The 56,878-nt window shown below is 58.1% G+C and carries 62 protein-coding genes (2 of these 62 running past the window's edge); 16 read left to right on the forward strand and 46 right to left on the reverse strand.

From position 1 onward, the window contains the following. The 4 genes in view from H0I86_RS28175 to H0I86_RS28190 are tightly spaced (each overlapping or abutting the next) and all read left to right on the forward strand, a layout consistent with a single transcriptional unit that may run on beyond the window. A protein-coding gene (locus H0I86_RS28175) for a DUF72 domain-containing protein (protein WP_180922973.1) crosses the window boundary here: on the forward strand, positions 1-433 show its final stretch. Its footprint begins 494 nt before the window's first position; 433 of the gene's 927 nt are visible here — the last part of the coding sequence; its start codon lies beyond the left edge, outside the window; its stop codon occupies positions 431-433. After that, entirely contained in the window at positions 430-1,227 is a 798-nt protein-coding gene (locus tag H0I86_RS28180; protein WP_180922974.1) for an endonuclease/exonuclease/phosphatase family protein, read from the forward strand. Before H0I86_RS28175 ends, H0I86_RS28180 begins: the two co-directional genes overlap by 4 nt. Then, on the forward strand, positions 1,224-2,525 hold the full coding sequence (gene clsB / locus H0I86_RS28185) for a cardiolipin synthase ClsB (RefSeq protein WP_180922975.1): 1,302 nt from the start codon (positions 1,224-1,226) through the stop codon (positions 2,523-2,525). Before H0I86_RS28180 ends, clsB begins: the two co-directional genes overlap by 4 nt. Continuing rightward, on the forward strand, positions 2,512-3,507 hold the full coding sequence (locus H0I86_RS28190) for a lysylphosphatidylglycerol synthase domain-containing protein (RefSeq protein ID WP_180922976.1): 996 nt from the start codon (positions 2,512-2,514) through the stop codon (positions 3,505-3,507). Before clsB ends, H0I86_RS28190 begins: the two co-directional genes overlap by 14 nt. Positions 3,508-3,579: 72 nt before the next feature. On the opposite strand, the gene H0I86_RS28195 is transcribed toward H0I86_RS28190, so the two are convergent. From H0I86_RS28195 to H0I86_RS28205, 3 genes are all read right to left on the reverse strand, one after another. After that, complete coding sequence (locus H0I86_RS28195) at positions 3,580-4,335, reverse strand: alpha/beta hydrolase family protein (protein ID WP_180922977.1); 756 nt, start codon at positions 4,333-4,335, stop codon at positions 3,580-3,582. Next, positions 4,325-5,434, reverse strand: a complete 1,110-nt coding sequence (locus tag H0I86_RS28200; protein ID WP_180922978.1) for a DUF3182 family protein — start codon at positions 5,432-5,434, stop codon at positions 4,325-4,327. Before H0I86_RS28200 ends, H0I86_RS28195 begins: the two co-directional genes overlap by 11 nt. Before the next feature lie 181 nt (positions 5,435-5,615). Then, positions 5,616-6,623, reverse strand: coding sequence for a GlxA family transcriptional regulator (locus H0I86_RS28205; protein WP_180922979.1), 1,008 nt, complete (start codon positions 6,621-6,623; stop codon positions 5,616-5,618). A gap of 103 nt (positions 6,624-6,726) precedes the next feature. On the opposite strand from H0I86_RS28205, the gene H0I86_RS28210 reads away from it, so the two are divergent. The 11 genes from H0I86_RS28210 (at position 6,727) to H0I86_RS28260 (ending at position 20,043) form a co-directional block, all read left to right on the forward strand. Continuing rightward, positions 6,727-7,281 carry a cysteine hydrolase family protein gene (locus H0I86_RS28210; protein ID WP_180922980.1) on the forward strand — a complete coding sequence of 185 codons (555 nt, stop codon included), beginning with the start codon at positions 6,727-6,729 and terminating at the stop codon, positions 7,279-7,281. 736 nt (positions 7,282-8,017) lie between these two features. Next, complete coding sequence (locus tag H0I86_RS28215; RefSeq protein ID WP_180922981.1) at positions 8,018-9,211, forward strand: iron-containing redox enzyme family protein; 1,194 nt, start codon at positions 8,018-8,020, stop codon at positions 9,209-9,211. 88 nt (positions 9,212-9,299) lie between these two features. Further along, positions 9,300-10,598, forward strand: a complete 1,299-nt coding sequence (gene ectB, locus H0I86_RS28220; RefSeq protein ID WP_180922982.1) for a diaminobutyrate--2-oxoglutarate transaminase — start codon at positions 9,300-9,302, stop codon at positions 10,596-10,598. Positions 10,599-10,622: 24 nt separating this feature from the next. Continuing rightward, complete coding sequence (locus H0I86_RS28225) at positions 10,623-12,035, forward strand: glutathionylspermidine synthase family protein (protein ID WP_180922983.1); 1,413 nt, start codon at positions 10,623-10,625, stop codon at positions 12,033-12,035. Beyond that, a complete protein-coding gene (locus H0I86_RS28230) occupies positions 12,032-13,132 on the forward strand; it encodes a ThiF family adenylyltransferase (RefSeq protein WP_180922984.1) in 1,101 nt (366 codons plus the stop codon). The genes H0I86_RS28225 and H0I86_RS28230 overlap by 4 nt, the downstream gene beginning before the upstream one ends. Before the next feature lie 10 nt (positions 13,133-13,142). Then, complete coding sequence (locus H0I86_RS28235; RefSeq protein WP_180922985.1) at positions 13,143-14,198, forward strand: TauD/TfdA family dioxygenase; 1,056 nt, start codon at positions 13,143-13,145, stop codon at positions 14,196-14,198. 40 nt (positions 14,199-14,238) lie between these two features. Continuing rightward, positions 14,239-14,703 (forward strand): GNAT family N-acetyltransferase, encoded by a 465-nt coding sequence (locus tag H0I86_RS28240; RefSeq protein ID WP_180922986.1) that lies wholly within the window; start codon positions 14,239-14,241, stop codon positions 14,701-14,703. A gap of 27 nt (positions 14,704-14,730) precedes the next feature. After that, positions 14,731-15,930, forward strand: coding sequence for an ATP-grasp domain-containing protein (locus H0I86_RS28245; protein WP_180922987.1), 1,200 nt, complete (start codon positions 14,731-14,733; stop codon positions 15,928-15,930). 30 nt (positions 15,931-15,960) lie between these two features. Then, positions 15,961-17,211, forward strand: coding sequence for a phosphoribosylamine--glycine ligase (gene purD / locus H0I86_RS28250; protein WP_180922988.1), 1,251 nt, complete (start codon positions 15,961-15,963; stop codon positions 17,209-17,211). Between the two features lie 49 nt (positions 17,212-17,260). Beyond that, entirely contained in the window at positions 17,261-18,655 is a 1,395-nt protein-coding gene (locus H0I86_RS28255; RefSeq protein ID WP_180922989.1) for an MFS transporter, read from the forward strand. Then, a complete protein-coding gene (locus H0I86_RS28260) occupies positions 18,652-20,043 on the forward strand; it encodes an amidase (protein ID WP_180922990.1) in 1,392 nt (463 codons plus the stop codon). The genes H0I86_RS28255 and H0I86_RS28260 overlap by 4 nt, the downstream gene beginning before the upstream one ends. A 71-nt stretch (positions 20,044-20,114) precedes the next feature. On the opposite strand, the gene H0I86_RS28265 is transcribed toward H0I86_RS28260, so the two are convergent. After that, positions 20,115-20,627 carry a single-stranded DNA-binding protein gene (locus tag H0I86_RS28265; RefSeq protein WP_009045846.1) on the reverse strand — a complete coding sequence of 171 codons (513 nt, stop codon included), beginning with the start codon at positions 20,625-20,627 and terminating at the stop codon, positions 20,115-20,117. Between the two features lie 9 nt (positions 20,628-20,636). Beyond that, on the reverse strand, positions 20,637-22,031 hold the full coding sequence (locus tag H0I86_RS28270) for an MFS transporter (protein ID WP_124322534.1): 1,395 nt from the start codon (positions 22,029-22,031) through the stop codon (positions 20,637-20,639). 180 nt (positions 22,032-22,211) lie between these two features. Here H0I86_RS28270 and uvrA point away from each other — a divergent pair, with 180 nt between their 5' ends. Beyond that, a complete protein-coding gene (uvrA, locus tag H0I86_RS28275; protein WP_180922991.1) occupies positions 22,212-25,046 on the forward strand; it encodes an excinuclease ABC subunit UvrA in 2,835 nt (944 codons plus the stop codon). 90 nt (positions 25,047-25,136) lie between these two features. Here uvrA and bfr read toward each other — a convergent pair whose 3' ends face one another. From bfr to nusG, 41 genes are all read right to left on the reverse strand, one after another. Continuing rightward, positions 25,137-25,601, reverse strand: coding sequence for a bacterioferritin (gene bfr, locus H0I86_RS28280; protein ID WP_007924173.1), 465 nt, complete (start codon positions 25,599-25,601; stop codon positions 25,137-25,139). 155 nt (positions 25,602-25,756) lie between these two features. After that, positions 25,757-27,205, reverse strand: coding sequence for a catalase (locus H0I86_RS28285; RefSeq protein ID WP_180922992.1), 1,449 nt, complete (start codon positions 27,203-27,205; stop codon positions 25,757-25,759). Between the two features lie 171 nt (positions 27,206-27,376). After that, entirely contained in the window at positions 27,377-27,763 is a 387-nt protein-coding gene (gene rplQ / locus H0I86_RS28290) for a 50S ribosomal protein L17 (protein WP_007924175.1), read from the reverse strand. Between the two features lie 42 nt (positions 27,764-27,805). Beyond that, on the reverse strand, positions 27,806-28,807 hold the full coding sequence (locus tag H0I86_RS28295) for a DNA-directed RNA polymerase subunit alpha (RefSeq protein ID WP_007924176.1): 1,002 nt from the start codon (positions 28,805-28,807) through the stop codon (positions 27,806-27,808). 22 nt (positions 28,808-28,829) lie between these two features. Continuing rightward, positions 28,830-29,450: a 30S ribosomal protein S4 gene (rpsD, locus tag H0I86_RS28300; protein ID WP_003176404.1), complete on the reverse strand. Its 621-nt coding sequence runs from the start codon at positions 29,448-29,450 to the stop codon at positions 28,830-28,832. Positions 29,451-29,468: 18 nt separating this feature from the next. Then, positions 29,469-29,858, reverse strand: a complete 390-nt coding sequence (gene rpsK, locus H0I86_RS28305) for a 30S ribosomal protein S11 (protein WP_007924177.1) — start codon at positions 29,856-29,858, stop codon at positions 29,469-29,471. A 30-nt stretch (positions 29,859-29,888) separates the two neighbouring features. Further along, the gene (gene rpsM, locus H0I86_RS28310; protein ID WP_009045849.1) at positions 29,889-30,245 is read right to left on the reverse strand and encodes a 30S ribosomal protein S13; all 357 of its coding nucleotides are present in this window, start codon (positions 30,243-30,245) and stop codon (positions 29,889-29,891) included. Between the two features lie 130 nt (positions 30,246-30,375). Next, entirely contained in the window at positions 30,376-30,492 is a 117-nt protein-coding gene (gene rpmJ, locus H0I86_RS28315; protein WP_002555468.1) for a 50S ribosomal protein L36, read from the reverse strand. A 24-nt stretch (positions 30,493-30,516) separates the two neighbouring features. Continuing rightward, positions 30,517-31,845 carry a preprotein translocase subunit SecY gene (secY, locus tag H0I86_RS28320; protein WP_007924182.1) on the reverse strand — a complete coding sequence of 443 codons (1,329 nt, stop codon included), beginning with the start codon at positions 31,843-31,845 and terminating at the stop codon, positions 30,517-30,519. Continuing rightward, the gene (rplO, locus tag H0I86_RS28325; protein ID WP_007924183.1) at positions 31,846-32,280 is read right to left on the reverse strand and encodes a 50S ribosomal protein L15; all 435 of its coding nucleotides are present in this window, start codon (positions 32,278-32,280) and stop codon (positions 31,846-31,848) included. Positions 32,281-32,283: 3 nt separating this feature from the next. Beyond that, positions 32,284-32,460 (reverse strand): 50S ribosomal protein L30, encoded by a 177-nt coding sequence (gene rpmD, locus H0I86_RS28330; RefSeq protein ID WP_003176408.1) that lies wholly within the window; start codon positions 32,458-32,460, stop codon positions 32,284-32,286. Positions 32,461-32,462: 2 nt separating this feature from the next. Continuing rightward, positions 32,463-32,963 (reverse strand): 30S ribosomal protein S5, encoded by a 501-nt coding sequence (rpsE, locus tag H0I86_RS28335; RefSeq protein ID WP_007924184.1) that lies wholly within the window; start codon positions 32,961-32,963, stop codon positions 32,463-32,465. Between the two features lie 3 nt (positions 32,964-32,966). After that, positions 32,967-33,317: a 50S ribosomal protein L18 gene (gene rplR, locus H0I86_RS28340; protein WP_003186037.1), complete on the reverse strand. Its 351-nt coding sequence runs from the start codon at positions 33,315-33,317 to the stop codon at positions 32,967-32,969. Between the two features lie 10 nt (positions 33,318-33,327). Continuing rightward, complete coding sequence (gene rplF, locus H0I86_RS28345; protein WP_007924185.1) at positions 33,328-33,861, reverse strand: 50S ribosomal protein L6; 534 nt, start codon at positions 33,859-33,861, stop codon at positions 33,328-33,330. A gap of 12 nt (positions 33,862-33,873) precedes the next feature. Further along, complete coding sequence (gene rpsH, locus H0I86_RS28350; RefSeq protein ID WP_003228724.1) at positions 33,874-34,266, reverse strand: 30S ribosomal protein S8; 393 nt, start codon at positions 34,264-34,266, stop codon at positions 33,874-33,876. Between the two features lie 208 nt (positions 34,267-34,474). Beyond that, the gene (gene rpsN, locus H0I86_RS28355; protein WP_003228726.1) at positions 34,475-34,780 is read right to left on the reverse strand and encodes a 30S ribosomal protein S14; all 306 of its coding nucleotides are present in this window, start codon (positions 34,778-34,780) and stop codon (positions 34,475-34,477) included. Between the two features lie 13 nt (positions 34,781-34,793). Then, entirely contained in the window at positions 34,794-35,333 is a 540-nt protein-coding gene (gene rplE, locus H0I86_RS28360) for a 50S ribosomal protein L5 (protein ID WP_007924186.1), read from the reverse strand. A gap of 20 nt (positions 35,334-35,353) precedes the next feature. Further along, positions 35,354-35,668: a 50S ribosomal protein L24 gene (gene rplX / locus H0I86_RS28365; RefSeq protein WP_003186046.1), complete on the reverse strand. Its 315-nt coding sequence runs from the start codon at positions 35,666-35,668 to the stop codon at positions 35,354-35,356. Between the two features lie 11 nt (positions 35,669-35,679). Further along, positions 35,680-36,048, reverse strand: a complete 369-nt coding sequence (gene rplN / locus H0I86_RS28370; protein ID WP_002555479.1) for a 50S ribosomal protein L14 — start codon at positions 36,046-36,048, stop codon at positions 35,680-35,682. A gap of 23 nt (positions 36,049-36,071) precedes the next feature. Then, positions 36,072-36,338 carry a 30S ribosomal protein S17 gene (rpsQ, locus tag H0I86_RS28375; RefSeq protein ID WP_003194644.1) on the reverse strand — a complete coding sequence of 89 codons (267 nt, stop codon included), beginning with the start codon at positions 36,336-36,338 and terminating at the stop codon, positions 36,072-36,074. A 2-nt stretch (positions 36,339-36,340) separates the two neighbouring features. After that, the gene (gene rpmC / locus H0I86_RS28380) at positions 36,341-36,532 is read right to left on the reverse strand and encodes a 50S ribosomal protein L29 (RefSeq protein ID WP_180922993.1); all 192 of its coding nucleotides are present in this window, start codon (positions 36,530-36,532) and stop codon (positions 36,341-36,343) included. Continuing rightward, positions 36,532-36,945 (reverse strand): 50S ribosomal protein L16, encoded by a 414-nt coding sequence (gene rplP, locus H0I86_RS28385; RefSeq protein ID WP_003228729.1) that lies wholly within the window; start codon positions 36,943-36,945, stop codon positions 36,532-36,534. Before rplP ends, rpmC begins: the two co-directional genes overlap by 1 nt. Positions 36,946-36,957: 12 nt before the next feature. Continuing rightward, positions 36,958-37,644 (reverse strand): 30S ribosomal protein S3, encoded by a 687-nt coding sequence (gene rpsC, locus H0I86_RS28390; RefSeq protein ID WP_007924192.1) that lies wholly within the window; start codon positions 37,642-37,644, stop codon positions 36,958-36,960. Between the two features lie 13 nt (positions 37,645-37,657). Then, complete coding sequence (gene rplV / locus H0I86_RS28395) at positions 37,658-37,990, reverse strand: 50S ribosomal protein L22 (RefSeq protein WP_003103908.1); 333 nt, start codon at positions 37,988-37,990, stop codon at positions 37,658-37,660. A gap of 13 nt (positions 37,991-38,003) precedes the next feature. After that, positions 38,004-38,279 (reverse strand): 30S ribosomal protein S19, encoded by a 276-nt coding sequence (gene rpsS, locus H0I86_RS28400; protein ID WP_002555486.1) that lies wholly within the window; start codon positions 38,277-38,279, stop codon positions 38,004-38,006. 16 nt (positions 38,280-38,295) lie between these two features. Continuing rightward, complete coding sequence (rplB, locus tag H0I86_RS28405) at positions 38,296-39,120, reverse strand: 50S ribosomal protein L2 (RefSeq protein ID WP_007924198.1); 825 nt, start codon at positions 39,118-39,120, stop codon at positions 38,296-38,298. Positions 39,121-39,134: 14 nt separating this feature from the next. After that, positions 39,135-39,434, reverse strand: a complete 300-nt coding sequence (rplW, locus tag H0I86_RS28410; protein WP_002555488.1) for a 50S ribosomal protein L23 — start codon at positions 39,432-39,434, stop codon at positions 39,135-39,137. Then, positions 39,431-40,033 carry a 50S ribosomal protein L4 gene (gene rplD, locus H0I86_RS28415; RefSeq protein WP_007924200.1) on the reverse strand — a complete coding sequence of 201 codons (603 nt, stop codon included), beginning with the start codon at positions 40,031-40,033 and terminating at the stop codon, positions 39,431-39,433. Before rplD ends, rplW begins: the two co-directional genes overlap by 4 nt. Before the next feature lie 12 nt (positions 40,034-40,045). Next, the gene (gene rplC, locus H0I86_RS28420; protein WP_180922994.1) at positions 40,046-40,681 is read right to left on the reverse strand and encodes a 50S ribosomal protein L3; all 636 of its coding nucleotides are present in this window, start codon (positions 40,679-40,681) and stop codon (positions 40,046-40,048) included. Positions 40,682-40,761: 80 nt separating this feature from the next. Next, positions 40,762-41,073 (reverse strand): 30S ribosomal protein S10, encoded by a 312-nt coding sequence (gene rpsJ / locus H0I86_RS28425; RefSeq protein ID WP_003186070.1) that lies wholly within the window; start codon positions 41,071-41,073, stop codon positions 40,762-40,764. Between the two features lie 140 nt (positions 41,074-41,213). Continuing rightward, positions 41,214-42,407, reverse strand: a complete 1,194-nt coding sequence (gene tuf / locus H0I86_RS28430) for an elongation factor Tu (protein WP_016702644.1) — start codon at positions 42,405-42,407, stop codon at positions 41,214-41,216. A gap of 30 nt (positions 42,408-42,437) precedes the next feature. After that, complete coding sequence (gene fusA, locus H0I86_RS28435; RefSeq protein WP_180922995.1) at positions 42,438-44,564, reverse strand: elongation factor G; 2,127 nt, start codon at positions 44,562-44,564, stop codon at positions 42,438-42,440. Between the two features lie 30 nt (positions 44,565-44,594). Further along, on the reverse strand, positions 44,595-45,065 hold the full coding sequence (gene rpsG / locus H0I86_RS28440) for a 30S ribosomal protein S7 (protein WP_007925959.1): 471 nt from the start codon (positions 45,063-45,065) through the stop codon (positions 44,595-44,597). A gap of 110 nt (positions 45,066-45,175) precedes the next feature. Next, positions 45,176-45,547, reverse strand: a complete 372-nt coding sequence (rpsL, locus tag H0I86_RS28445; protein WP_003186084.1) for a 30S ribosomal protein S12 — start codon at positions 45,545-45,547, stop codon at positions 45,176-45,178. 200 nt (positions 45,548-45,747) lie between these two features. Next, entirely contained in the window at positions 45,748-49,947 is a 4,200-nt protein-coding gene (gene rpoC, locus H0I86_RS28450; RefSeq protein WP_009051120.1) for a DNA-directed RNA polymerase subunit beta', read from the reverse strand. 64 nt (positions 49,948-50,011) lie between these two features. Beyond that, positions 50,012-54,085, reverse strand: a complete 4,074-nt coding sequence (rpoB, locus tag H0I86_RS28455; protein WP_007925957.1) for a DNA-directed RNA polymerase subunit beta — start codon at positions 54,083-54,085, stop codon at positions 50,012-50,014. Positions 54,086-54,304: 219 nt separating this feature from the next. Further along, a complete protein-coding gene (rplL, locus tag H0I86_RS28460; RefSeq protein WP_007925956.1) occupies positions 54,305-54,670 on the reverse strand; it encodes a 50S ribosomal protein L7/L12 in 366 nt (121 codons plus the stop codon). An 80-nt stretch (positions 54,671-54,750) separates the two neighbouring features. Further along, entirely contained in the window at positions 54,751-55,251 is a 501-nt protein-coding gene (gene rplJ, locus H0I86_RS28465) for a 50S ribosomal protein L10 (RefSeq protein ID WP_007925954.1), read from the reverse strand. A 198-nt stretch (positions 55,252-55,449) separates the two neighbouring features. Continuing rightward, positions 55,450-56,145, reverse strand: a complete 696-nt coding sequence (gene rplA, locus H0I86_RS28470; protein WP_009051121.1) for a 50S ribosomal protein L1 — start codon at positions 56,143-56,145, stop codon at positions 55,450-55,452. Then, positions 56,145-56,576, reverse strand: coding sequence for a 50S ribosomal protein L11 (rplK, locus tag H0I86_RS28475; protein WP_003176435.1), 432 nt, complete (start codon positions 56,574-56,576; stop codon positions 56,145-56,147). The genes rplA and rplK overlap by 1 nt, the downstream gene beginning before the upstream one ends. 118 nt (positions 56,577-56,694) lie before the next feature. Continuing rightward, positions 56,695-56,878: the 3' end of a transcription termination/antitermination protein NusG gene (nusG, locus tag H0I86_RS28480; protein WP_002555501.1), read on the reverse strand. The gene runs 350 nt beyond the window's last position; 184 of the gene's 534 nt are visible here — the last part of the coding sequence; its start codon lies beyond the right edge, outside the window; it ends in the stop codon at positions 56,695-56,697.

Here is a 56,878-nt window from a genome sequence, read left to right on the forward strand (position 1 = left end):
CGTGGAAATCCGCCATGCAAGCTTTGCCGTGCCCGAATTCACCCACCTGCTGCGCCAGCACGGTGTGGCGCTGGTGGTGGCCGACACCGCCGGCAAGTGGCCCTATTGCGAGGACCTGACCGGCGATTTCGTCTACCTGCGGCTGCATGGCGACAAGGAACTGTATGCCAGCGGCTATACGCCCCAGGCCCTGAAGCGCTGGGGCGACCGGATCGAGGCCTGGCACAACGGCAAACAACCCGCCGATGCCCGGCTGATCGACGCCCGGCACCCCCCCAGGGCGCGCAAGAGCCGGGAGGTGTTTTGTTATTTCGACAATGACCTTAAGGTCCGCGCGCCCTTCGATGCCCGTCGGCTGCTGCAGCGCTTCGGGCTCGACAAGGCGCTGGCGACGGCGCCCGGCGAGCCCGCCCCGCCGGGGGTGCTGCCATGAGCCATGACGAGTCGGCCAACAGCCCGATACAACCCGCGATCGGGCTTGCCGCCGCGCGCCGCTTCACGGTGCTGACGGTGAACACCCACAAGGGCTTCACCGCCCTGAACCGGCGCTTCATCCTGCCCGAGCTGCGCGAGGCGGTGCGCAGCGTGGCCGCCGATGTGGTGTTCCTGCAAGAGGTGCACGGCGCCCACGACCAGCATCCGCAGCGCTACAACAACTGGCCGAGCATGCCGCAATACGAGTTCCTCGCCGACAGCATCTGGCCGCAGTTCGCCTATGGGCGCAATGCGGTGTACCCGGCAGGCGACCACGGCAATGCGCTGCTGTCGAAGTTCCAGATCATTCGCTACGACAACCTCGACATCTCCCTGTCCGGACACGAGAGCCGCGGCCTGCTGCATTGCGTGCTGCGCCTGCCCGGCGACGCCCTGGAAGTGCATGCCATCTGCGTGCACCTGGGATTGCGCGAAAGCCACCGCCAGCAACAGCTGGACCTGCTGCTGCAACTGATCGCCGAGCTGCCCGTCGATGCGCCCTTGATCGTCGCCGGCGACTTCAACGACTGGCGGCTGCGCGCCGACGCGCAGCTCGCTCCCAGTGGCTTGCAGGAGGCCTTTGTCAGCCTGCACGGCAAGCCGGCGCGCAGCTTCCCCGCGCGCCTGCCGCTGCTGCGGCTGGACCGGATCTACGTGCGTCACCTGAAGGTCCACCGGCCCCAGGTACTGGACACCCATCCCTGGTCCCATCTCTCCGATCACGCGCCGCTGTCGGTCGAGGTCGAACTATGAACGACATGCCTCTGGAAAAAACCACGGTGGACCGCCTGCCCGACGCCGGGCTGGCCCACGAGCCGCCACGGATGGACCTCGAATATGGCTGGCACAGCAACAACCGGGTGGTGCTGCTGGAAAATGGCGAAGCCTATTTCCCCCGAGTGTTCGAAGTGCTGCGCCAGGCGCAGCACGAGATCCTGCTGGAGACCTTCATCCTTTTCGAGGACAAGGTCGGCCAGGAGCTGCACGGTATCCTGATCGAGGCCGCACAGCGTGGTGTACGGGTCACCGTCAGCCTGGACGGCTTCGGTTGCGGCGAATTGAGCTCCGAATTCCTTGCCGCCATGAGCAACGCCGGGGTGCGCTTGCAGATATTCGACCCGGCGCAGCCGATTCTCGGGGTACGCACCAACTGGTTCCGCCGCCTGCATCGCAAGATAGTGGTGGTCGACGGCAGCATCGCCTTTGTCGGCGGGATCAACTTCTCCGCCGATCACCTGGCCGATTTCGGTCCCCAGGCCAAGCAGGACTACTCGGTAGAGATCCAGGGGCCGGCGGTGGTGGATATCCATCATTTCGCCCTGAGCCAGGGCGACGGCCCGGCCCGCGCCCGCTACTGGTGGCAACGCCGCCGGCAGCGCCGCGCGCAGCTGGCCCTGACCGACCATGACGGCCAGGTGCGCCTGGTCTATCGCGACAACCGCCTGCACCGCAGCGATATCGAAGAGGTCTACCGCCAGGTGCTGCGTGGAGCCCGGCAACGGGTGGTGATCGCCAATGCCTATTTCTTCCCCGGCTATCGGCTGCTGCGCGAGATCCGCAACGCCGCGCGCCGTGGCGTCGAGGTGCGGCTGATCCTGCAGGGCGAGCCGGACATGCTGGTGGCCAGGCTGGCGGCACGCACGCTCTATGACTACCTGCTCAAGGATGGCGTGACCATCTACGAATATTGCGAACGGCCGCTGCACGGCAAGGTGGCGCTGGTGGACGACGACTGGAGCACCGTGGGCTCGAGCAATCTCGACCCGCTGAGCCTGTCGCTGAACCTGGAAGCCAATGTGCTGATCCGCGACCGGGCCTTCAATCACGACCTGTTCGAGCGCCTCGACCGGCTCAGCCGCGACCACTGCCAGGCCATGCCGGCCAAGGGTTCCGGTCGCGGCCGCCTGTGGCGACTGACCGTGGGCTTCCTGGTGTTTCACATCCTGCGTCACTTTCCGGCCTGGGCCGGCTGGCTGCCCGCCCACAAGCCGCAGTTGAAGCCCTTCGGCCAGGCCGCCACCCAGCGGGAGTCGCCCCATGAGCCGCACTGATGCCCATGGCTCGACACCCGCCGCGTCGCATGCCCGGTCGCGCTGGCAACGCCTGAAGAAACCGCTGACCATCGCCTTCTTCCTGCTGTTGATCGTGCTGTTCACCCTGCTGGCCCGGCGCATCGACTGGGGCGAGGTGCTTGGCACCCTGGCCGACTTCAAGGTGCGCACCCTGGTCATCGCCGCGAGCCTGACCCTGGCCAGCTTCCTGGTCTATGCCTGCTTCGACCTGATCGGGCGCACCTACATCCGGCAGAACCTCGGCTGGCGGCAGATCCTGCCGGTGGGGTTCATCAGCTATGCCTTCAACCTCAACCTCAGCGCCTGGGTCGGCGGGATCGCCATGCGCTACCGACTGTACTCCAGGCTCGGGGTGAGCACCGGCAACATCGCCAAGATCCTCGGCCTGAGCCTGGCCACCAACTGGTTCGGCTACATGGCCGTGGCCGGCACGGTGTTCGCCAGTGGCCTGATGAAGCTGCCGCCCGGCTGGCAGCTCAGCAACGGCGCGTTGCAGGGGGTGGGCGTCCTGCTGCTGGTGCTGGGCGTGGGTTACCTGGCGGCCTGTCGATTTTCCCGACGGCGCGAGTGGTCGATACGCGGGGTCGAGATCAACCTGCCCTCGTTGCACATGGCCCTGCTGCAACTGGCCCTGGGCGCGCTCAACTGGTCGCTGATGGCAGCGGTGATCTTTACCCTGCTGCCCAGCAAGCTCGATTACCCGGTGGTGCTCGGAGTGCTGCTAATCAGCAGCATCGCCGGGGTCATCACCCATATCCCGGCGGGGCTCGGGGTGTTGGAGGCGGTGTTCATCGCCCTGCTGCAACATGAGGTGTCCCGCGGCAGCCTGCTGGCCGGGTTGATCGCCTACCGGGCGATCTACTTCATCCTGCCGCTGCTGATCGCGCTGCTGATGTACCTGGCGCTGGAAGCCAAAGCCAAGGCGTTGCGCGTGGAGAAAAAGCCGCGCAAAGGCAACTGACGCTGTCGCGACAACCACGCGCGTTCCTCTCCGGGGAGCGAGCTTGCGCTCCCATTCAACCAGCGCTTTCGACTATCGCGACTGAATGATGCTCAACCGTTCTCCCACCACCATTTCCGTGATCCAGTCCACCAGGATCGAGGTGTAGGCCTGCTGCGACACGGGATCGCTCAGGGCATGGTCGGCGCCGTCGATGATCCGGTGGGTCATGGAATGGGTCTGCTGGCAGGCCGCGCGGTAACTCATGATGGTGGCGTGCGGCACATGCTCGTCAGTCTCCGACTCCACCAGCAGCACATCCCCGGTGAACGCCGCGCAGGCATGCAGCGCCCGGTTGCTGTCCATGCGCACCAGGCTGCTGCGGTAATCCAGCAGGTCGGCCTTGTCCAGGTCGCGCTTGGGGCTGTTCCAGGCTTCGTCGCGGTACAGCGCCGGTACCCGCAGCGCCAGCCAGCGCACCGGCCGCAGAGAGGTCAGGATGCTTGCCAGGTAGCCACCGTAACTGGTGCCCACCACGGCGATTGCCGAGGTGTCGAGGGCCGGGTGGGCCAGCAGGCGGTCATAGGCCGCCAACAGGTCGCGCAGGTTGTCTTCGCGGGTCACGCGGTTCAGCGGGATACCGCTACCGGCGTGGCCCCGCAGGTCGAAGGTCAGGCACACGCAACCCAGCCCGGCGATGCCCCGGGCGCGCTCCAGGTCGCGTTCCTGGCTCCCACCCCAACCGTGGACAAACAGTACGCCGGGGACTTTCGACCTGGGACTGAGGAAGGTCCCGCTCATCTGCTCGTCATCGATGTCGATTTGAATGCTTTCGCTTCTAGCCGTCATAGGATTTGACCGTTACATATTTGAGAAGAAAGTCACTGTGCTCCGCGGGCCCGCGATAGACCTCGATGGCATCGACCGGCAAGGGCCGGTCGACATAGGTTTCCACCGCGGACACACGAATCGCGCGCATGCCCGGATGGTTGATAAAGGCCTGCAAAGCCGCCACTTCGGCGCTGCTGGCACCGCCCATGCGCCACGATTGCTCGAGTACGCCGCTGCGTTGCCGGCCCTCGGCGTCCAGGCCCTGGGCGATATCGTAATTGCGCCGGGAGGCGAAAAAGCGCGGATAGGCCTCATCGGCGGCGGCGTCGAAAACCTGGGCCTGCTGCACCGCCTGGCGCACGTCCGGCGGCAGTTGCAGCGCCAGCAACTCAGGGTAGCCCCCCTGCACCACCAACAGCTCGGAGCCACCGTAGACCTGCTCGCCGTCGGCGTCCTCGGTCAGGTACTGCTGGCCGCAGTAGCTGAGGACATGGCCGGCGATAAAGGACTGGCCGGCGCTGTAGGTGACCACCTGTTGCAGATCCTGCTCCAGGACCACGCCTTCATTGAACTGCCGGGCGACGTCCGGTTGCGTCAGCAGCTCGTCGAAGTGCTCCAGGCTCTCGATCACCTGCTGGCCACGACCGGCGCAGGCATGGATCGGCTTCATGCGGATCGGCCCGCTGTAAAGCAAATGGCTGGCCGCTGGCCGGGCGTCGTTCAGGGTGAACACGCTCAGGCCGTCCAGCACCACATTGCGCACCCGCAGGGAGAACAGCGGCGCCCAGCCCGGCGGGGCCACGGCGTTCTTGTTCAACAAACCATGGGTGATGGCCTTGGTGCAGATAAAGTCATGCTCGACATACCCGCCCCACAGGTCGCCCGGCCCCTTGACCCGCAATTGCCGGGCCGCGGCAGGGCCGACGATGGTCTGCGTCGGCAGCAGGTACAGCTCGCCCTGGCCATGCACGAACGGGTCGTAGTCACCGGCGAACTCCAGCCCGAGTATCTGCGCCAGCCATCGGGCCAGCGCGCGATTGGTCTCCACTACATGCTGAGAGGCCCCCGGATGGACCGAGTGGGCGACCACTCGTTTCTTGCGTTGCGTCGGGGTCATGCGTCCCCCTTTGTCATCGGCGTGATGAATGTACAAGGAAGGGTGCAGGGATCACGCCAAGGCCCGGGGGGAGTCGAATCCCCCCTGGATAAGCGCTCTACGCCATCGTTGCTGGCATTGGGCCTGTCTTATTTTGCACGATCGACCGGCGCCGCCCGGTATTTTGCACGACTCGCGAAGGTCAGCCCTGCCCGGCCCGCGCCAGCGGTGTCGGCGGTGTCACGCCGAAACGCGCGCGATATTCGCTGGGCGCCAGCCCGGTGATCTTCTTGAAGGTGGCGCGGAACGCCCCCGGGTCCTGGTAACCGACCGTCCAGGCGATATGGTCGATGGTGCCGTTGGTGAACTCGAGCATTTCCCGGGCCTTGCCCACCCGCAAGTGCTGGCAATATTCGGTGGGCTTGAGCCCGGTGGCGGCCCGAAAGCGCCGCAGGAAGGTGCACTCCTCCAGCCCGGCCTGCTGCGCCATGATGGCGAGGGAAACGTCCACCGCGCCATTGGCCTGCAGCCAGTGCTGCACCTTGAGGATCGCCGCGTCGCCGTGGCCGAGGATCGGCGCAAAGTTACTGCCGCACTGGCTGGCACTGTCGCTGTGCTCGATCACCAGAAAACGCGCGGTGCCACTGGCAATGCTCGGGCCCAGCAGGCGATCGACCATGCGCAGCCCGAGCTCGGACCAGGCCATCAGGCCGGCAGTGGTGATCAGGTCGCCATCGTCGACGATCGGCTTGTCGGCGTTCAGGCGGATGTTCGGGTAGCGCTCGGCGAACTGCTTCGCCGAAGTCCAGTGAGTGGTGGCACTGCGACCGTCGAGCAGGCCACTTTCGGCCAGCAGGATCGACCCGACACAGACCCCGCCCAGGGTCGCACCATTGGCATGCTGCTGGCGTAGCCATTGGGTCAGCGCCTGCGGTGCCTGTGCCTGGGAGAAACCGGCCACCGAGGGTGGGATCAGCACCGCCAGCAATGGACCGTCGACATCAGGGTGACTGTCGTATACCCGTATAGGCGCCTGCTCGGCCTGCGCCTGCCAGTGGCTGATGCGCAACAGCGGCAACTGCGTACTGCGTTGTTCGGCGGCGATACGGTTGGCGACCCCGAACAGGTCGGTCAAGCCATGCACCGCGGCCATCTGTGCCCCGGGATAGATCAGCACGCCCAGCTCGGCGACTGCGCTTTCCATACCCATTGTCAGTTTTCCCCCTTCTATTGTCGGTGCAGCCAATCCTCGACCGGCCCGCCGGAGCCAATACTGGACTCCACAGCCAGCCACCACTCCAGAGGACACACCCATGGCCGAGCAAGCACTCATCGTAGTCGATATCCAGAACGACTACTTCCCCGACGGCAAGTGGCCCCTGGTGGGCGTCGAAGCCGCCGCCGACAACGCCGCGCGGCTGATCCAGGCCTTCCGTGACAGAGGCCAGCAGGTGGTGCACATCCGCCACGAATTCACTTCCGACAGCGCGCCGTTCTTCACCCCCGGCTCCAGCGGAGCACAACTGCACCCCAAGGTCACCAACCGCGCCGACGAACCGGTGGTGCTCAAGCACTTCGTCAATTCGTTCCGCGAAACCGAGCTCGAAGCCATCCTCGACCAGCACGACATTGAGCAACTGGTGGTGGTCGGCAGCATGAGCCACATGTGCATCGACGGCGTCACCCGCGCTGCCGCCGACCTGGGCTATGGCGTCACAGTGATCCATGACGCCTGCGCCACCCGCGACCTCGAATTCAATGGTGTGGTGGTGCCGGCGGCCCAGGTGCATGCCGCCTTCATGTCGTCCCTGGGGTTCGCCTACGCCAGTGTGGTGTCCACCGATGAGTTTCTGGCGGGCAGCCGGTGATTCTGTCGCTCCGTCCGCGCCAGAGGTGGCAACGTCAGGCTTAACGACCTGCCCCCCCCCCCCCCCCAAAAAAAAAAAGCCGCGCAGCGTTCAATCGCTGCGCGGCCTTTTTGGGTTGTCTTCCAGCAAGCTCGTTCTCTGGCGATTATCACCGTTGACGTAACAATCCCCCGGGACTGGATTGCCTTTCACCTCAGGCACGGAAAATGCCTGCCAACATGCAATAAAAAAAGACGGCAAAAACACCCCTCGGCACAGGTGATCCGACGAAATACCTGTGGCTGGTGACACGCGAAAAAAAGTGCCTCATGTGTCGCCAAGTTAATGATTACAGTCATCAAATTTGCCTACCGTCGAAACGGTGGAATCATCTTAATATCAATTCAGATCATTCCTACCCGACCTATGGATCCAATTCTTCTTGACACCCTAAATAGTCGAAGCTATTCATAATCCCTACATCATGGAAATGATAGATAACTATTCTTTACACTAATAAGAAAGGATTCACCGATGAGCGTTAACCCCTGAACTGCCTTATCTACTTTCGCTGCCCCTGAGAGGATTATTTATTCATTAAATAATCCCGCCATGGTCATGACGCGATTCTTTGGCAATATATCCAACAGCGATAAACAGCACGACTCATGCCCTTCTGAAATCGGCATATAGTGTTTTATCCGGTGTGGTGGGTTTACTCATCCCTGAAACTATTACTTCTACAAGGAGTTCGATAGTGAAATTGGAAAGTGCCGTACCCCGTGAACTCACAACCGATATTATTGAGGACCTTACTGGCGGATCCATATGGGATACATGGCTGGATAGCGACTCGCTGAATCAGTTGGTCAACCATCCGCTGCTCTTGGCCATGCAAGAGGGGAGTATCTCTTTAAAAGGCATGCGCTTTTTCTTGGTACAACATCATCACTACTCTCGCAACTTCACCCGTTTTCTCTGCGCCATAATCAACCGGCTCGAGAGCCTGGATGACATCAAGCACCTGATGAAAAACATGCAGGAGGAAATGGGAATCGACGACGTAGGCAAGGTGACTCATGCCGAGCTGTTCCAAAGAACCCTGCGCGCCACCGGAACCCATGCCATGGCCGAAAAGGCCTTGCCGCAGACCCTCGACTTCACTCAGGCCGTCATGGAGTTCTGTCGCCGCGAAAACGCCATCGAGGGCCTCGCGGCCCTGTGCATGGGAGCCGAGGCGATCGTGCCGCTGATCTATAGGCCCGTCCTGCAGGCCCTGGAGCGCCTGAATGTCAGCGAAGAAGGCCTGGAGTTCTTCCGTGTGCACATCGAAGAGGATGAGGACCACGCGATCACGATGCTGGGCATCCTCGAACAGCTAGCCCAGTGCTCACCTGGAGCAAGACTCCTGGCCAAGGACGTCGGACGTCGGATCATTCTCAAGCGCTGCGCAATGTTCGATGCCATCTGGCAGAAGGTCGGCCAGGAGCCCGCGCAAGCTCATGATGAGCAGCGCGCGCAGCCGGACAAGCTCACCTGGTTGAATGCCGTGACCACTGTTCCTATCCAGCTGCCGCGCCGCTTGTTGCATGTCGCCGTCGAGGGCGAGCGTGGTGCGCCACGGACCACGCCAACATCGAGCCAGAAAAGCAGTGTCGTGGATTTACCGGTGCAAACAATGCGCGTGAGCCTGGAACAACTCGCTCCCAACACACAAACCCGCCTGCACAGACATAACTACGAAACCGTCATTTATGTTCTAAGCGGAAGTGGCGCAACTTACATTGAAGAGAAAGTTCTTCACTGGGAAGCCGGCGACGCTATCTATGTTCCCGCCTGGGCCGGGCACTACCATGTCAGCGACCACCAGCAAACAGTCTCATATATTGCCTGCGAGAACTCTCCGCTATTGGCCAGCCAGGGGAAGATTGTCATTCGCGAAGAACTCTGAAACCGGCATCTGTATGCCGTAGCTCATCCCCTATTCAGTCTCACCATCTGGATTTAATTGCAATTAATTCCATTGGAAGGATATTGACATGAATAACTTTATTACTGAAGCGGTATCACTGATCAGTGAAGACCCTGCCGATACATTTTTCAATCACGAATCCGCGGTCAGAAGTTACTGTCGAAAGTTTCCCGCCATTTTCGCCATCGCGCGCAATTCGATATTGACCGATATCAATGGCACCTCATACATCGACTTTCTGTCCGGGGCGGGCTCATTGAACTATGGACATAACAACCCAATGATCAAGGAGGCATTACTGGAGTACTTGCGAAGCGACGGTATTACCCATTCCCTGGACTTGCACACCAGCGCCAAGAAGACCTTCATCGAGGAATTCAACCGGATCATCCTAGGCCCCAGAGCACTGAACTACCGCCTGCAGTTCACCGGCCCGACCGGCACCAATGCTGTCGAAGCAGCGATGAAACTCGCCCGTAAAGTCACCGGCAGAACCAACATAGTCGCCTTCAGCAATGCATTTCACGGCATGTCCCTGGGAGCCCTCGCTGCGTCGGCCCGAAGCGCCAAGCGTGCCGCGGCCGGTGTTTCGTTGCCGGACATCACACGGATGCCCTACGAAGGATTTCTCGGCCAGCAGGTGGACACCCTGAGCGTGCTGGAACACATGTTGACCATGCCCGGATCGGGGATCGACCTGCCGGCCGCGTTCATCGTCGAACCGGTGCAAGCCGAAGGAGGCGTAAACGTTGCCAGCCCCCAATGGCTGCGAGGTCTCGCCCAACTGGCCAGCCGCCACGGCATTCTGCTGATCGTCGATGACATTCAGGCCGGATGCGGAAGAACCGGGACTTTCTTTAGCTTCGAGAGGGCGGGTATCCAGCCCGACCTCGTCTGCCTGGCCAAGTCCATTTCCGGCTATGGCTTGCCCATGTCCCTGGTATTGATCAAGCCCGAGCTGGACCTTTGGCAGCCTGGAGAACACAACGGTACCTTCCGCGGCAACAACCTGGCGTTCATCGCCGCCGCCCAGGCCCTGCGCTACTGGCAGGACTGCGACTTCATGGACGCCCTGAGCCAGCGTTCGAAACGGATCGCCGACACCATTGCACACTGGCAAGAGAGCTGGCCCCAACTGATCAAAGCCGTCCGCGGACTGGGAATGATCTGGGGAATCGAGCTGCCCGATGCGCTCACCACCCAGCAGGTCAGTGCCCAGGCCTATGCCGGCGGCCTGATCGTCGAAACCTGCGGCGCGCAGGACAACATCATCAAACTGCTCCCTCCGCTCACCATCGACCCACAGTCCCTCGACAAAGGGCTCGCCCAGCTGGGCCGCGCCCTGAGTAGCGCTGCAAAAAAATGACCGTCCAAGCCCGAGGAAATCGATATGAACAATAACGCCTTAGCCTGCACGCCCAACACCAGTCTTTTCGAGGCGGATGATCGCCTCATCGAGCAATTCCTTGCCCACCTGACACCGGATGCGCATAAACGACTGATCGCGGCGCAAAAACGTTTTTGCGATTCGCTGTCCAGCGAAGGGCTGAATTTTGAAGGTAAAAGCTACCCCGTCTCCATCCGTCCCCTGATCCTGTCGAACGAGACGGTCGCGCAATTGCAGACCCTCGGCGAGGGCTTCGCCCGGGTGTTCGATCACGCCGCGAGAATCTACGTCGAGAACGAACAAGTACGCACGCTGTTTCCTGCCTACAAGAACAGCGAACACCTGACCTTCAACCTGCCGGGGCATTCACCGCTGGTACGTATTTTCAGACTCGACGGGCTATTCGACAGCGAGGGCGTCTATCGGATTCTGGAGACCAATACCGACTGCCCCGGCGGTGTGATCCAGAACGGACTGGCCGGCCGCCTCTGGGCCGAGATCGACAACCCCCTGCTGACGGGCATCGACCACAGCGTCGATTTCCAACCGTTCGTGAGCGATCCGGATCTGTTCCTCAAGGAGCTCCTGAGCGCCCACTTTCAGCGCACGGGACAACCGGCCCGGCGAGCCGCCATCGTGACGTTCAAAGGGCGCTTCAAAAACGAAGTGGCCCAGATGGTTGCCGGGTTGAACCGCCTCGGCGTGCCCACCGAGGAAATCGATGCGGCCGACCTCAAGCGGCGCGACGGTCACCTCGTCGACCCCCAAGGCCGCGTCATCGACATGGCCTACAACAAACTCGACCTGCGCGATCTTATCGACGAACCACTGGTCAGTGAGTATCTCGATGCGGCGTCGAACGCAGAGGTGACGTTCCTCAATCCGTTGATCAGCCAGTGGCCCCTTGCGGACAAGGCCATCATGGCCCTGTTGAGCGATCCCAAGATGTTGGCGCTGTTGCCCGAGGAGGATCGAGAGCTGTGCCGCACGCATATTCCCTGGACCCGTCTGCTGGCTGCCGGCCAGAGCAGCAATCCCCAGGGCCAGCCGATCGACCTGATCAGCTATGTCAGGCGGCATCGCCCACATCTGGTGTTGAAGCCCTCAAACGCGACCCGTGGTGAAGGTTTGCTGGTAGGGCCTTTCGCGACACAGGAGCAATGGGAGCAAGGGATTTGCAGTGCACTGGAGGGGCCCCACAGTTTCGTGGTTCAGCAGTACATCCAGGGCCGGACGCTTTCTGCCGTTCATCCGGACCTCGGCGTGACCGAGTCGATGTGGTCAGGGGTGGATACCTACGTATACGGCGGACGCTTCGCGGGTTTCCAGGCACGCGCCAGTTTCGACCCGGTCATGAATGTAGGCCGCAAAGGCATCCTGCTGCCCGTCATTACCCTCAAGGAGCTCGCTCGATGAACCTGCCACAACTGCAAGCGACCGTAGTGGCCGTCCCTATTCATGCCCATCGCGTGGCCATTCATCGAGGAACCCGGCAGGGTGACGCGAGCCTGATCCTCGACGATCCGAATGGCTGGAAGTACATCGCCCTTCACTTGATGAACGGCCAGAACGACCTGTCCTGGATTGCCCAACAACTGGATACCCAGGGCCACCCGGCCCAGTACGATGAGCTCTTGGCCCTGGTCGAGGAACTGCGGGCGCAGAATCTGCTCCAGGACCGTTCGTTCTTCGAACCCCAGCACCTGCGGCCCGACCAGACCGATCGCTACTCTCGCAATCTCAATGGCTTTGCTGCATTGGCCCGGGACGGCCGGACGCCGGCCGAGCTACAGACCCGCCTGCTCGAGGGTCATGTTCTGATGCTAGGCTGCGGAGGGTTAGGCAGTTGCACGGCGACTGCCCTGACAATGGCCGGCTGCGGGACCATCACCCTGGTGGATTTCGACGAAATCGAATTGGGGAACCTCAACCGGCAACTGTTCACGGTCCAGGATATCGGCCTGAAAAAAGTCGATGGGCTCAAGATCCGACTGAACGCCATCAACCCGGACGTCAGGGTAAATACCGTCTTCGAGCGCCTGACCGGTACCGAGGCCGTCACTCGGCTGATCGACGAGTTCAAGCCCGACATTATCGTCGCCGCAATCGATCGCCCGGTGATCGCCGCTGATCGCTGGATCAGCGACGCCTGCTTTGCCAGAGGCGTACCGGCGGTCTTCAACAGCGTCTCGGCCGGCATGGGCATGCTCTGGACCAAATTTCCCGGGCAGTCAGGCTGTTTTCGCTGTGACGAAAAATGGTCCCAGGAACACAACCCCGATCACCATGCCACCCGTCAGTATCGCGAACAGCATGACCTGATTCCGGCGACCTCGGCCTTCAGCCATTGCGCCATGACCGTGGGCGGCATGATGTCGGCGGACATCGTGCGCCATCTGGTCGGATGGCCCATGAGCTCGGCGGGAAAACTGGTCACCATCGATTTCGCGACCCTGCAAACGACAATCATCGACAAACCGCAACATCCCGCCTGCACGGCCTGCAGCGCCTGAGGAATCCCCGATGAACATCGAACACAACAGGTCTTCGCCCGTCGCGGTCGACGACCCCGCCGTCTGGACCGCGGCCACGCTCAAGTCCAAGGCTGATGTCCTGCTGAACCTGGGTGAGCCCGAGCTGCAATGCATCGAGCAACTGTTGGCCAATAGCGCCCACAAGCCGATGCATGACCTGACTCGGGAGGACTTCGCAGCCCCCGCCATTCAGGAACTGCTGGGCAAATTGCACAAGGCGCTTCAGGACGGTCCCGGAGTCGCGGTGCTGCAGGGCATCGACATTACTCGCTTCACCGGCGAGGCCCTTGAACGTCTGTTCTGGGGGCTGGCCCTGCACCTGGGCCGCCCCGTGGTACAGAGCACTCGTGGCGATCGTATCGGCCATGTCCGCCACGAGCCGTCCAATCCCAAGAATCGCGGCTACCAGTCCAACAGAGAGCTGGGGTTCCACTCGGACGCCTTCGAGATCATCGGACTGCTGTGCCTCAGCGGGGCCGCCAGCGGCGGAACCACGGAAATTGTCAGTGGCCTGGCGGTACACAATCAGTTGGTGACCGAGAATCCGCAGTTGCTGCCGGCGCTGTATGAAGGTTATCCCTATGCCACAGCGGAACGCTCCCAGTCCCACACTCCGGTAACGGACTACCGGATTCCAGTGTTTTCCCGGGTCGGCAGTACGCTGAGTTCGATGTGCGTGGGCAATTACATGCGGGCCGCCGCCCAGACGCTAGGGCAGGCATTTCCAGAAAGGCTGGACGCCGCCCTGAAAGCCTTTTACGACATCTGCAATCGAAAATCCTTTCAGCTCACGTTCTTGCTGGAGCCAGGGGAAATCCTGTTCCTGAACAACTACACCACTCTGCATTCCCGTACCGAATTCCAGGACTCGGACACCCACAAGCGGCACTTGCTGCGGTTGTGGCTGGACGTTCCGAACGGACGACCTGTCGTTCCCGTACTCAAAGCCCGGGGTACCGACTACGAGCTTCTGTACCTTGAAACGGACCAGGACAAGCAGGGTAACGAGCGCCACATGGCCAGTCGGACCGGGACAACGCGATGAACCGGCGCCCCCTTTATCTCTTGCACGTTGGACTTTCGAAATGACAGAAGTGAAAAACCCGGATCGCCAGCACGACTTTGTCGTCACGGTTCATGAGAGTGCCCCGGCAGCCGGTCGTGGCCGGATCAACGAGTTGCTGGATCAATACAATGTGTCGCAAACCGGAATCTGCGACAACGAGCCCCTGGATCTCACAGTCACGGACCCTCTCAGCGGCGAGGTGGTAGGCGGTCTGGTCGGCAGGACATCCCTGGGGGTGTTCTTCATCAACTACTTCTATCTGCCCGACACCCTGCGCGGCAAAGGCTACGGCTCTCAGATCCTGCGCCAGGCCGAACGCCTGGCCGCCCTTCGCGGATGCCGGACCGCCCTGCTGTTCACCATGGAAATCCAGGCACCGGCGTTCTACGAAAAAAACGGCTATGAGGTATTCGGCCGCGTCGAGTGCAGTCCCAGGGGCAATGCACGGCTGTTCATGCGCAAACCGATCCAGCCACTGGACTGAAACACCGGCCAATGACAGGGAGATGACATGGCTATCTTGTGTTTAGGCAGAAGCATCAAAATCGATTTCGCCCAATGGCTGGCCGAGCGGGACCAGGACCTGTACCTGATCAGCTCGACCCCCTTCCCATCCCAGCACAAGTACCGTCTGGTCAAGCGCCTGGAGGATCTGGACGCCGATTCGCAGGCCGAAATCACCGCGCTGGACTTCGCGGCAGGCACCCGGTTTTCCCGAATCCTGCCACACTCGGAATTCGACTTGATCCGTGCCGCCCGCTTGCGCGAACACCTCGGCGTACCGGGCCAGAGCCTGGAAAGCGCCATCGCCTACCGCGATAAAGTGGTCATGAAGGAACATATGAACAGGGCCGATATCCCCGTCGCCCACTTCAAGCGCCTGCGATCGCCGCTGGATGTCATTGAATTCATCAAGCGTCATGGCTACCCCAGCATCATCAAGCCGGTCGATGGTTGCAGCTCAAAAGACATCCAGGTCATCAAAAGCCGCTCGGACCTGGCTGCGTTGTTCCACAAGCCAACGCTCGACGGCTACATGATCGAGTCATTCGTCGAAGGCCGGATGTTCCATGTCAATGGGGTTTTGACGGCAGAGGGCAGGACGTTTTTTGCGCCGTGCGCCTACATCAACGGCTCATTGGATTTCCAGCGGGCCGGCACGTTTGGCAGTCGCACCCTGGAGCCCGACACCCCGATCGCACGACGCCTGGTCGAGTTCACCCGCAAGGTGATTGCCGCGCTACCCGAAACATCCCCCCTGGGCTTCCATGCGGAAATCTTCCAGACCCCGGACGATCGGCTGGTGCTGTGCGAGATCGCCGCACGAACGGCAGGTTCCCTGACCGGCGAACTGATCGAACTGAGTTATGGCATCAACATTCACAAGGCCTGGATTAGGGCCTGCGCCGGCATCGAAGACGAGTTGCCCATCGGACGCTCGCCTACCTGTGTCGCGGCATCGATCCGCGTTCCAGTACGTGACGACCGGCTTGTGAAGATCCCCGCATCCCTACCCTTCGACTGGGTCAGCACCCTATGTATCACCGGCATCGAAGGATTGGCCTACCAGCCTGCCCAAACCTACACCGACGATGTGCTTAGCGCGATTCTGGTCGGCGACAGCGATGAGCAACTGCTGGAGCGCATCGACACCTTCCACGACTGGCTGAACGGTTCGGTCCTGTGGGAGTCCGCGAAACTGACGAGTTGATTGTCCTCTTCCATACACAGGGAGCGTTATATGAAAGTGCTAATCGTAGGTTGCAGCTCGGGTGCACATGCACTGGCATGGAAGCTGATCCAGTCCGATCAGGTCGAGAAAGTGTATGTAGCCCCCGGCAGCCCGGGTACGGCGGACGAACCGAAAGTCGAGAATCTGGAGGTGGAGACCACCGACATACCTGGCCTGGCGAACGCCGCGGCCCAGTACGACGTGGACTACACCTTGATTACCCCGACCCAGGCACTGGCCGCGGGTATCGTGGACTATTTTCAAGAGCGTGGCCTGAAGGTGCTGGCGCCTACCCGAGAAGCATCAAGACTTGAGTGGTCAAAGGAGTATTCCAAACGGTTCATGCAGCGACACAAGATCCCTACGCCTGGTTTCAAAGTGTTCGCAGACGCCCCCAGCGCCCGACAATATGCCCACACGCGCTTCCTGCCCCTCGTCCTGAAGGTCGATGGCATGGCCAACGGTGGCCTGGGCGTGGTGATCGCTCATGAATGGCAGGCCGTCGACGAGACGATCGAACACATGTTCACCACCTATGGAGGGCCAATCATCGTTGAAGACTTCCTGGTGGGCGAGGAAGTCAGTTTTACCGTCCTGTTCGATGGCACCCACTACGTCCCCATGGTCGAAAGCCGCGACTACAAAAGACTGCACGATAACGACAAGGGTCCCAATACCGGGGGAATGGGGGCGTATTCGCCGGTCATTTCCCAGGCGCTGTCCCAGAAGATCATCGACCGCCTCGTCGAGCCGACGATCAGGGCCATCAAGGAAGATGCAATCGACTACCTGGGCTTCCTGTACTTCGGCGTGATGATCGACCCGGAGCAGGAAGTCCATCTGCTGGAAATCAACTGCCGCCTCGGCAACCCGGAATTGTTCACGATGCTCGAACGCATGGACAGTGAACTGGGCCCGTTGCTCGAACTGGCATTGGCAAGACGACTGCACCAGGCAGAGGTCCGCTGGAACGACAAATGCGCGGTAGCACTGCAAATCAGCTCCGCCGGGTATCCAGGCGTAAAACGCACCGGCGACGTCATCTCGCTTCCTTCGGGAGAGCAGGAGGCAAAGATCTTTCATGCCGCCGTATCAAGTGCGCAAGGCCAACTGGTGACCAAGGGTGGACGAATCATCTCGCTGAGCGCCTCGGCAGATACGCTTGAAGCGGCCCGAGAACGTATTTACGCGGTGGCACGCAAGATTCACTTCGATGGCATGCATTACCGAAAAGATATCGCGACACTCGGCGCACGCTGATCCTTCCTGGCGCCAGTCCCTGGCGCCGGTAACCCAACGACATCGAGCCATGATGAATACCGACAAGAACCAGCGTCTCGTGCTACTGGCGGCCAATATCAGCTACATATTGGTCCTTCTCGACTCTTCTATTGTCAATGTCGCCCTGCCAGCGATCAGAAACGGACTGGCCATCGGCACCGATACGCTGCAATGGATGGTTAACGTCTACCTGGTAATTTTTGCCAGCCTGCTGCTGTCAGGGGGCGCCCTGTGCGACCGCCTCAGCGCAAAAACCGTCTATATGGCCGGCCTGCTGCTGTTTGTCGCCGCCTCACTACTATGCGGTCTGAGCGCCAGCGCGGCGCAGTTGCTGGCTGGACGGACCTGCCAGGGGATTGGTGCGGCGTTGCTGGTGCCCAGCTCGCTGGCGCTGATCACGCATACCTATACAGAGAGTTCCGCACGGGCAAAAGCCATTGCCAGCTGGGCCAGTTGGGGGGGGATTGCGCTGGTAATGGGACCGTTGATAGGCGGACTCCTGACTCAATACCTGTCATGGCGCTCGATATTTCTGGTCAACATTCCCGTCGGCCTGCTGGGTGTCTGGCTGACCTCTCGAATCGAGCCCCCGATAGCGCCCTATAAGGAAAAACACCTCGATCTGAAAGGACAGTTCACTGTCACGGTGATGCTGCTGAGCCTCATCGCAATACTGATCGAATATCCCCGGTTAAACACGGACTCCATTTATCTGCTGCTGGGCGTACTGACCTGTGCGGCGTCGCTGATCGCCTTTGTCCTGATCGAGGTCCATGGCTCTCATCCAATGCTGCCCCTGACGCTGTTCAGGAATACCAATTTCAGCACCATCGCTTACATTTTTTTTGCCGGAGCCTTTTCGTTCTTCGGCACACTGTTCATCCTCACGTTCTACTTTCAGGACTACCTGCACTACAGCGCCATCGAAACCGGGCTTGCCCTGCTGCCCCTGTCCCTCTGTGTGATCATCGGCAACAAGGTATCCGGACGCTGGGTGGACCGATTCCCGCCGCGCCAGTTGATGATCGCTGGAGCCTTCATCCGTCTGGTCGGATTTTGTGGATTACTGTTGCCTCAATACTCCACGCATTACCCCTGGTTGCTCATCCCCCTGATATTGATCGGATTCGGAGGAGGACTTGGGGCGCCCATGTCCACCTCAGTGTTCATGCAAAGCACGCCGAAGATATACACCGGCATCGCTGCGGGCTTTTCCAGAGCGACTGGACAAATAGGTTCCGCATTTGGAGTCGCGGTGTTCGGGCACTTCGTCAACGACACCGAGTTTTTTCTGAGGCATATGAAACTGGCCGTTCTGACGATCGTCATCGCGACGCTGTCGATCCTGGTCATGTCGATCGTGTTTGTCAGCGATGAGCGCAACGATTATGCCGAGCTACCTGACCCGGAGAAGGCGGAGTGACGACCCCGATTACCCAACTGACCGCCGTTGAACTCATGACGCTGATCCAGGCCCGGGATCTGTCGCCGGTCGAAGTTACCGAGGCGTTCCTGGAACGTATCCTCGACACTCGAACCTCATCGAACGCCTTTGTCGATATCTATGAATGCCAGGCCCGCGCAGCGGCACACAGGGCGTGCAAGGCCATAAGCAGTGGACAGGCATCAAGTTCGCTGCACGGCATGCCCATTGCCCTGAAAGACTTGTTCCATGTGAAAGGCGAGCTTACGGCGGCGGGCTCCTTGTGCTGGAAGCACCATCGAGCACAAGCGACTTCGACGGTTGTAGAGCGGCTGTTGAGCAAAGGCATGGTCATCCTGGGCAAGACCCATACCGTCGAATTTGGCCTTGGCGCCTTTGGCGTCAACGAGCATTTCGCGACTCCGCGCAATCCGTGGAGCCGCCAGACAGAGTTGGCACCCGGCGGATCCAGCAGTGGATCGGCGGTAGCCGTAGCCACCGGGCTGACCCCCTGGGCCTTGGGGACCGATACTGGCGGTTCAGTGCGTATTCCCGCCTCCTGGTGCGGCGTTGTCGGCCTCAAGCCCAGCCACGGCCAGATCGAAATGAACGATGTCGTTCCTCTGAGCCAGACGCTCGACTCGGTGGGCGTCCTTGCCAGATCTGTCGAAGATGCATCGCTGCTCTATGCTCATCTGCTCGACGAGCCCACACGCCAATGCCTTGCAGACAATGCCGAACGCTTCGGACAGGTGGCGCTCAGCCGATATCGCGTGGCCACTTTGCCGTTGCACGAGCGCTCATGGGTCTCTGCCGACGTCCTGGCCTGCTACGACACGGCCATTGCAGTGCTGCGAGCCACCGGCATCCGACCCCGGGCCGGCATATTCCCCATGCCCCTGGAGGAGTGCCTGAAGAAAAATTCCCTGATCACTTTCTATGAGGCCTTGGCCAACTACAGAACGCTTCATGCCGACGCTAAAAGTGACCTAGGCGAATCGGTTCGGGCGCGACTGTCACGTGGCGCCGGGATCTCCCAGGCCGAGTACCTTAATGCCCTGCAGGAAATGGCCACGCTGCGTACCCTGTTCGAGCGCATCTATGATCAGGTCGAAGCCATAGTCCTACCCACGACACAAATGCCCGCCTGCGCCGTGGACGACATCAAGCACCTTGCGCCCCCCAATCACTTCACTCGCTTCGTCAACTTTCTGGGCCTGTGCGCAATTGCCGTCCCTGCGGGTTTTACAGCAGACAACCGTCCTTGCTCGCTGCAATTCGTCTGCAAGCGAAACCAGGAACACATCGCCCTCGACCTTGCTCGCGTCTATGAGGCCCAGACGCCCTGGCACTCAATACACCCGCCAGCGTTCCTGCTTCCCGGCTGAAATAGGGCAACAAAAAAGCCTTTGGTGCATGCACACCAAAGGCTTTATTCGAACCGCGATCAAGGCTGGCCTTAGAACGGGATATCGTCATCAAAGCTGTCGTCGAAGTTCTGCGCCGGCTGCGGCGAGGACTGCTGAGGCGCTGGACGCGATTCGCGTTGTGGCGCCTGCGAAGGCTGCGGACGCGACTGCTGCGGACGTGGCGCGGAGTTGCCCATGCCCTGGCCCTGGTCGCCCTGTGGACGGCCGCCCAGCAGCTGCATGGTGCCCTGCATGTCGACGATGATTTCAGTGGTGTAACGCTTGATGCCGTCTTTTTCCCACTCGCGGGTCTGCAGCTTGCCTTCGATGTAGACCTGCGAACCTTTGCGCAGGTATTCGCCGGCGATTTCCGCGACCTTGCCGAACATCGACACACGGTGCCACTCGGTCTTCTCGACCTTCTGACCGGTTTGCTTGTCGGTCCATTGTTCGCTGGTGGCCAGACTCAGGTTGGTCACGGCATTACCGTTAGGCAGGTAGCGAACTTCAGGATCCTGGCCGCAAGTGCCGACCAATATGACTTTGTTAACCCCACGGGCCATAACGTTCTCCTAGGCTTCGCACGCCGATCGGGCTGGGTTGACCAGCTGCTCGAGGGTCGCGCGATCCAATAATTCGGTGTCCAATTTGATGTAAATGGCGGCTTCTTCGGCCACCATCACTGCATCCGTTACCCCAACAACGGCCTTCAGGCGCTCGACCAGACCGGCTTCGCGGATCGCTTCGGGCGATAACGGCAAGCGCAGGCTCGTCACGTAAGGAGGTTCGCGCATGGTAACAGCAAAGGCCAACCACAGGGCAGCAAGTCCTGCACACCCCAGGAACACAACCGACAAACCGCCATGCTGGAACAACCAGCCGCCGAGAATGCCGCCCAGTGCCGAGCCGAGGAACTGGCTGGTGGAATAGACCCCCATGGCCGTACCCTTGCCGCCGGCCGGTGAAACCTTGCTGATCAGCGACGGCAGCGAAGCTTCCAGCAGATTGAACGCGGTGAAGAACACCACCGTGCCGATCACCAGTGCCTGCAGGCTGTCGCCGAACTCCCAGAAGAATAGCTCGGTGAGCAGCAGCGTACTGACCGCGCCCAGCAGAACTCGTTTCATTTTGCGTTTTTTCTCGCCGTAGATGATGAACGGGATCATGGCGAAGAAGGAGATCAACAGCGCGGTGAGGTAGACCCACCAGTGCTGTTCCTTGGGCAGGCCGGCTTTTTCCACCAGGGCCAGCGGCAAGGCCACGAAGCTCGACATCAGCATCGCGTGCAACACGAAGATACCAAGATCCAGGCGCAACAGGTCCGGATGCTTGAGCGTCGGCAACAGCGCCTGGCGCGCGACCCCGGACTCACGGTGCTGCAATGGGCCGGTCGAGCGCGGCACCATGAAGGCGACGATGAAGATGCCCAGCAGCGCCATGCCACCGGTGGCGAAAAACAACCCGGACAAACCGAAACCGCGGGTCAGCAGCGGGCCGACCACCATGGCCACGGCAAAGGACAGGCCGATGGTCATGCCGATCATGGCCATGGCCTTGGTGCGGTGCTGCTCGCGGGTCAGGTCCGACAACAGCGCCATGACCGCCGCGGAAATCGCCCCGGCGCCCTGCAGGATGCGCCCGGCGATCACGCCCCAGATCGAATCGGCGTTGGCCGCCAGCACGCTGCCCAGGGCAAAGACGATCAACCCCAGGTAAATCACCGGACGACGGCCGATACGGTCGGAAATGACCCCGAACGGGATCTGGAAAATCGCCTGGGTCAGGCCGTAAGCGCCGATCGCCAACCCGATCAGGGCCGGGGTCGCTCCTGCCAGATCCATCCCATAGGTCGCCAGGACCGGCAACACCATGAACATGCCAAGCATACGGAAGGCGAACACCAGGGCCAGACCGCTTGCCGCGCGGGTCTCGGCGCCACTCATGCGTTCGCTGTGGGGATCATGCATGGAAAAACCTCGTGTGAACCGGCGGCGATTCTACCAGTCCGATCGATTGACCGGGTATATGGCGACGCTTTGCCGCGCAGGTTTCATCTACGACTGCACAGACCTCATTTGATAGTGTGCATCCATCCAGTATTTGCCCTTATACTCCTACGTTTTCGACGCCCGCCGAGCGAGGCCACTTTGGACAAGATCCTGATTCGTGGGGCCCGAACCCACAACCTGAAGAACATCGACCTGACCCTGCCACGGGACAAACTGATCGTCATCACCGGCCTGTCCGGATCCGGCAAATCGTCTCTGGCGTTCGACACCTTGTATGCCGAAGGCCAGCGCCGCTATGTCGAGTCGCTGTCGGCCTATGCCCGGCAATTCCTGTCGATGATGGAAAAACCCGACGTCGACACCATCGAAGGTTTGTCGCCGGCAATTTCCATCGAACAGAAATCCACCTCGCACAACCCGCGTTCCACCGTGGGCACCATCACCGAGATCTACGACTACCTGCGCCTGCTGTATGCCCGCGTGGGTACGCCACGCTGTCCGGATCACGACATCCCGCTGGAAGCCCAGACCGTCAGCCAGATGGTCGACCTGGTGCTGGCCCAGCCGGAAGGCAGCAAGCTGATGCTGCTGGCGCCGGTGATTCGCGAGCGCAAGGGCGAGCACCTGTCGGTCTTCGAGGAACTGCGCGCCCAGGGCTTCGTCCGCGCCCGGGTCAACGGCAAGCTCTACGAGCTGGATGAGCTGCCGAAGCTGGATAAACAGAAGAAGCACTCGATCGATGTGGTGGTCGACCGCTTCAAGGTCCGCGCCGACCTGCAGCAGCGTCTGGCCGAGTCGTTCGAGACCGCGCTGAAGCTGGCCGACGGTATCGCCCTGGTGGCGCCGATGGACGACGACCCCGGCGAAGAAATCATCTTCTCCGCGCGCTTCGCCTGCCCGATCTGCGGCCACGCCATCAGCGAACTGGAACCCAAGCTGTTCTCCTTCAACAACCCGGCCGGCGCCTGCCCGACCTGCGACGGCCTGGGGGTCAAGCAGTTCTTCGACATCAAGCGCCTGGTCAATGGCGAGCTGACCCTGGCCGAAGGGGCGATTCGCGGCTGGGACAGGCGCAACGTCTACTACTTCCAGATGCTCGGCTCGCTGGCATCCCATTATGGCTTCAGCCTGGAAGTGCCGTTCAATCAGCTGCCGGCCGACCAGCAAAAGGTCATCCTCAACGGCAGCGGCACGCAGAACGTCGACTTCAAGTACCTCAACGATCGTGGCGATATCGTCAAACGCTCGCACCCGTTCGAAGGCATAGTGCCGAACCTGGAACGTCGCTACCGCGAGACCGAGTCGGCCACCGTGCGCGAGGAGTTGGCCAAGTTCCTCAGCACCCAGCCGTGCCCGGACTGCCGCGGTACCCGCCTGCGTCGCGAAGCGCGCCACGTGTGGGTCGGCGAGAAGACTTTGCCGGCCGTCACCAGCCTGCCGATCGGCGATGCCACCGATTACTTCGGCACCTTGTCGCTGACCGGACGCCGTGGCGAAATCGCCGACAAGATCCTCAAGGAGATCCGCGAGCGCCTGCAGTTCCTGGTCAACGTCGGCCTGGATTACCTGACCCTGGATCGCAGCGCCGACACCTTGTCCGGTGGCGAGGCGCAGCGGATCCGCCTGGCCAGCCAGATCGGCGCCGGCCTGGTGGGGGTGATGTACATCCTCGACGAACCCTCCATCGGCCTGCACCAGCGCGACAACGATCGTCTGCTGGGCACCCTGAAACACCTGCGGGATATCGGCAACACGGTGATAGTGGTCGAACACGACGAGGACGCCATTCGCCTGGCCGACTATGTGGTGGACATCGGCCCGGGCGCCGGGGTGCATGGCGGGCAGATCGTCGCCGAGGGCACTCCCGACGAAGTGATGTCCCATCCCGACTCGCTGACCGGCAAGTACCTCTCCGGTCGGGTGAAAATCGCCGTGCCGGCCAAGCGTACGCCGCGCAACAAGAAACTTTCGCTGTCCCTCAAAGGGGCCCGCGGCAACAATTTGCGTAACGTTGACCTGGAGATCCCGATCGGCCTGCTGACCTGCGTGACCGGTGTCTCCGGCTCGGGCAAATCGACCCTGATCAACAACACCCTGTTCCCCCTCAGTGCCACGGCGCTGAACGGCGCGACCACGCTGGAAGCGGCTGCGCACGACAGCATCAACGGCCTGCAGCATCTGGACAAGGTGGTGGATATCGACCAGAGCCCGATCGGTCGTACACCGCGCTCCAACCCGGCGACCTACACCGGGCTGTTCACGCCAATCCGTGAACTGTTTGCCGGGGTTCCCGAATCGCGCTCGCGCGGCTACGGCCCGGGCCGCTTCTCCTTCAACGTCAAGGGCGGCCGCTGTGAAGCCTGCCAGGGCGACGGCCTGATCAAGGTGGAAATGCACTTCCTGCCGGACATCTACGTGCCGTGCGATGTGTGCAAGAGCAAGCGCTACAACCGCGAAACCCTTGAAATCAAATACAAGGGCAAGAGCATCCACGAGGTCCTGGAAATGACCATCGAGGAAGCTCGGGAGTTCTTCGACCCGGTGCCGGCGCTGGCGCGCAAGCTGCAGACGCTGATGGACGTGGGGTTGTCCTATATCAAGCTGGGGCAGTCGGCGACGACCTTGTCCGGCGGTGAAGCGCAGCGGGTCAAGCTGTCTCGCGAGCTGTCCAAGCGTGACACCGGCAAGACCCTCTACATCCTCGACGAGCCAACCACCGGCCTGCACTTCGCCGATATCCAGCAGTTGCTGGACGTTCTGCATCGCCTGCGCGACCACGGCAACACTGTGGTGGTGATCGAGCACAACCTGGACGTGATCAAGACCGCCGACTGGCTGGTGGACCTGGGGCCGGAAGGCGGTTCCAAGGGCGGACAGATCATTGCCGTGGGTACACCGGAGCAATTGGCAGAGATGCCGCAATCCCATACCGGTTACTACCTCAAGCCACTGCTGACCCGCGACCGGGCCTGAGCCCCATGAAAAAGCCCCTGCCATTGGGAAATGGCAGGGGCTTTTTTGTGCTCTCAGTCCTGCATTTGCCTGCAGGTGCTGGCTAGCGCATCAGAACTGCGACTGCAGGTAGTTTTCCAGACCGATCGACTTGATCAGGCCCAGCTGCTTTTCCAGCCAGTAGGTATGGTCTTCTTCGGTATCGGCCAACTGCACACGCAGGATGTCGCGACTGACATAGTCCTTGTGCTTCTCGCACAGCTCGATGCCCTTGCACAGTGCTGCGCGGACCTTGTACTCCAGGCGCAAGTCGGCGGCGAACATATCCGGCACGGTGGTGCCGATATCCAGATCGTCAGGGCGCATGCGTGGCGTGCCTTCGAGCATCAGGATGCGGCGCATCAATGCATCGGCGTGTTGAGTCTCTTCTTCCATCTCGTGATTGATGCGCTCGTAGAGCTTGCTGAAGCCCCAGTCCTCGTACATACGCGAATGGATGAAATATTGGTCACGTGCTGCCAGCTCGCCCGTCAGCAACGTGTTGAGGTAATCGATTACGTCCGGGTGACCTTGCATCGCCCTACATCTCCCTGCTTGAAAGTCTGTATTTTGAACCAAGCTGACTTGCAGGTCACTGTAAAAACGCTAAAAAAGTGAAGAATCCCAGAGAAAAGTAGCCGAAAAAACGCAAAAACCGCCCAAACGAGGGCGGTTCTGCTTCTCGTTTAGACTTAGTTAAGCTGTACGCCCAACGCCTTTGCCACGCCCTCTCCATAAGCTGGGTCAGCCTTGAAGAAATGCTGCAGCTGACGCTGGACCACATCCGAGCTGACACCCGCCATCGCACCGGCGATGTTGTCGATCAACAGGGCTTGCTGCTGATCGTTCATCAGGCGGAACAGAGCGCCTGCATGGCTGTAGTAGTCGGTGTCTTCGCGGTGATCGTAACGATCGGCCGCACCGCTGAGGGCCAGGGCCGGTTCCGCGTAGCGAGGAGCCTGTTTCGGTGCGTCGGCGTAGCTGTTCGGCTCGTAGTTCGGGGCCGCGCCACCGTTACTGCCAAAGGCCATGGCGCCATCACGCTGGTAGCTGTTCACTGGGCTGCGCGGGGCGTTGACCGGCAGTTGCTGGTGGTTGGTGCCGACACGATAGCGATGAGCGTCGGCGTAAGCGAATACGCGGCCTTGCAGCATGCGATCCGGCGACAGGCCGACACCTGGAACCATGTTGCTAGGACCAAAGGCAGCCTGCTCGACTTCTGCAAAGTAATTCAGCGGGTTGCGGTTTAACTCCAGCTCACCGACTTCGATCAGCGGGAACTCCTTCTGCGACCAGGTCTTGGTCACGTCGAATGGGTTCTCGTAATGAGCGGCCGCCTCGGCTTCGGTCATGATCTGAATGCACACGCTCCATTTCGGGAAGTCGCCGCGCTCGATCGCGTTGAACAGGTCACGCTGGGCGTAATCCGGGTCGGTACCCGCCAGGCGGGCAGCCTCGGCCGGTGCCAGGTTCTTGATGCCCTGCTTGGTCTTGTAGTGCCATTTCACCCAGTGACGCTCGCCCTTGGCGTTGATCAGGCTGTAGGTGTGGCTGCCAAAGCCGTGCATATGGCGATAGCCGTCCGGAATCCCGCGATCCGAGAACAGGATGGTGACCTGGTGCAGCGCCTCGGGAGAGTGTGACCAGAAGTCCCACATTGCCTGGCCGCTCTTCAGGTTGCTCTGCGGCAGACGTTTCTGGGTGTGGATAAAGTCGGGAAACTTCAGCGGGTCGCGAATAAAGAACACAGGTGTGTTGTTGCCAACGATGTCCCAGTTACCTTCTTCGGTATAGAACTTCAGGGCAAAGCCGCGTGGGTCACGCTCGGTATCAGCCGAGCCACGTTCACCGCCCACAGTCGAGAAACGCAGGAACGTAGGGGTTTGCTTACCCACGGACTCGAAAAGCTTGGCACTGGTGTATTCGGTGATGTCGCGGGTCACGGTGAAAGTACCGTAGGCACCCGAACCCTTGGCGTGCACGCGACGCTCAGGAATGTTTTCACGGTTGAAGTGGGCAAGCTTCTCGATCAGATGAAAATCATCGAGCAGCAGCGGGCCGCGAGGGCCAGCAGAACGGGAATTCTGGTTATCGGCGACTGAAGCGCCACTTGCGGTGGTAAGCGTTTTGTTTTGGCTCATGCTCAATCTTCCTCTGTCAGTCTTGGAACTGCCGGCTAATCGGCTGACGAGGAGTATCGACCATCAAGATGACAGCATCAAATGCATTAAATGATTACTATCGATAGTATTTTTCTAATACAACAGACACAAAAAACCGGGCACTAGGCCCGGTTCTTTGTATTTGACGTCTTACTCAGCGGATACAGCTTCACCGCCGACAGCACGATCAACCAACTCGACGTACGCCATAGGCGCGTTGTCGCCAGCGCGGAAACCGCACTTGAGGATGCGCAGGTAGCCACCCTCACGGGTAGCGTAACGCTTGCCCAGGTCGTTGAAGAGCTTACCAACGATAGCTTTCGAACGAGTACGGTCGAAAGCCAGACGGCGGTTAGCCAGGCTGTCTGTCTTGGCCAAAGTGATCAGCGGCTCAGCAACGCGGCGCAGTTCTTTGGCTTTCGGCAGTGTAGTTTTGATCAGCTCGTGCTCGAACAGCGACACCGCCATGTTTTGGAACATGGCCTTGCGGTGCGAGCTGGTGCGGCTCAGGTGACGACCACTTTTACGATGACGCATGGTTCATTCCTTACCAAACACAACGTTCGGTGATTACGACGATCAGGCAGTCGCCTTGTCGTCCTTCTTAAGACTTGCAGGCGGCCAGTTGTCGAGGCGCATGCCGAGGGACAGACCGCGGGAGGCCAGAACGTCCTTGATTTCGGTCAAGGATTTCTTGCCAAGGTTCGGAGTCTTCAACAGTTCTACTTCGGTACGCTGAATCAGGTCGCCGATGTAGTAAATGTTTTCCGCCTTAAGGCAGTTAGCCGAACGTACAGTCAGTTCCAGATCGTCAACCGGGCGAAGCAGGATCGGATCGATCTCGTCTTCCTGCTCGATTACCACTGGCTCACTGTCACCCTTGAGGTCGACGAACGCAGCCAACTGCTGTTGCAGGATGGTTGCAGCACGGCGGATAGCCTCTTCAGGATCCAGGGTACCGTTGGTTTCCAGATCAATAACCAGCTTGTCCAAGTTGGTACGCTGCTCGACACGGGCGTTTTCCACCACGTATGCGATACGGCGAACCGGGCTGAACGAAGAGTCAAGCTGCAAGCGACCGATGCTGCGGCTTTCGTCTTCATCGCTCTGACGCGAGTCTGCCGGTTCATAACCACGACCACGAGCTACTACGAGCTTCATGTTCAGGGCGCCGTTAGACGCCAGGTTAGCGATTACGTGATCGGGGTTAACGATCTCGACATCATGATCCAGCTGAATATCGGCAGCGGTAACCACCCCCGAACCCTTCTTCGACAAGGTCAGCGTAACTTCGTCACGGCCGTGCAGCTTGATAGCCAGACCTTTAAGGTTCAACAGGATTTCAATTACGTCTTCCTGTACACCTTCGATGGCGCTGTACTCGTGGAGCACACCGTCAATCTCGGCCTCGACTACTGCACAGCCGGGCATTGAGGACAACAGGATGCGGCGCAGCGCGTTGCCCAGGGTGTGGCCAAAACCACGCTCGAGAGGCTCGAGGGTGATCTTGGCGCGGGTTGGACTGACAACCTGCACATCAATATGGCGGGGTGTCAGGAACTCATTTACCGAAATCTGCATGGATGCACCTATTTTCTAGCCCTTACTTGGAGTAGAGCTCGACAATCAGGCTTTCGTTGATGTCGGCGGACAGATCACTGCGAGCTGGAACGTTCTTGAAAACGCCCGACTTCTTCTCAGTGTCTACTTCTACCCATTCTACGCGGCCACGTTGGGCACACAGATCGAGAGCTTGGACAATGCGAAGTTGGTTTTTTGCTTTCTCGCGAACAGCAACCACGTCACCAGCACGAACCTGGTAGGACGGAACGTTAACGGTCTGACCGTTTACGCTGATCGACTTGTGCGATACCAGCTGACGGGATTCGGCACGAGTCGAACCGAAGCCCATACGGTATACAACGTTGTCCAGACGGCATTCGAGCAGTTGCAGCAGGTTTTCACCGGTTGCACCTTTCTTGCCAGCAGCTTCTTTGTAGTAGCCGCTGAATTGACGCTCGAGAACGCCGTAGATACGACGGACCTTCTGCTTTTCACGCAGTTGGGTGCCGTAGTCGGACTGGCGACCGCGGCGCTGGCCGTGGATACCAGGTGCTGCTTCGATGTTGCACTTGGATTCGATAGCGCGCACGCCGCTCTTCAGGAAGAGATCGGTGCCTTCGCGACGAGCCAGTTTGCATTTTGGACCAATGTAACGAGCCATTCTTTACAATCTCCTGGATTACACGCGGCGCTTCTTCGGCGGACGGCACCCGTTATGCGGGATTGGCGTCACGTCGGTGATGCTGGCGATCTTGTAGCCACAGCCGTTCAAAGCACGGACTGCGGATTCACGACCTGGACCTGGGCCCTTGACGTTAACGTCGAGGTTTTTCAGGCCATATTCCAGCGCAGCTTGACCAGCACGTTCAGCAGCTACTTGAGCAGCGAACGGGGTGGACTTGCGGGAACCGCGGAAACCCGAACCACCGGAGGTTGCCCAGGAAAGAGCGTTACCTTGACGGTCGGTGATGGTCACGATGGTGTTGTTGAAAGACGCGTGGATGTGGGCGATGCCATCAACCACTGTCTTTTTAATCTTTTTACGAGGACGAGCAGCAGGTTTTGCCATGACTAAATTCCTGTCGATTCGCTGGTGCGATTACTTGCGGATCGGCTTACGCGGACCTTTGCGAGTACGCGCGTTGGTCTTGGTACGCTGACCGCGTACTGGCAGACCACGACGATGGCGCAGACCGCGGTAGCAGCCCAGATCCATCAAGCGTTTGATTTTCATGTTGATTTCGCGACGCAGGTCACCTTCAGTGGTGAACTTCGCCACTTCGCCACGCAGCTGTTCAATTTGCTCGTCGCTCAGATCCTTGATCTTTGCGGCTGGGTTGACCCCAGTCTCTGCACAGATTTTCTGTGCAGTCGTGCGACCAACACCATAGATGTAGGTCAGCGAGATAACAGTATGCTTGTTATCTGGAATGTTAACGCCTGCAATACGGGCCATTCAGTGGGACTCCAATTGACAGCTACCTACGCCCCGGAAGCCAAGAAATAGGGCGCGAGATAATATCGCTGTAATAACAAATAATCAACCCAGCAGCGCACTAGCTGCTGGGCTTGAAGCACAATCACACTCAGCCTTGGCGCTGTTTGTGACGCGGTTCCGCGCTGCAAATTACTCGAACAACACCTTCGCGGCGAATAATCTTGCAGTTACGGCACAGCTTTTTCACCGATGCACGAACTTTCATCACCAACTCCTCGAACCTTATGGGTCAGCGCAGCATGCCGCTGCCGTAACCCTTCAGGTTGGCTTTCTTCATCAGGGATTCGTACTGGTGCGAAACGAGGTGCGATTGTACTTGCGACATAAAGTCCATAACAACCACGACCACGATCAGCAACGAGGTCCCGCCAAGGTAGAACGGAACGTTTGCTGCAACCACCAGGAACTGGGGCAACAGGCAGACGGCCGTCATATATAGAGCACCGAACATGGTCAAGCGGGTCAGAACGCCATCAATGTAGCGCGCCGACTGCTCACCTGGACGGATGCCCGGAATAAAGGCACCGGACTTCTTCAGGTTTTCCGCTACGTCTTTCGGATTGAACATCAACGCCGTATAGAAGAAGCAGAAGAAAATAATCCCTGCACTAAACAGCAGAATATTCAACGGCTGACCAGGAGCGATCGACTGCGAGATGTCCTGCAACCAGCCCATACCTTCAGACTGACCGAACCAGGCACCCAACGAAGCCGGGAACAGCAAAATGCTGCTCGCGAAAATAGCAGGAATAACGCCTGCCATATTCACTTTCAGCGGCAAGTGGCTAGTCTGCGCAGCAAACACCTTGCGGCCCTGCTGACGCTTGGCATAGTGAACAGCAATACGACGCTGACCACGCTCAATGAACACCACAAAACCGATAATCGCTACTGCCAGCAAACCGATGGCAACCAGGGCAAAAATATTGATATCACCCTGACGCGCAGACTCGAAAGACTGCCCGATCGCTCTCGGAAGACCGGCGACGATACCTGCGAAAATCAACATCGAGATACCGTTGCCAACACCACGCTCAGTAATCTGCTCACCCAGCCACATCATGAACATCGCACCAGCCACAAAAGTGGATACCGCGACGAAATGGAAGCCAAAGTCACCAGTGAACGCAACGCCCTGCCCTGCCAGACCAACGGACATGCCGATGGCCTGAACAAGAGCTAGGACGACAGTGCCGTAGCGGGTGTACTGGCTGATCTTGCGACGGCCAGCTTCACCTTCCTTCTTCAACTGCTCCAGCTGCGGGCTGACGGCGGTCATCAGTTGCATGATGATCGATGCCGAGATGTACGGCATGATCCCTAGTGCAAAGATGCTCATCCGCTCCAACGCGCCGCCGGAAAACATGTTGAACAAGCTAAGAATGGTCCCCTCATTCTGTCGAAACAGGTCTGCGAGTCGGTCAGGGTTGATACCTGGAACCGGGATGTGTGCGCCTATTCGGTAGACGATAATCGCCAAGAACAGAAAACGCAGACGAGCCCAGAGTTCAGACATACCGCCTTTGCCGAGCGCAGAGAGAGCACCTTGCTTAGCCATTTATTCCTCGAACTTGCCGCCAGCTGCTTCGATAGCCGCACGCGCACCTTTGGTGGCTGCGATGCCCTTGATAGTCACAGCGCGAGTAACTTCGCCGGACAGCATGATTTTCACACGCTGTACGTTTTGGTTAATCACGTTGGCATCTTTCAGGGACTGCACGGTGACGATGTCGCCTTCCACTTTAGCCAGTTCGGACAGACGCACTTCTGCGCGATCCATGGCTTTCAGGGATACGAAACCGAACTTCGGCAGGCGACGATGCAGCGGCTGTTGACCGCCTTCAAAGCCTGGAGCAATGGTGCCACCGGAGCGGGAAGTCTGACCTTTGTGACCACGGCCACCAGTCTTACCCAAACCACTACCGATACCACGGCCCGGACGATGCTTTTCGCGACGGGAACCCGGCGCTGGACTCAGATCATTGAGTTTCATCGATTAACCCTCGACACGCAGCATGTAGTAAGCCTTGTTGATCATCCCGCGGTTCTCGGGAGTATCCTGGACTTCTACAGTGTGACCGATGCGACGCAGGCCCAGACCCTTAACGCACAGTTTGTGGTTAGGGATACGGCCGGTCATGCTTTTGATCAGCGTTACTTTAACGGTAGCCATGATCAGATGATCTCCTGGACGCTTTTGCCACGCTTGGCGGCAATGGATTCAGGGGACTGCATTGCTTTCAAACCCTTGAAAGTGGCATGAACCACGTTTACTGGGTTAGTCGAGCCGTAGCACTTGGCCAGAACGTTCTGAACGCCAGCAACTTCGAGGACAGCACGCATAGCGCCGCCAGCGATGATACCGGTACCTTCAGAAGCAGGCTGCATGTACACCTTCGAAGCGCCGTGAGCGGACTTCATTGCGTACTGCAGAGTGGTGCCGTTCAGATCAACCTGGATCATGTTGCGGCGAGCAGCTTCCATTGCCTTCTGGATCGCAGCAGGCACTTCACGCGACTTGCCACGGCCGAAGCCAACGCGCCCCTTACCATCACCAACCACGGTCAACGCGGTGAAAGTGAAGATACGGCCGCCTTTTACGGTTTTGGCTACGCGGTTAACTTGAACCAGCTTCTCGATGTAGCCTTCGTCGCGCTTTTGGTCGTTATTTGACATAACTTAGAACTCCAGCCCAGCTTCACGAGCAGCATCAGCCAGCGCCTTGACGCGGCCGTGGTACTTGAAGCCAGAGCGGTCGAAAGCCACCTGCGAGACGCCAGCGGCTTTTGCACGCGTAGCGACCAGCTGGCCAACCTTAGTGGCCGCGTCGATGTTGCCAGTGGCGCCATCACGCAGTTCTTTATCCAAAGTCGAGGCGCTTGCCAGGACTTTGTTGCCGTCGGCCGAAATGACCTGGGCGTAGATGTGCTGCGAAGAGCGGAACACGCAGAGACGCACGACTTCGAGTTCGTGCATTTTCAGGCGTGCTTTGCGAGCGCGACGCAGTCGAGTAACTTTTTTGTCGGTCATTTGCTATGCCCTACTTCTTCTTGGCTTCTTTACGACGGACGACTTCGTCCGCGTAGCGCACACCTTTACCTTTGTAAGGTTCTGGTGGACGGAAGTCGCGGATCTCAGCGGCCACTTGACCTACCAGCTGCTTATCGATGCCCTTGATCAGGATATCGGTCTGGCTAGGAGTCTCAGCGGTGATGCCTTCCGGCAGCTCGTAGTCCACTGGATGCGAGAAGCCAAGGGCCAGGTTCAGCACTGTGCCTTTTGCTTGCGCTTTGTAACCAACACCGACCAGCTGGAGCTTGCGCTCGAAGCCTTGGCTTACGCCTTGGACCATGTTGTTTACCAACGCACGAGTGGTACCGGCCATTGCGCGAGTTTGTTGGTCGCCATTGCGAGCAGCGAAACGCAGCTCACCAGCTTCCTGAACAATTTCAACGGACGAGTGTACGTTCAGTTCGAGAGTGCCCTTGGCACCCTTCACCGAAAGCTGTTGGCCGGCGAATTTAACTTCAACACCAGCTGGCAGCTTAACGGGGTTCTTAGCGACGCGAGACATGCTTATCCCCCCTTAGAACACAGTGCAAAGAACTTCGCCGCCGACACCGGCAGCGCGCGCAGCACGATCAGTCATCACACCTTTGTTGGTGGAGACGATAGACACGCCGAGACCGCCACGAACTTTCGGCAGATCTTCAACGGACTTGTACTGACGCAGGCCTGGACGGCTAACGCGCTTCACTTCCTCGATGACCGGACGGCCTTCGAAGTATTTCAGCTCGATGGACAGCAGTGGCTTGGTTTCGCTGCTGATCTGATAACCCGCGATGTAACCTTCGTCCTTCAGGACTTTTGCTACAGCCACCTTCAGCGTGGAAGACGGCATGCTTACGACGGACTTTTCAGCCATCTGGGCATTACGGATTCGAGTTAGCATGTCCGCTAACGGGTCCTGCATACTCATGGGCTAGACGCTCCTGATACAAAAAAAATGAGCCTTGCGGCTACAGCTTGTCGCCGAGAAATTCCGGGCAAAAAACACGGGCTCAGGCGAGCCGGTCATTCTAGACACACCCCAGAAATGAATCAAGCCCCAAAAGGGGCTTGATTCACGTTCAAGGCCACCGGCGGTCAGGATCTTGCGACCCCGAACACCGCGACTTTGATAGCTATTACCAGCTGGCTTTAACCAGACCTGGTACGTCACCACGCATTGCAGCTTCACGCAGCTTGTTACGGCCGAGGCCGAACTTGCGGTAAACGCCGTGCGGACGACCAGTCAGGCGGCAGCGGTTACGCATGCGCGAGGCGCTGGCGTCACGTGGCTGCTTCTGCAGAGCTACGGTAGCTTCCCAACGCGCCTCTGGACTTGCGTTCAGATCGACGATGATAGCTTTCAGCGCTGCACGCTTGGTGGCGTACTTGGCAACGGTGAGCTGACGCTTCAGCTCACGGTTTTTCATGCTCTTCTTGGCCATTTTCCTACTCCAATCAGTTGCGGAACGGGAATTTGAAAGCACGCAGCAGAGCGCGGCCTTCATCATCGTTCTTGGCAGTGGTGGTCAGGGTAATGTCCAGACCGCGGAGAGCATCGATCTTGTCGTAGTCGATTTCCGGGAAGATGATCTGCTCTTTCACGCCCATGCTGTAGTTGCCACGACCATCGAAGGACTTGGCATTCAGGCCGCGGAAGTCGCGAACCCGAGGCAGGGAGATCGACAGCAGACGATCCAGGAACTCGTACATACGCTCACGGCGCAGGGTCACTTTGACGCCGATCGGCCAACCCTCACGGACTTTGAAGCCAGCGATGGATTTCCGAGCGTAGGTCACAACGACTTTCTGGCCGGTGATCTTTTCCAGGTCAGCAACAGCGTGCTCGATGACTTTTTTGTCGCCGATCGCTTCGCCCAGACCCATGTTCAGGGTGATTTTGGTAACGCGCGGAACTTCCATCACGTTCGAAAGCTTAAGTTCATCCTTAAGTTTCGGAGCGATTTCCTTCCGGTAAATCTCTTGTAGTCGTGCCATGGTCTTCTACCTAGCAGTGTTCAAGCATCAACCGCTTTTTGGGTCGACTTGAAGACACGAATTTTTTTGCCGTCTTCTACTTTGAAACCAACGCGGTCAGCCTTGTTGGTTTCGCCGTTGAAAATGGCGACGTTGGAAGCGTGCAGTGGCGCTTCTTTCTCGACGATACCGCCCTGTACGCCCGACATCGGGTTAGGCTTGGTATGACGCTTAACCAGGTTCAGACCACCAACAACCAGACGGTTGTCAGCGAGAACCTTAAGCACCTTACCGCGCTTACCCTTGTCTTTGCCGGCGATCACGATGATCTCGTCGTCACGACGAATCTTTTGCATGTCGGATCTCCTTACAGCACTTCTGGGGCGAGCGAGACGATCTTCATGAACTTCTCAGTACGAAGTTCACGGGTCACTGGCCCAAAGATACGGGTGCCGATCGGCTCTTGCTTGTTGTTCAACAGAACAGCAGCGTTGCCATCAAAGCGGATGATGGAGCCGTCAGCACGACGGACGCCATGGCGAGTGCGGACCACAACAGCAGTCATCACTTGACCCTTCTTCACCTTACCGCGAGGAATTGCTTCCTTAACGGTAACTTTGATGATGTCACCGATACCAGCGTAACGACGATGGGAGCCACCCAGCACCTTGATGCACATAACACGGCGAGCGCCGCTGTTATCGGCCACATCGAGCATGGATTGAGTCTGAATCATATAATTTCTCCGACCCTTAGCCCTTAGACTTCCACAGCGCGTTCGAGAACATCAACCAGAGCCCAAGACTTGGTCTTGGCCATCGGACGAGTTTCACGAATAGTGACTTTGTCGCCGATGTGGCACTGGTTGGTTTCGTCGTGCGCGTGCAGCTTAGTCGAACGCTTAACGTATTTACCGTAGATAGGGTGCTTAACGCGACGCTCGATCAGAACGGTGATGGTCTTGTCCATCTTGTCGCTGACAACACGGCCAGTCAGCGTACGGACAGTTTTTTCGGCTTCAGCCATGATTACTTACCTGCCTGCTGGTTGAGCACAGTCTTCACGCGAGCGATGTCACGCTTAACTTGCGAGAGCAGATGAGACTGCCCCAACTGGCCAGTTGCCTTCTGCATACGCAGATTGAACTGGTCGCGCAGCAGGCCGAGCAGTTGCTCGTTCAGCTGCTGTGCGGATTTTCCACGAAGTTCATTCGCTTTCATCACATCACCGTCCGTTTAACAAAGGAGGTGGCGAGCGGCAGCTTTGCAGCAGCCAGGGCGAAAGCCTCACGCGCCAGCTCTTCAGAAACACCCTCGATTTCATACAGGACTTTGCCTGGCTGAATCTGGGCAACCCAGTATTCGACGTTACCCTTACCTTTACCCATCCGAACTTCGAGTGGCTTCTTGGAAATAGGCTTGTCCGGGAATACACGGATCCAGATCTTGCCGCCACGTTTTACGTGACGGGTCAGAGCACGACGCGCTGACTCGATCTGACGAGCGGTGAGACGACCACGAGCAACAGACTTCAGCGCGAACTCGCCGAAGCTGACTTTGCTACCGCGCAACGCCAGACCACGGTTGTGGCCGGTCATTTGCTTGCGGAACTTCGTACGCTTTGGTTGCAACATTTGGCGTACCCCTTACTTAGCAGCTTTTTTACGAGGCGCTGGTGCTTGTGGCTTCAGCTCTTCTTGGCGACCACCAATTACTTCGCCTTTAAAGATCCAAACCTTCACACCGATCACACCGTAAGTGGTGTGAGCTTCGTAGGTGGCATAGTCGATATCGGCACGCAGGGTGTGCAGTGGCACACGACCTTCGCGATACCATTCAGTACGTGCGATTTCAGCACCGCCGAGACGACCGCTCACTTGGATTTTGATGCCTTTGGCACCAATGCGCATGGCGTTCTGTACTGCGCGTTTCATAGCGCGACGGAACATTACACGGCGCTCCAGCTGCTGAGCTACGCTCTGGGCAACCAGCATACCGTCGAGCTCCGGCTTGCGGATCTCTTCGATATTGATGTGCACAGGCACACCCATTTGCTTGGTCAGGTCCTGACGCAGTTTCTCAACATCTTCACCTTTCTTGCCGATCACGATGCCGGGACGAGCGGTGTGGATGGTGATGCGTGCAGTTTGAGCCGGACGATGGATATCGATACGGCTTACGGACGCGCTTTTTAGTTTGTCTTGGAGATACTCACGCACATTCAGATCTGCGAGCAAATAGTCCGCATAAGTCCGACCGTCTGCGTACCAGACGGAGGTGTGCTCCTTGACGATTCCCAGGCGAATGCCAATGGGATGTACTTTCTGACCCATCTCTTCGACTCCGTTACTTGTCAGCAACCTTGACAGTGATATGGCAAGACCGCTTGACGATGCGATCAGCACGGCCTTTGGCACGTGGCATGATGCGCTTCAGCGAACGCCCTTCGTTGACGAAAACGGTGGAGACCTTCAGGTCATCAACGTCTGCGCCTTCGTTATGCTCGGCGTTGGCTACGGCCGACTCCAGCACTTTCTTCATGATCTCGGCGGCTTTCTTACTGCTGAAAGCCAACAGGTTGAGCGCTTCGCCCACCTTCTTCCCGCGGATCTGGTCGGCGACCAAGCGGGCTTTCTGGGCGGAGATTCGAGCGCCCGACAACTTAGCGGCTACTTCCATCGTTCCTTACCCCTTAACGCTTGGCTTTCTTGTCAGCCACGTGCCCGCGATATGTACGGGTACCGGCGAACTCGCCCAGTTTGTGGCCGACCATGTCTTCGTTCACGAGAACTGGAACATGCTGACGACCGTTATGCACAGCAATGGTCAGACCGACCATTTGTGGCAGGATCATGGAACGGCGCGACCAGGTCTTAACTGGTTTGCGATCGTTCTTTTCCGCCGCCACTTCGATCTTCTTCAGTAGGTGAAGATCAATAAAAGGACCTTTTTTCAGAGAACGTGGCACTGTCGTATCCCTCTATTTACTTGCGACGACGGACGATCATTTTGTCGGTACGCTTATTACCACGAGTCTTCGCGCCCTTAGTCGGGAAGCCCCATGGCGATACCGGATGACGACCACCAGAGGTACGACCTTCACCACCACCATGTGGGTGGTCAACCGGGTTCATGGCAACACCACGAACGGTTGGGCGAACGCCACGCCAGCGTTTGGCACCAGCTTTACCCAGCGAACGCAGGCTGTGCTCGGAGTTCGAGACTTCGCCCAGGGTCGCACGGCATTCAGCCAGGACTTTACGCATCTCACCAGAACGCAGACGCAGGGTCACGTAGACACCTTCACGAGCGATCAGCTGAGCCGAAGCACCAGCGGAACGAGCGATTTGCGCGCCTTTACCTGGCTTCAGTTCGATGCCGTGTACGGTGCTACCAACTGGAATGTTACGCAGTTGCAGAGCGTTGCCCGGCTTGATCGGCGCCAGGGCGCCTGCGATCAGCTGGTCGCCAGCGCTCACGCCTTTAGGGGCAATGATGTAGCGACGCTCGCCGTCTGCGTACAGCAGCAAAGCGATGTGAGCAGTACGGTTTGGATCGTATTCGATACGCTCGACAGTGGCAGCGATGCCATCTTTGTCGTTGCGACGGAAGTCGACCAGACGGTAGTGCTGCTTATGACCACCACCAACGTGACGAGTGGTAATGCGGCCATTGTTGTTACGACCACCAGACTTCGATTTCTTCTCGAGCAGCGGTGCGTGAGGAGCGCCTTTATGCAGCTCCTGGTTGACCACCTTGACCACAAAACGGCGGCCAGGGGAAGTCGGTTTGCATTTAACGATTGCCATGATGCACCCCTTCCTTACTCAGCACTGCTGCTGAAATCGAGATCTTGGCCTGGCTGAAGGGAGATAACTGCCTTCTTCCAGTCATTACGCTTGCCCAGACCGCGAGCGGTACGCTTGCTCTTACCCAGAACATTCAGGGTAGTAACGCGTTCCACTTTCACGCTGAACAGGCTTTCGACGGCCTTCTTGATTTCCAGCTTGGTTGCATCAGTAGCAACCTTGAAAACGAACTGGCCTTTCTTGTCTGCCAGAACCGTAGCCTTCTCGGAAACGTGCGGGCCAAGCAGAACTTTAAATACGCGTTCCTGGTTCATCCCAGCAGCTCCTCGAATTTCTTCACGGCCGACACAGTGATCAACACTTTGTCGTATGCGATCAGACTAACTGGATCGGAACCTTGCACGTCACGTACATCAACGTGTGGCAGGTTACGAGCAGCCAGGTACAGGTTCTGATCAACAGCGTCAGACACGATCAGAACGTCGGTCAGACTCATGTTGTTCAGTTTGCCCAGCAGATCTTTGGTTTTCGGAGTTTCAACAGCGAAATCCTGAACCACGACCAGACGATCAGTACGCACCAGCTCAGCAAGGATGGAACGCATTGCTGCGCGATACATCTTCTTGTTCAGCTTCTGGGAGTGATCCTGTGGACGAGCTGCGAAAGTGGTACCGCCGCCACGCCAGATTGGGCTACGGATAGTACCGGCACGAGCGCGGCCAGTACCTTTCTGACGCCATGGGCGCTTGCCGCCACCGGAAACGTCGGAACGGGTCTTTTGCTGCTTGCTACCTTGACGGCCGCCGGCCATGTAGGCCACGACTGCTTGGTGAACCAGCGTCTCGTTGAATTCGCCGCCAAATGTCAGTTCGGAAACTTCGATCGCTTGAGCGTCATTTACATTTAATTGCATGTCAGCTTCCCCTTAACCGCGAGCCTTGGCCGCCGGACGTACAACCAGGTTGCCGCCAGTAGCGCCAGGAACAGCACCCTTGACCAACAACAGATTGCGTTCAGCGTCGACGCGCACTACTTCCAGGGACTGCACGGTCACGCGCTCAGCGCCCATATGACCGGACATTTTTTTGCCCTTGAATACACGACCAGGAGTCTGGCACTGGCCAATAGAGCCCGGGACGCGGTGGGAAACGGAGTTACCGTGGGTGTTATCTTGACCGCGGAAATTCCAACGCTTGATGGTACCGGCGAAGCCTTTACCTTTCGACTGACCGGTAACGTCTACCAGTTGGCCAGCTGCGAAGATTTCTGCATTGATCAGATCGCCAGCTTGGTACTCGCCTTCTTCAAGACGGAATTCCCAAACACCACGACCGGCAGCAACGTTCGCTTTAGCGAAGTGACCTGCTTGAGCAGCAGTCACGCGCGAAGCACGACGCACACCTACAGTGACTTGCACTGCACGATAGCCATCGGTTTCTTCAGTTTTGAACTGGGTGACGCGATTCGGCTCGATCTCAATGACCGTGACCGGAATGGAGACACCTTCTTCGGTGAAAATACGGGTCATACCGCATTTACGACCGACTACACCAATAGTCATGTTGTAAACCTCATGAGTGTACGGGGCTTTCACCCGCTATGGCCGCCCATTTCAGAGCGTTACACGACTAAGACCGAGTCTTAGCCGAGGCTGATCTGCACTTCCACACCTGCCGCAAGATCAAGCTTCATAAGTGCATCAACGGTTTTATCCGTTGGCTGGACGATGTCCAGTACGCGCTTATGAGTACGGATCTCGTACTGGTCACGCGCGTCTTTGTTGACGTGCGGGGAGACCAGAACGGTGAACCGCTCTTTACGGGTAGGCAGTGGAATAGGACCACGCACTTGAGCACCAGTACGTTTCGCGGTTTCCACGATTTCCTGGGTGGATTGGTCGATCAGGCGATGGTCGAAAGCCTTCAACCTGATACGGATTTGCTGATTTTGCATTGGATTTCAGACTCCAGGCTGCTATTCCCACCGGGCGCAATACGCCCGTTAAAAGGAGGCGCAATTCTATAGACGGTCCCACAGAGTGTCAACCCAATAAAAAAGCCCCCGCAAGCGGGGGCTTTTTCATGAGTCGTCGATTACTCGATGACTTTGGCCACGACGCCAGCGCCGACGGTACGACCGCCTTCACGGATAGCGAAACGCAGACCATCTTCCATCGCGATGGTTTTGATCAGAGTGACAGTCATCTGGATGTTGTCACCTGGCATTACCATTTCAACGCCTTCTGGCAGCTCGCAGTTACCAGTCACGTCAGTAGTACGGAAGTAGAACTGTGGACGGTAGCCCTTGAAGAACGGAGTATGACGGCCACCTTCTTCTTTGCTCAGAACGTACACCTCAGCGGTGAACTTGGTGTGCGGCTTAACGGTACCTGGCTTAACCAGAACCTGGCCACGCTCAACGTCGTCACGCTTGGTGCCACGCAGCAGAACGCCGCAGTTCTCGCCAGCACGACCTTCGTCGAGCAGTTTGCGGAACATTTCAACGCCGGTGCAGGTGGTTTTCTGAGTTTCGCGCAGACCAACGATCTCAACTTCTTCCTGGATGCGAACGATACCACGCTCAACACGACCAGTTACCACGGTGCCACGACCGGAGATCGAGAACACGTCTTCGATAGGCATCAGGAACGGCTTGTCGATAGCACGCTCTGGCTCTGGAATGTAGGTATCCAGAGTTTCTACCAGCTTCTTAACAGCGGTAGTGCCCATTTCGTTGTCGTCTTGGCCGTTCAGAGCCATCAGAGCCGAACCGATGATGATTGGAGTGTCATCACCTGGGAAGTCGTAAGTGCTCAGCAGATCGCGCACTTCCATCTCAACCAGCTCCAGCAGCTCAGCGTCGTCAACCATGTCAGCCTTGTTCAGGAAGACAACGATGTACGGAACGCCCACCTGACGGGACAGCAAGATGTGCTCACGAGTTTGTGGCATCGGACCATCGGCAGCCGAGCAAACCAGGATCGCGCCGTCCATCTGGGCAGCACCAGTGATCATGTTTTTGACGTAGTCGGCGTGACCTGGGCAGTCAACGTGCGCATAGTGACGAATGTTCGAGTCGTACTCTACGTGCGCGGTGTTGATGGTGATACCACGAGCCTTTTCTTCCGGGGCGCTGTCGATCTTGTCGAAATCAACGCGAGCCGAACCGAAAACCTCGGAGCAAACACGAGTCAGAGCAGCGGTCAGAGTAGTTTTACCGTGGTCAACGTGACCGATGGTGCCAACGTTGACGTGCGGTTTGTTACGTTCAAATTTTTCTTTAGCCACGACAGTGAACCTCTTGCCTAAAGGGCTGGATTAGCCTTGTTTTTTAACGAGTGCTTCGACGATATTCGACGGAGCTTCGGCGTACTTGGAGAACTCCATGGAGTAGCTCGCGCGACCCTGGGACATGGAACGAACGTCGGTCGCATAACCGAACATTTCACCCAGCGGCACTTCAGCACGGATAACCTTGCCAGAGACCGAGTCTTCCATACCCTGGATCAGACCACGACGACGGTTCAGGTCACCCATCACGTCACCCATGTAGTCCTCAGGGGTTACTACTTCAACCTTCATGATCGGCTCAAGAACTACGCCCTTGCCCTTCTCACGCAGCTGCTTGGTCGCCATGGAGGCCGCTACCTTAAACGCCATCTCGTTAGAGTCGACGTCGTGGTAGGAACCATCAAACACGGTAGCCTTCAGGCCGATCAGCGGATAGCCGGCGACAACGCCGTTCTTCATCTGCTCTTCGATACCCTTCTGGATTGCCGGGATGTATTCCTTCGGAACCACACCACCAACGACCTCGTTGGCAAACACCAGACCTTCAGTGATATTGCCTTTTTCGTCGACGTCTGCCGGAGCAAAACGGATCCAGCAATGACCGAACTGGCCACGACCGCCGGATTGACGAACGAACTTACCTTCAACTTCACAGCCGACGGTGATCTTCTCGCGGTAGGAAACCTGCGGTTTACCGATGTTGGCTTCTACGTTGAATTCACGACGCATACGGTCAACAAGGATATCCAGGTGCAGCTCACCCATACCCGAAATGATGGTCTGACCGGTTTCTTCGTCAGTCTTGACGCGGAACGACGGGTCTTCCTGAGCCAGCTTACCCAGAGCAATACCCATCTTCTCCTGGTCAGCCTTGGTTTTCGGCTCTACAGCAACCGAAATCACCGGCTCAGGGAAGTCCATACGCTCAAGGATGATCGGCTTGTCGATATCGCAAAGCGTGTCACCGGTAGTGACGTCTTTCATACCGATCAGAGCAGCGATGTCACCTGCACGCACTTCTTTGATCTCTTCGCGCTGGTTCGCGTGCATTTGCACCATACGACCAACACGCTCCTTCTTGCCCTTGACCGAGTTGATCACGGAGTCGCCGGAGCTCAGGAAACCCGAGTAAACGCGAACGAAGGTCAGAGTACCCACGAACGGGTCGGTGGCAATCTTGAACGCCAGAGCCGAGAACGGCTCGTTGTCGTCAGCGTGACGCTCGTCAACAATTTCGTTGTCGTCGGTACTGTCCGGATGAACGCCCTTGATCGCAGGGATCTCGGTCGGAGCCGGCAGGAAGTCGATGACAGCATCGAGAACCAGCGGAACGCCCTTGTTCTTGAACGAGGAACCGCAGACAGCCGGAACGATCTCGCTGGCCAGGGTGCGCGCACGCAGGCCTGCCTTGATCTCTTCGACGGTCAGCTCACCTTCTTCAAGGTACTTGTTCATCAGCTCTTCGTTGGCTTCAGCAGCAGCTTCAACCATGTTGGAGCGCCACTCGTTAGCCAGGTCCAGCATATCGGCAGGAATTTCTTCCTCGCGATAGGTAGTACCCTTGTCGTCGTCGTTCCAGTAGATAGCCTTCATCTTGATCAGATCGATCTGACCTTCGAAGTTATCTTCCGCACCGATCGCCAGTTGAACTGGAACCGGGGTGTGACCCAGACGGTTTTTGATCTGGGAAACAACGCGCAGGAAGTTGGCACCAGCACGGTCCATCTTGTTCACGTAAACAACACGTGGAACGCCGTATTTGTTGGCTTGACGCCATACGGTTTCGGACTGAGGCTCAACACCGGAAGTACCGCAGAACACCACGACCGCGCCGTCGAGTACGCGCAGCGAACGCTCTACTTCAATGGTGAAGTCTACGTGGCCCGGGGTATCGATAACGTTTACACGATAGTTATCGTATTGGCCGCGCGAACCTTTCCAGAAGGTAGTTACAGCAGCAGAGGTAATGGTGATACCACGTTCCTGCTCCTGCACCATCCAGTCGGTGGTAGCAGCGCCGTCATGCACCTCACCCATCTTGTGGCTGAGACCTGTGTAGAACAGGATCCGCTCGGTAGTGGTAGTCTTGCCCGCGTCAACGTGGGCACAGATACCGATGTTACGGTAGCGGTTGATTGCTGTAGTACGAGCCATAAAGCCCTCGCAAAATGAATGATGCCGATATTAGAAGCGGTAGTGCGAGAAAGCCTTGTTGGCTTCAGCCATACGGTGTACGTCTTCACGCTTCTTAACTGCAGCACCTTTGCCTTCGGCAGCGTCCAGCAGTTCGCCAGCCAAGCGCAGAGCCATAGACTTCTCGCCGCGCTTACGGGCGAAGTCTACCAACCAGCGCATTGCCAGAGCGTTACGACGGGACGGACGAACTTCGACCGGAACCTGGTAAGTAGCACCGCCAACACGGCGCGACTTCACTTCGACCAGCGGAGCGATGGCGTCGAGAGCTTTCTCGAAGATTTCCAGGGGATCGCTGTTCTTGCGTTCTTTAACTTTTTCCAGCGCGCCATAAACGATACGCTCGGCAACGGCTTTCTTGCCGCTTTCCATTACGTGGTTCATGAACTTGGCGAGGATCTGGCTTCCGTATTTCGGATCGTCCAGAATCTCACGTTTGGCTGCTACGCGACGTCTTGGCATGATAAGCCCTCAAACGGTCTTCAGGTTAGCTCGGGACAGTTGATCCAAAGGACTCGTGCCCGACCTTACTCTTATCGACTCAATAAAATAATTAACTGCAAAACGGCCGATTACTTCGGACGCTTGGTACCGTACTTCGAACGACCTTGGTTACGACCTTTAACGCCGGAGGTATCCAGGGAGCCGCGAACGGTGTGATAACGAACACCTGGCAAGTCTTTTACACGACCGCCGCGGATCAGTACCACGCTGTGCTCTTGCAGGTTGTGGCCTTCACCACCGATGTACGAGGAAACCTCGAAACCGTTGGTCAGACGCACACGGCATACTTTACGCAGTGCCGAGTTAGGTTTTTTCGGCGTAGTGGTATACACGCGAGTGCACACGCCACGACGTTGCGGGCAGTTCTGCAGCGCAGGCACGTCGGATTTCTCGACGATACGCTTACGCGGCTGACGTACCAGCTGGTTGATAGTTGCCATCTACTAGCTCCACTGTTGTCTTTCGACATAAACAAAATGGCAGGGCGCAAGCCCCACCAAATTTAGGGGTACAAGAGTCTAAAGAGGATCTTGCCCCCAGTCAAGGCAAGGCCCCGGCCTCCCCGATCAGCGAACCCCGACAAAATCGTCTTGATTCGTGAGCGGAAAAGCCAGGGCCCTATCTCAATCTACTGCAGACCTCAGTTACCGCTGGAGTTCAGCGCTTCGGTCAGTGCAGCTTCAACTTCACTTGCGCTTACGCGCAGAGGCTTGTCGGCATCACGACGACGCTTACGCTCGCTGTGATACGCCAGGCCGGTACCAGCCGGGATCAGGCGACCCACGACCACGTTTTCTTTCAGGCCGCGCAGGTAATCGCGCTTGCCGGTTACCGCCGCCTCGGTCAGTACGCGAGTGGTCTCTTGGAAAGAGGCCGCCGAGATGAACGATTCGGTCGACAGCGACGCCTTGGTGATACCCAGCAGAACGCGGGTGAACTTGGCGACAAACTTGTCTTCGGTGTTCAGACGCTCGTTCTCTACCAGTACGTGAGTCAGTTCCATCTGGTCGCCCTTGATGAAGCTGGAATCGCCGGATTCAGCGATCTCAACCTTACGCAGCATCTGACGCAGGATGGTCTCGATGTGCTTGTCGTTGATCTTCACGCCTTGCAGACGGTAAACGTCCTGGATCTCGTTCACGATGTACTTGGCCAGCGCACTCACACCCAGCAGACGCAGGATGTCATGTGGATCGCTTGGACCGTCGGAGATAACTTCGCCGCGGTTTACCTGTTCGCCTTCGAAGACGTTCAGGTGGCGCCACTTCGGAATCAGCTCTTCGTACGGATCGCTACCGTCGTTCGGGGTAATGACCAGACGGCGCTTGCCTTTGGTCTCTTTACCGAACGCGATGGTGCCGCTGACTTCAGCCAGGATCGAGGCCTCTTTCGGACGACGAGCTTCAAACAGGTCGGCAACACGCGGCAGACCACCGGTGATGTCACGAGTCTTCGAAGTTTCTTGCGGAATACGAGCGATAACGTCACCGATCGCGATCCGCGCACCGTCCGCAACACCGACCAGGGCGTTGGCTGGCAGGAAGTACTGAGCCGGTACGTCGGTACCTGGCAACAGCAGATCCTTACCATCGTCACCCACCATCTTCACTGCAGGACGGATGTCCTTACCTGCAGCCGGACGGTCTTTGGCATCGAGCACTTCAATGTTGGTCATACCGGTCAATTCGTCAGTCTGACGCTTGATCGTGATGCCTTCTTCCATGCCCACATAGGTCACGGTACCTTTCATTTCGGTAACGATTGGGTGGGTGTGCGGATCCCACTTGGCCACGATAGAGCCAGCGTCGACCTTGTCACCCTCTTTAACCGAAATCACAGCACCGTACGGCAGCTTGTAACGCTCGCGCTCACGACCGAAATCGTCAGCAATCGCCAGCTCACCGGAACGGGACACAGCAACCAGATGACCATCCACTCGCTCAACGTGCTTCAGGTTGTGCAGACGGACGGTACCGCCATTCTTCACCTGAACGCTGTCGGCCGCGGAGGTCCGACTTGCCGCACCACCGATGTGGAACGTACGCATCGTCAGCTGGGTACCCGGCTCACCGATGGACTGAGCAGCGATAACGCCGACAGCTTCACCGATGTTCACCTGGTGACCACGAGCCAGGTCGCGACCGTAGCACTTGGCGCAAATACCGTAGCGGGTTTCGCAACTGATCGGCGAACGCACGATCACTTCGTCGATGCTGTTCAGCTCGATGAACTCAACCCACTTCTCGTCGACCAGAGTGCCGGCAGGAACGATGACGTCCTCGGTACCTGGCTTGAATACGTCACGAGCAATAACACGACCCAACACGCGCTCACCCAACGGCTCTACAACGTCGCCGCCTTCAATGTGCGGAGTCATTACCAGGCCGTGTTCGGTGCCACAGTCGATCTCGGTTACAACCAGATCCTGCGCCACGTCTACCAGACGACGAGTCAGGTAACCGGAGTTCGCAGTTTTCAACGCGGTATCCGCCAGACCTTTACGAGCACCGTGAGTCGAGATGAAGTACTGGAGTACGCTCAGACCTTCACGGAAGTTCGCAGTAATCGGCGTTTCGATGATGGAACCGTCCGGCTTGGCCATCAGGCCACGCATACCGGCCAGCTGACGAATCTGTGCTGCGGAACCCCGCGCACCCGAGTCGGCCATCATGTACATCGAGTTGAAGGATTCTTGCTCGACTTCGTCGCCGTGACGGTCGATGACCTTCTCTTTCGAGAGGTTGGCCATCATCGCCTTGGAGACTTCGTCGTTCGCTTTCGACCAAAGGTCGATCACTTTGTTGTACTTCTCGCCCTGGGTTACCAGGCCGGAGGCGTACTGGCTCTCGATCTCTTTCACTTCGTCGGTGGCAGCACCGATGATGCGGGCTTTTTCATCCGGGATAACGAAGTCGTTAACACCGATGGAAACGCCGGAAATGGTCGAGTAGGCAAAACCGGTGTACATCAACTGGTCAGCGAAGATCACGGTCTCTTTCAGACCAACCACGCGGTAGCACTGGTTGATCAGCTTGGAGATCGCCTTCTTCTTCATCGGCAGGTTGACGACGTCGTACGACAAACCTTTTGGCACAACCTGGAACAACAGCGCACGGCCGACAGTGGTGTCGACGATACGAGTGTTGGTCACGCTGCCGCCATCACGATCGTTGACGGTTTCGGTGATCCGCACCTTGACCTTGGCATGCAGTGCGGCTTCGCCGGCACGGAACACACGGTCAACTTCCTGCAGATCCGCGAACACGCGACCTTCGCCCTTGGCGTTGATCGCTTCACGCGTCATGTAGTACAGACCCAATACAACGTCCTGCGACGGAACGATGATTGGCTCACCGTTGGCTGGCGACAGGATGTTGTTGGTCGACATCATCAACGCACGCGCTTCCAGCTGGGCTTCCAGTGTCAGCGGTACGTGCACGGCCATTTGGTCGCCGTCGAAGTCGGCGTTGTACGCGGCACAGACCAGAGGGTGCAGCTGGATAGCCTTACCTTCGATCAGTACTGGTTCAAACGCCTGGATACCCAGACGGTGAAGGGTCGGTGCACGGTTGAGGAGCACTGGGTGTTCACGAATCACTTCGGCGAGAACGTCCCAAACCTCTGGCAGCTCGCGCTCGACCATCTTCTTCGCGGCCTTGATGGTGGTGGCCAGGCCACGCATTTCCAACTTGCCGAAAATGAACGGCTTGAACAGCTCAAGAGCCATTTTCTTAGGCAGACCGCACTGGTGCAGACGCAGGGTCGGGCCTACGGTAATTACCGAACGGCCGGAGTAGTCAACACGCTTACCGAGCAAGTTCTGACGGAAACGACCCTGTTTACCCTTGATCATGTCGGCCAGGGATTTCAGAGGACGCTTGTTGGAACCGGTGATAGCGCGACCACGACGACCGTTGTCGAGCAGTGCGTCGACGGCTTCCTGCAACATACGCTTTTCGTTGCGCACGATGATGTCCGGAGCGGACAGATCCAGCAGGCGCTTCAAGCGGTTGTTACGGTTGATCACTCGACGATACAGATCGTTGAGGTCGGAAGTCGCGAAACGACCGCCGTCCAGCGGGACCAGTGGACGCAGATCTGGCGGCAGAACCGGCAGAACGGTCAGCACCATCCACTCTGGCAGGTTGCCGGAACCCTGGAAGGCTTCCATCAATTTCAGACGCTTGGACAGCTTCTTGATCTTGGTTTCCGAGTTGGTTTGCGGAATCTCTTCGCGCAGACGGCCAATCTCGTGTTCCAGGTCGATAGCGTGCAACAGCTCGCGGACAGCCTCGGCACCCATGCGGGCGTCGAAGTCGTCACCGAACTCTTCCAGCGCTTCGAAGTACTGCTCGTCGTTGAGCAGCTGACCTTTTTCCAGAGTGGTCATGCCCGGGTCGATAACGACATAGCTCTCGAAGTAGAGAACGCGCTCGATATCACGCAGGGTCATGTCCATCAGCAGGCCGATACGGGACGGCAGCGATTTCAGGAACCAGATGTGGGCAACTGGCGAAGCCAGTTCGATGTGCGCCATGCGCTCACGACGAACCTTGGCCAGTGCAACTTCAACGCCGCACTTCTCGCAGATCACGCCACGATGCTTCAAGCGCTTGTACTTACCGCACAGGCACTCGTAATCCTTTACCGGGCCAAAGATCTTGGCGCAGAACAGGCCGTCACGCTCAGGCTTGAACGTACGGTAGTTGATGGTTTCCGGCTTTTTAACTTCACCGAACGACCACGAACGGATCATCTCAGGCGAGGCCAATCCGATACGGATGGCGTCGAACTCTTCGACTTGACCCTGGTTTTTCAGCAAATTCAGTAGGTCTTTCAAGGCCTTTCCTCCTGGCGGAGCAGAGAGCGGGCAATCCTGCCCCGCTCTCGATTCGCGTCACGTGTTATTCGGTTTCCAGATCGATATCGATGCCGAGGGAACGAATTTCCTTGATCAACACGTTGAAGGACTCGGGCATGCCCGGCTCCATACGGTGATCGCCGTCCACGATGTTTTTGTACATCTTGGTCCGGCCGTTCACATCGTCCGACTTCACTGTGAGCATTTCTTGCAGAGTGTATGCAGCACCGTATGCTTCCAGTGCCCAGACCTCCATCTCCCCGAAACGCTGACCACCGAACTGCGCCTTACCACCCAGCGGCTGCTGGGTAACCAGGCTGTACGAACCGGTAGAACGAGCGTGCATCTTGTCGTCTACCAAGTGGTTCAGCTTCAGCATGTACATGTAGCCAACAGTAACCGGGCGCTCGAACTTGTTGCCGGTACGGCCGTCGGTCAGCTGCATCTGGCCGCTTTCTGGCAGGTCCGCCAGTTTCAGCATGGCCTTGATTTCGCTTTCCTTGGCACCGTCGAACACCGGAGTGGCCATCGGCACGCCGCCACGCAGGTTTTTCGCCAGATCCAGGATTTCCTGATCGGAGAAGCTATCCAGATCTTCGTTACGACCACCGATCTGGTTGTAGATCTCGTCCAGGAATTTACGCAGTTCCGCGACCTTGCGCTGCTCTTCGACCATGCGGTTGATCTTCTCGCCCAGCCCCTTGGCCGCGAGGCCCAGGTGGGTTTCGAGAATCTGACCAACGTTCATACGCGAAGGTACGCCCAACGGGTTGAGGACGACATCGACCGGGGTGCCATTGGCATCGTGCGGCATGTCTTCAACCGGCATGATCACGGAGACCACACCCTTGTTACCGTGACGACCGGCCATCTTGTCGCCCGGCTGGATGCGACGACGGATTGCCAGGTAAACCTTGACGATTTTCAGCACGCCTGGGGCCAGGTCATCGCCCTGCTGCAGTTTGCGCTTCTTGTCTTCGAACTTGTCGTCCAGCAGACGGCGGCGATCAACGATATAGGCCTGGGCCTTCTCAAGCTGCTCGTTCAGAGCATCTTCAGCCATGCGCAGTTTGAACCACTGACCATGCTCAAGACCGTCGAGTACTTCGTCGGTGATTTCCTGCCCCTTCTTCAGACCGGCGCCGCCTTCGGCTTTGTGGCCGACCAGAGCGGAACGCAGACGTTCGAAAGTGGCGCCTTCGACGATACGGAACTCTTCGTTCAGATCCTTGCGGATCTCGTCGAGCTGGCTCTTCTCGATCGACAGGGCACGAGCGTCACGCTCTACGCCGTCACGAGTGAAGACCTGTACGTCGATGACAGTACCCTTGGTACCGGTAGGTACGCGCAGGGAGGTGTCTTTAACGTCGCTGGCTTTTTCACCGAAGATTGCACGCAGCAGTTTTTCTTCCGGAGTCAGCTGGGTCTCGCCTTTCGGAGTGACCTTACCGACCAGGATGTCGCCTGCACCAACTTCAGCACCTACATAAACGATACCGGCTTCGTCCAGCTTGTTCAGTGCAGCCTCACCCACGTTCGGGATGTCCGCAGTGATTTCCTCTGGGCCAAGCTTGGTGTCACGGGCCACACAGGTCAGTTCCTGGATGTGGATCGTGGTGAAGCGGTCTTCCTGAACCACACGCTCGGACAGGCAGATGGAGTCTTCGAAGTTGAAGCCGTTCCATGCCATGAACGCGATGCGCATGTTCTGACCCAGAGCCAGTTCACCCATATCGGTGGACGGACCGTCGGCCATGATATCGCTGCGCTGAACCCGATCACCCTTGCTCACCAGCGGACGCTGGTTGATGCAGGTGTTCTGGTTGGAGCGGGTGTATTTGGTCAGGTTGTAGATGTCGACACCGGCTTCGCCTGGTTCAACTTCGTCATCCGCAACACGAACCACGATACGGCTGGCATCAACCGAGTCGATCACGCCGCCACGACGAGCCACGACGCAGACGCCGGAGTCACGGGCAACGTTACGCTCCATGCCGGTACCTACCAGCGGCTTGTCGGCACGCAGGGTTGGTACAGCCTGACGCTGCATGTTCGAACCCATCAACGCACGGTTGGCGTCGTCGTGCTCGAGGAACGGAATCAGCGACGCCGCAACCGAAACTACCTGCTTCGGCGAAACGTCCATCAAGGTGACGTCTTCTGGCGCCTTGACGGTGAATTCGTTCAGGTGACGAACAGCTACCAGCTCGTCGATCAGCTGACCTTTGTCGTTCATGGTCGCCGAAGCCTGGGCGATCACGTGATCGGCCTCTTCGATAGCGGACAGGAACACGATCTCGTCGGTCACCAGACCTTCTTTCACCACGCGGTACGGGCTCTCGAGGAAGCCATACTGATTGGTGCGAGCATAGGCAGCCAAGGAGTTGATCAGACCGATGTTCGGACCTTCCGGCGTTTCAATCGGACATACACGACCATAGTGAGTCGGGTGTACGTCACGCACTTCGAAGCCTGCACGCTCACGAGTCAGACCGCCTGGGCCGAGGGCAGAGACACGACGCTTGTGGGTGATCTCGGACAGCGGGTTGTTCTGGTCCATGAACTGGGACAGCTGGCTGGAACCGAAGAACTCCTTCACCGCCGCAGCCACTGGCTTGGCGTTGATCAGGTCTTGCGGCATCAGGCCTTCGCTTTCAGCCATCGACAGACGCTCTTTGACCGCACGCTCTACGCGCACCAGGCCAACGCGGAACTGGTTCTCGGCCATCTCGCCTACGCAGCGAACACGACGGTTACCCAGGTGGTCGATGTCATCGACGATGCCTTTGCCGTTACGGATGTCGACCAGGGTCTTCAGAACCGCAACGATGTCTTCCTTGCACAACACGCCCGAACCTTCGATCTCGGTACGGCCGATACGACGGTTGAACTTCATCCGGCCGACCGCAGACAGGTCATAGCGCTCAGGGCTGAAGAACAGGTTGTTGAACAGGGTCTCGGCTGCATCCTTGGTTGGAGGCTCGCCAGGACGCATCATGCGATAGATCTCGACCAACGCTTCCAGCTGGTTGGTGGTGGAGTCGATCTTCAGAGTGTCGGAAACGAACGGACCGCAATCGATATCGTTGGTGTACAGCGTTTCGATGCGCACAACCTGAGCCTTGGCGATCTTCGCCAGGATCTCGGTGTTCAGCTCGGTGTTGCACTCTGCCAGGATTTCGCCGGTGGCCGGATGCACGATGACCTTGGCGGTAGTGCGACCCAGGACATAGTCCAGCGGCACTTCCAGCTCTTTGATCCCGGCTTTTTCCAGCTGGTTGATGTGGCGAGCGGTAATACGACGACCCTGCTCGACAATAACCTTGCCTTTGTCATCCTGAATATCGAGGACGGCAATTTCACCACGCAGGCGCTGAGGCACCAGTTCCAGGCTCAGGCTTTCGCCGCGCACGTGGAATACGTTGGTGGTGTAGAAAGCGTCCAGCACTTCTTCAGTGGTGTAGCCCAGCGCACGCAGCAGCACCGATGCAGGCAGCTTGCGGCGACGGTCGATACGCACGAATACGCAGTCTTTCGGGTCGAACTCGAAGTCCAACCAGGAACCGCGGTAAGGAATGATACGTGCGGAGTACAGCAGCTTACCGGAGCTGTGCGTCTTGCCACGGTCGTGGTCGAAGAATACGCCAGGGGAACGGTGCAGCTGGGAAACGATTACACGCTCGGTACCGTTGATTACGAAGGTACCGTTCTCAGTCATCAGGGGGATTTCACCCATGTAGACTTCTTGCTCTTTGATGTCCTTGATCGCTTTGTTCGACGACTCTTTGTCGAAAATGATCAGACGAACTTTTACCCGCAAAGGTACGGCGTAAGTTACACCGCGCAGCACGCATTCTTTGACATCAAATGCCGGTTCGCCCAGGCGATAACCGACATACTCCAACGCAGCATTGCCGGAGTAGCTGATGATCGGGAAAACGGATTTGAAGGCCGCATGCAGGCCCACGTCGCGGAACTGATCTTTAGTCGCTCCCGCTTGCAAGAATTCACGATACGAATCCAGCTGGATGGCCAGGAGGTACGGCACATCCATGACGTCCGGCAACTTGCTAAAGTCCTTGCGGATACGTTTTTTCTCAGTATATGAGTAAGCCATCAGCGTTCCCCAGCTTGGTCACCTGCTTATTTGGCCCCTCCCGACGGGAGCAGCCAGAAAATCGTGCAAACCCTTTGGTTTGCGCCACCGCACAGGGTGGTTACAGCACGTTAGAAGCACCGACCCAGTCGGCTGCCAATAACGGAAAAAGGCCGGTGGCAAGAGCCACCAGCCATCAGCCTCAGCTTAACGCTTGGGCTGGAGACACAAAGTCGATGCTTACTTCAGCTCGACTTTAGCGCCTGCTTCTTCCAGAGCTGCTTTGGCTTTGTCAGCGGCTTCTTTAGCAACGCCTTCCAGAACCATGGCAGGAGCGCCGTCAACTACAGCCTTGGCTTCTTTCAGGCCCAGACCGGTCAGTTCACGTACAGCCTTGATCACGTTAACTTTCTTCTCGCCAGCTTCGGTCAGCATGACGTTGAATTCAGTTTGTTCTTCAACAACAGCGGCAGCAGCAGCTGGACCAGCAGCGGCAACAGCAGCGGTAACGCCGAAGGTTTCTTCCATTGCTTTGATCAGCTCAACAACTTCCAGAACGGTTTTCTGGCCGATTGCTTCGATGATTTGCTCGTTAGTCAGAGACATGACTATAAATTCCTGTATTGGGGTGACAGCCTACGCAGCCATCAAATTAAACATATGATTTTGAAAGGGCTTGCAGTGCCTTAGGCAGCAGCAGCTTCTTTCTGGTCGCGAATGGCCGCCAGAGTACGAGCCAGCTTGCTGGTAGCGCCTTGGATCACGCTCATCAGCTTCGCAATAGCTTCGTCGCGAGTTGGCAGCGAAGCCAACACGTCGATCTCGTTTGCTGCGAGGTACTTGCCCTCGAACGCAGCTGCCTTGATCTCGAACTTTTCCTGACCCTTTGCGAACTCTTTGAAAATACGAGCAGCAGCGCCCGGATGTTCCTTGGAGAATGCAATCAGGGTAGGGCCGACGAACGCGTCGTTGAGCACGTCATATTGAGTGCCTTCAACTGCGCGCTTGAGCAGGGTGTTACGTACGACACGTACATACACGCCAGCTTCGCGGGCCTCTTTACGGAGTCCGGTCATAGCGCCTACTGTCACACCACGGGCATCAGCCACGACAGCGGACAGAGCGCCTTTGGCAGCCTCGTTGACTTCAGCGACGATGGCCTTCTTGTCTTCGAGTTTAATTGCCACGGGTTCAACTCCTGCTTGTTACCGTTTCATCCAACCGAAGTCGGATGTCGTTTTGGTGTCTGATTCGGTAAGGAACCGGGAGCACCATCTGCGTAGGCTTGTGGTTTAAGACTTGCGTCGCCTACGGTCTTGGATAGCCCCCGCCAGGCAGGGACCCCAATCTTTCAATTGACGCAATCTCTTGCGTCAACCTGTGTCTTATACGTCCAGCGAACCCTGGTCGATGACCAGACCTGGGCCCATGGTGGTGCTCAGGGTAACGCGCTTGACGTAGATACCTTTCGAGGAAGCTGGCTTGATACGCTTCAGGTCAGCGATCAGGGCTTCAACGTTTTCCTTCAGCTTGATGGCGTCGAAGCCAACCTTGCCAACGGAGGTGTGGATAATGCCGTTTTTGTCGGTGCGATAACGAACCTGACCAGCCTTGGCGTTTTTAACAGCGCCCGCTACGTCTGGAGTTACGGTACCAACCTTAGGGTTAGGCATCAGACCACGCGGGCCGAGGATCTGACCCAACTGACCTACAACGCGCATTGCATCCGGGGAAGCAATAACCACGTCATAGTTCAGGTCGCCGCCTTTCATTTCGGCAGCCAGGTCGTCCATACCTACGCGATCAGCGCCGGCAGCCAGGGCAGCTTCAGCAGCTGGACCTTGGGTGAACACAGCTACACGTACAGTCTTGCCAGTGCCGTGCGGCAGCACGGTAGCGCTGCGAACAACCTGGTCAGATTTACGTGGGTCAACGCCCAGGTTTACAGCGACGTCAACAGACTCGCTGAACTTGACGGTCGACAGCTCGGTCAGGAGAGCAGCTGCGTCTACGAAGCTGTAGGCCTTACCCGCTTCAATCTTGCCGGCGATAGCCTTTTGGCGCTTGGTCAGCTTAGCCATTACACACCCTCCACGTTAAGGCCCATGCTACGAGCAGAACCGGCGATAGTACGCACGGCTGCATCCATATCAGCTGCAGTCAAATCCGCGTTTTTGGTTTTCGCGATTTCTTCCAGCTGAGCACGGGTAACGGTGCCGACCTTAACAGTGTTCGGACGAGCGGAACCGCTGGTCAGGCCAGCAGCTTTCTTCAGCAGAACCGAAGCAGGGGTGCTCTTAGTTTCGAAAGTGAAGCTGCGGTCACTGTAAACAGTGATGATCACAGGAGTCGGCAGACCTGGCTCAAGACCCTGGGTACGGGCGTTGAAGGCCTTGCAGAATTCCATGATGTTCACGCCGTGCTGACCCAGAGCTGGACCGACGGGTGGACTTGGGTTGGCCTGTGCGGCCTTCACTTGCAGCTTGATGTAAGCAGTAATCTTCTTAGCCATGAGGCACTCCAATTACGGGTTCAAACGCCTAGAAAGGCTCCCCGGTTACTTGCGCGTTTATCCCAGTGACGACAAAACCCCACAGCCTTGGGCTGCGGGGTATGGGATTCTCGTTCAGTTATGCCTTCTCGACCTGACTGAACTCTAGCTCTACCGGAGTAGAGCGACCGAAAATGAGCACAGCCACTTGGATCCGGCTCTTTTCGTAGTTAACTTCTTCGACAGTGCCGTTAAAGTCAGCAAATGGACCATCGGTAACACGAACAACCTCACCCGGCTCGAACAGAGTCTTCGGCTTAGGC

Origin of the sequence: Pseudomonas chlororaphis subsp. aurantiaca (assembly GCF_013466605.1) — a bacterium.
In the GTDB taxonomy this organism is placed as follows: Bacteria; Pseudomonadota; Gammaproteobacteria; order Pseudomonadales; family Pseudomonadaceae; genus Aquipseudomonas; species Aquipseudomonas chlororaphis_I.

Bases quoted from the DNA above. Each gene is read 5' to 3' on its own strand.
- H0I86_RS28180 (WP_180922974.1), top strand. From the start codon at position 430: ATGAGCCATGACGAGTCGGCCAACAGCCCGATACAACCCGCGATCGGG.
- clsB (WP_180922975.1), top strand. From the start codon at position 1,224: ATGAACGACATGCCTCTGGAAAAAACCACGGTGGACCGCCTGCCCGAC.
- H0I86_RS28190 (WP_180922976.1), top strand. From the start codon at position 2,512: ATGAGCCGCACTGATGCCCATGGCTCGACACCCGCCGCGTCGCATGCC.
- H0I86_RS28195 (WP_180922977.1), bottom strand. From the start codon at position 4,335: ATGACGGCTAGAAGCGAAAGCATTCAAATCGACATCGATGACGAGCAG.
- H0I86_RS28200 (WP_180922978.1), bottom strand. From the start codon at position 5,434: ATGACCCCGACGCAACGCAAGAAACGAGTGGTCGCCCACTCGGTCCAT.
- H0I86_RS28205 (WP_180922979.1), bottom strand. From the start codon at position 6,623: ATGGGTATGGAAAGCGCAGTCGCCGAGCTGGGCGTGCTGATCTATCCC.
- H0I86_RS28210 (WP_180922980.1), top strand. From the start codon at position 6,727: ATGGCCGAGCAAGCACTCATCGTAGTCGATATCCAGAACGACTACTTC.
- ectB (WP_180922982.1), top strand. From the start codon at position 9,300: ATGAATAACTTTATTACTGAAGCGGTATCACTGATCAGTGAAGACCCT.
- H0I86_RS28225 (WP_180922983.1), top strand. From the start codon at position 10,623: ATGAACAATAACGCCTTAGCCTGCACGCCCAACACCAGTCTTTTCGAG.
- H0I86_RS28230 (WP_180922984.1), top strand. From the start codon at position 12,032: ATGAACCTGCCACAACTGCAAGCGACCGTAGTGGCCGTCCCTATTCAT.
- H0I86_RS28235 (WP_180922985.1), top strand. From the start codon at position 13,143: ATGAACATCGAACACAACAGGTCTTCGCCCGTCGCGGTCGACGACCCC.
- H0I86_RS28240 (WP_180922986.1), top strand. From the start codon at position 14,239: ATGACAGAAGTGAAAAACCCGGATCGCCAGCACGACTTTGTCGTCACG.
- H0I86_RS28245 (WP_180922987.1), top strand. From the start codon at position 14,731: ATGGCTATCTTGTGTTTAGGCAGAAGCATCAAAATCGATTTCGCCCAA.
- purD (WP_180922988.1), top strand. From the start codon at position 15,961: ATGAAAGTGCTAATCGTAGGTTGCAGCTCGGGTGCACATGCACTGGCA.
- H0I86_RS28255 (WP_180922989.1), top strand. From the start codon at position 17,261: ATGATGAATACCGACAAGAACCAGCGTCTCGTGCTACTGGCGGCCAAT.
- H0I86_RS28265 (WP_009045846.1), bottom strand. From the start codon at position 20,627: ATGGCCCGTGGGGTTAACAAAGTCATATTGGTCGGCACTTGCGGCCAG.
- H0I86_RS28270 (WP_124322534.1), bottom strand. From the start codon at position 22,031: ATGCATGATCCCCACAGCGAACGCATGAGTGGCGCCGAGACCCGCGCG.
- bfr (WP_007924173.1), bottom strand. From the start codon at position 25,601: ATGCAAGGTCACCCGGACGTAATCGATTACCTCAACACGTTGCTGACG.
- H0I86_RS28285 (WP_180922992.1), bottom strand. From the start codon at position 27,205: ATGAGCCAAAACAAAACGCTTACCACCGCAAGTGGCGCTTCAGTCGCC.
- rplQ (WP_007924175.1), bottom strand. From the start codon at position 27,763: ATGCGTCATCGTAAAAGTGGTCGTCACCTGAGCCGCACCAGCTCGCAC.
- H0I86_RS28295 (WP_007924176.1), bottom strand. From the start codon at position 28,807: ATGCAGATTTCGGTAAATGAGTTCCTGACACCCCGCCATATTGATGTG.
- rpsD (WP_003176404.1), bottom strand. From the start codon at position 29,450: ATGGCTCGTTACATTGGTCCAAAATGCAAACTGGCTCGTCGCGAAGGC.
- rpsK (WP_007924177.1), bottom strand. From the start codon at position 29,858: ATGGCAAAACCTGCTGCTCGTCCTCGTAAAAAGATTAAAAAGACAGTG.
- rpsM (WP_009045849.1), bottom strand. From the start codon at position 30,245: ATGGCCCGTATTGCAGGCGTTAACATTCCAGATAACAAGCATACTGTT.
- rpmJ (WP_002555468.1), bottom strand. From the start codon at position 30,492: ATGAAAGTTCGTGCATCGGTGAAAAAGCTGTGCCGTAACTGCAAGATT.
- secY (WP_007924182.1), bottom strand. From the start codon at position 31,845: ATGGCTAAGCAAGGTGCTCTCTCTGCGCTCGGCAAAGGCGGTATGTCT.
- rplO (WP_007924183.1), bottom strand. From the start codon at position 32,280: ATGAAACTCAATGATCTGAGTCCAGCGCCGGGTTCCCGTCGCGAAAAG.
- rpmD (WP_003176408.1), bottom strand. From the start codon at position 32,460: ATGGCTACCGTTAAAGTAACGCTGATCAAAAGCATGACCGGCCGTATC.
- rpsE (WP_007924184.1), bottom strand. From the start codon at position 32,963: ATGTCAAATAACGACCAAAAGCGCGACGAAGGCTACATCGAGAAGCTG.
- rplR (WP_003186037.1), bottom strand. From the start codon at position 33,317: ATGACCGACAAAAAAGTTACTCGACTGCGTCGCGCTCGCAAAGCACGC.
- rplF (WP_007924185.1), bottom strand. From the start codon at position 33,861: ATGTCTCGCGTCGCTAAGAACCCCGTTAAGCTGCCAGCTGGTGTTGAA.
- rpsH (WP_003228724.1), bottom strand. From the start codon at position 34,266: ATGAGTATGCAGGACCCGTTAGCGGACATGCTAACTCGAATCCGTAAT.
- rpsN (WP_003228726.1), bottom strand. From the start codon at position 34,780: ATGGCCAAGAAGAGCATGAAAAACCGTGAGCTGAAGCGTCAGCTCACC.
- rplE (WP_007924186.1), bottom strand. From the start codon at position 35,333: ATGGCACGACTACAAGAGATTTACCGGAAGGAAATCGCTCCGAAACTT.
- rplX (WP_003186046.1), bottom strand. From the start codon at position 35,668: ATGCAAAAGATTCGTCGTGACGACGAGATCATCGTGATCGCCGGCAAA.
- rplN (WP_002555479.1), bottom strand. From the start codon at position 36,048: ATGATTCAGACTCAATCCATGCTCGATGTGGCCGATAACAGCGGCGCT.
- rpsQ (WP_003194644.1), bottom strand. From the start codon at position 36,338: ATGGCTGAAGCCGAAAAAACTGTCCGTACGCTGACTGGCCGTGTTGTC.
- rpmC (WP_180922993.1), bottom strand. From the start codon at position 36,532: ATGAAAGCGAATGAACTTCGTGGAAAATCCGCACAGCAGCTGAACGAG.
- rplP (WP_003228729.1), bottom strand. From the start codon at position 36,945: ATGTTGCAACCAAAGCGTACGAAGTTCCGCAAGCAAATGACCGGCCAC.
- rpsC (WP_007924192.1), bottom strand. From the start codon at position 37,644: ATGGGTCAGAAAGTACATCCCATTGGCATTCGCCTGGGAATCGTCAAG.
- rplV (WP_003103908.1), bottom strand. From the start codon at position 37,990: ATGGAAGTAGCCGCTAAGTTGTCGGGCGCTCGAATCTCCGCCCAGAAA.
- rplB (WP_007924198.1), bottom strand. From the start codon at position 39,120: ATGGCAATCGTTAAATGCAAACCGACTTCCCCTGGCCGCCGTTTTGTG.
- rplW (WP_002555488.1), bottom strand. From the start codon at position 39,434: ATGAACCAGGAACGCGTATTTAAAGTTCTGCTTGGCCCGCACGTTTCC.
- rplD (WP_007924200.1), bottom strand. From the start codon at position 40,033: ATGCAATTAAATGTAAATGACGCTCAAGCGATCGAAGTTTCCGAACTG.
- rplC (WP_180922994.1), bottom strand. From the start codon at position 40,681: ATGACTATTGGTGTAGTCGGTCGTAAATGCGGTATGACCCGTATTTTC.
- rpsJ (WP_003186070.1), bottom strand. From the start codon at position 41,073: ATGCAAAATCAGCAAATCCGTATCAGGTTGAAGGCTTTCGACCATCGC.
- fusA (WP_180922995.1), bottom strand. From the start codon at position 44,564: ATGGCTCGTACTACAGCAATCAACCGCTACCGTAACATCGGTATCTGT.
- rpsG (WP_007925959.1), bottom strand. From the start codon at position 45,065: ATGCCAAGACGTCGCGTAGCAGCCAAACGTGAGATTCTGGACGATCCG.
- rpsL (WP_003186084.1), bottom strand. From the start codon at position 45,547: ATGGCAACTATCAACCAGCTGGTACGTCAGCCGCGTAAGCGTATCGTC.
- rpoB (WP_007925957.1), bottom strand. From the start codon at position 54,085: ATGGCTTACTCATATACTGAGAAAAAACGTATCCGCAAGGACTTTAGC.
- rplL (WP_007925956.1), bottom strand. From the start codon at position 54,670: ATGTCTCTGACTAACGAGCAAATCATCGAAGCAATCGGCCAGAAAACC.
- rplA (WP_009051121.1), bottom strand. From the start codon at position 56,145: ATGGCTAAGCTGACCAAGCGCCAAAAGGCTATCGCCGGCAAGATTGAA.
- rplK (WP_003176435.1), bottom strand. From the start codon at position 56,576: ATGGCTAAGAAGATTACTGCTTACATCAAGCTGCAAGTGAAGGCCGCA.